The sequence below is a fragment of the uncultured Sphingomonas sp. genome (assembly GCF_913776855.1).
Classification (GTDB): Bacteria; Pseudomonadota; Alphaproteobacteria; order Sphingomonadales; family Sphingomonadaceae; genus Sphingomonas.
Window position 1 is genome coordinate 1 of the sequence record NZ_CAJYQD010000048.1, and the last position, 57671, is coordinate 57671.

Here is a 57671-nt window from a genome sequence, read left to right on the forward strand (position 1 = left end):
TCTTCTCCAAGCTGAAGCACTTCCGCCGCGTCGCCACCCGCTACGACAAGCTCGCCGCCAACTTCCTCGCGATGGTCCAGCTCGCCTCAATGCGGCTGTGGCTCCGGGCTTATGAGTCTACGGCCTAGTCTGCGGCGACGGTCAGCTGCGGCCCCTGCTTTCTCAAAAGCTGTTCCTGTTTGCATGTCTCCGAAAACACCTGTCGCGGACGGGGAAACGGGAAAGAAGGGGCGCAACGAATGGCCTCTTTCGGGAGTCGAATAGTCCGTTTGCCCCTCTGCAATTAAACTTTCCAGCAATGACGCCAATTACACTAGCGACACATTTTCTTCGGCGCCGTTCCATTTGCCGGCCAAGCCGGGAACCTCTTCGAGTTGTCGCACTTCGTCGAAGCGACCACGCTCTTCCCTGTATCTTACGATCTCGAAACCGTGCCCGCGTAACTGCTGAATTTCGTCAAGTTCTGCGGCGGTAGCGGTATTCAGATTGATCATCAGCGTCTCCCAGCGAACTGGCGAAGCGTGTTCGCCTGCGACGGACTATAACGATAACCAGTCTGAAAGGCAGCGTCGGTTGGGCCAAACGCCCCTACAAGTCCGCACAGAGCGGATGGTGTTTCTTAGATTGCCCTTAAAGGCACGGACACCCGAGAAAATCGCGCAGCAGTATGCGCAATCCGACATCGCCACGGTGCCCCGCCCCCGCTAAGCTGTTGATACTTAACGGTACACTTTTCCAGCAACATCGGGCAACTAGCGTTGATTTCATTCAACAAGTTTGCTCCACGGCTGAAACACGGGTTCGATTCCCGTAGGGGTCACCAGCACTCGCCAGAATGGCGGATTGCGCAGGTTTGGCAGTCATTCCGAGCCTTTTAGACGTTCTTAAGCGCACTGTGTGCGCGCGAGGCGGTCGGTGTGGTCGCTCTCGGGAATGCTTCATGTGCCGGCATTTTATATTCTCGCCGCGCCCACAGGCGCTATGGCCCGTCGGTCCAGGCGCGCAGGCGCTCGGCGTATATCCGCACCTCCTCTCCCCGCCGTTCCGGTCGACGCTGCGCCATCGCATCTTGTGTCGCGTCGACCGGGCGTGGAACAGGATCGTGGTCGAACGACCTCTCGCAGTGTCGGTCATGCAGGCTTCGCGTGGCTCCTTAAACCTGTCCCCCGTTCACTTCTTCCGGACGCTCCAACCCCGTCCCGGCCGAGGAAGGCCGGCAACCTGAAAGGATATGTGGCGGTCGGCGTTCGAACTGGCGCCAGCCCATAGATCGAACGTGCCCGGATCGATTACCCAGCCCTTCGCAGCGGCGCTCCAATATTGCACGCTGCCCTCGTCCAGTTCGAACCGCACCGTCTGCCGCTCGCCGGGGCGCAGGGTCACGCGGCGAAAGCCCTTGAGTTCGCGTACCGGGCGCGACGCCCTGCCCGATTGCTGGTGGATGTAAAGCTGCACCACCTCATCGCCGGCGCGGCTGCCTGTGTTGGTGACCGGCACCGACACCACGATCCGACCTCCGGGCCGGAGCGTTGCGGTATCGAGGACCGGCGCACCGACCTCGAACCGGGTATAGCTCAGCCCATAGCCGAATTCGAATTGCGGCGTGGACGGGATGTCCCAATAGCGTTTGCCCTGATCCTTTGGCGCATGGGTCGTGTTGTGCGCATAGTAGATCGGCACCTGCCCGACGCTGCGGGGCCAGGTGACCGGCAGCTTGCCGCCCGGATTGACGTCGCCGAACAGCGTCCGCGCGATCGCAGTTCCGCCCCGAGTCCCGCCATACCATGCGTGGAGGATCGCGGGTGCGCGATCGAGTACCTCGCCCAGTTCGAGTGGACGACCGCTCATCGTCACCACCCGCACCGGTTTGCCGGTGGCCAGCATCGCCTCGAACAGGCGCAGCTGGTCGCCTGGCAGCTTGAGGTCGGACCGCGAAGCACCCTCGCCGCTCATATCCTCGGCCTCGCCCAGCGTCAGCACGATCAGGTCGGATCGTTTGGCGAGCGCCACGGCGCGTTCGAATTCGCTTGCCGCGCGCGCCGCGTCCCACCGCGGTTCGGGCTTGGCGACACCCGGAATGGTGATCGCTTCGAACATCGATGGCACGTTGCGCTTGAGCTGCACGCCCGGCGCGGTCTCGACGGTCGCGGCCGAACGCAGCCGATCGCGGACGCCCTCGAACACCGTCACCGTCTCCGGCAGGTCGTACTGGAACGCCCAGGGACCGAGCATGTCGCGCTTCGAATCGGCCATCGCGCCGATCACCGCCACGCGCTTGTGCGCGCCGGCGACCAGCGGCAGGGCGTTGCCGTCGTTCTTCAGCAGCACGAACGACCGTTCCGCCGCCGCCTGCGCCTCGCGCCGATGGCCGAGATCGGCCAGCGTCGCCTTCGCCTGCGCTTCGTCGACATAAGGCCGTTCGAACAAGCCCATGCGAAATTTTCCCACCAGGATACGGCGGACCGCACGGTCGAGCACCGCTTCGGTCAGCCTGCCCGCCCGGACCGACGCCGCCAGCGTCTCGGCGGAGGCAGCCGGACCGAACGACATTTCCATGTCGTTGCCGGCATCGATGCTGCGCACCGCCGCATCGGCCTCGTCACGGGCGAAATGCTGGACCACCTGATTCTTGGTGCCATTGGCATCGGACACGACCCAGCCGTCAAAGCCCATCTGGTCGCGCAGGACATCGGTCAGCAGCCATTTGTTGCCGACGGCGGGGACGTCATTGAGGTCCATATAGGCGCTCATGACGTTGCCCGCGCCCGCCTCTACCGCTGCGGCAAAGGGCGGCAGGATGACGTTGTATAGCTGTGATTCCGACAGGTACACGCTGTCATAGTCGCGTCCGCCCTCCGCCGCGGCATAGCCGGCGAAATGCTTCGGCCCGGAGATGATATGGCCGGGGGCGCCGATCGCCGGCCCTTGAAACCCCCGCACCTGCGCGCGCGCCATCGCCGACCCCAGGAACGGGTCCTCGCCCGCGCCCTCCACGATGCGGCCCCAGCGCGGATCGCGGGCAATGTCGACCATCGGCGCGAACGCCCAATGGATGCCGACCGCGCGTGCCTCAGCGGCCGCGACCGCCTGCGCCCGCTCGACACCCGCCGGGTCCCAGGACGCGGCATTGGCGATGGGCACCGGAAAGATGGTGCGAAAGCCGTGGATGACGTCATAGCCGAAGATCAGCGGCACCTTCAGCCGGGTTTCCTCGACCGCTACCCGCTGCAACCGGTTGATGACGGCGGGGTCGGTGACGAACAGCAGCGACCCAACCTTGCCGCTCTTCACGATCGGCGCGAACTGTTCGAACGCGCCGAACATGAACTGTTGCGAGACCTGCCCGGCCTTTTCTTCCAGCGTCATCGCCCGGAGCAGCAGGTCGGCGCGCTGTTCGGCGCTCAGCCGGCCATTCATCCATGGTTGCGCCGTCGCTCCCGCCTGCCGCGCCGCGAGCGGCGCAGCGACGACGACCACCCCCGCCGCCAGCGCCAACGCGCCGGCGGCAGCGATCATCCTGCGCATTTCGCGCTTCCCCCCGTTCGTCATCTTACTTCCTGACCGGCACGGCCGCGAGATCGCGATCGATCGTCGCCAGCAGCGCATCGGTGAACTGATCGGGCAGATAGGTCTGCAACCCGTACAGCGTGGTGCCCCGCGCCATGTCGAGCTGCGGGTTCTTGAGGAAGGCGGGCACATGCCGCTCCAGCACGGTGCGGGTCGCCGGATTGTCGAGCAGTTCGCCGATCGGCGTCGTCAGCGTGGTGTAGCGCCCCGATGCCTTGGCCGCCGCCAGCGCCTGCGACAGCCGATCGATCTCCGCACCCCAGGGGTCTCGTCCAACCACGACCCTGCCGTCGGCGGCGAAGTCGGCAAGCGTGTCGCTGGCGCGGGTGTAGCGCGGCCATTGCGGCATCGACCCGCCATTCGGGTCGCCGCGCTTCACGAAATTCGCCAGGTAGCTGCTCATCGCCTGTCCTGTGCCCTCGTCCTTCGCGGTCGTCTGCGCGCCATATTTGATCCGGACGTTGTCGAAGAAATAGGGGATGTCGGTCGCGTGCTGCGCGCCGCCCTGCCCGACCGAGTCCGCGACATAGGAGAAGCGATACGCCCACACCGGCACGCCCTTGTCGGCGATCATTGCCGATGCCTCACGCCCGCCGGCGATCATGAAGCCGCTCTTGCCGCCGATGTCGGCGCTGGTCGCCCCGATCATCATCGGTATCCGCGCGAAGCGGTCCTGTTCATATGCCTTGCGGACGTCGACCACGACCTTCCCATCGACAAACGGCCCCGAATTGGTCGGCGGCGCACCGGCCCGGCCCGACATCTGCGCCATGTTGAGCCCGTCGAGCACGTCCTCGGCCGACAGCGCGCGCAAGCGTTGCAGCGCGTCCGGGGCGGCAGGGTCGATGCCTTTGGTCCGGGCGAAGTTGCCGCCGATCTTCTCGACATCCGCCAGCGTGTTGGCGGTGAACGCCTTGGCATCGCCGCCGGACATCACCACCGCCTTGTTGAACAGGCCCCTGGCTTCGGGCGAGGTGACGAGCGCATGGGCCGAGATACCGCCGGCACTCTCGCCGGAGATCGTCACGTTCGCCGGGTCGCCGCCGAACGCCGCAATGTTGCGCTTCACCCATTGCAGCGCCGCGACCTGATCCATGATCCCATAATTGCCCAGGCGCCCGCCATCGGCATTCTGCGCAGTCAGTAGCGGCAGGGCAAAGGTGCCGAAGCGGCCGACGCGGTAGTTGAAGCTGACGAACACCACACCCTTCTTTGCCATGTTCGCACCGGCATAGGTCGGCGGCGAGGCACCGCCGTTCACGAAGCCACCGCCATAGATCCATACGAGAACGGGCAGCTTGCCCTTGACCCCCGCCGGTCGCCAGACATTGGCATAGAGGCAGTCCTCGGCCGGGGTGGTGCCGAGCGGCGCCGCGTCGCTCGGAAACGGCTTCTGCATACAATCCGCGCTATATCGCGTGGCGTCGCGCACGCCGGTCCACTTCGCCGCGGGTTGCGGCGCGCGCCAGCGCAGCGGACCGACCGGCGGGGCGGCGAAGGGAATGCCCTTCCAGCTTTCGACGCCATCGGCCGTCTGTCCGCGAACCGCTCCGTTATCGGTACGGACCGTCGGACCCGCAGGCTGGGCCGCGGCGGGTATCGCGGTCAACGTGGAGGCGATTACGAATGCTTTGGTGATGCGCTTCATCGGTGCGTTTCCTTTTAAACGGGGTTCACGAAGTGGGGCAGAGCCGTGCGCCCTTCAGCGCGGCGGCGGGGAGCGTCAGGCTGGCTTGCGCGGCGTGGTCGGCGGACGATCCGCCCAGCGTGAAGCCGATACGACCGGCCGTCGGGCGCCAGCAGCTTTGTGCGACATCGTAATCGGACACCGATCGCGGATCGACGGCAACACGGACCGCGCGGCTCTGCCCCGGCGCCAGGTCGACCTTGGCAAAACCGGCGAGGCGTCTGGGTGCCTCCCAGCCCGGCGCGGCGGCGTAGAGCTGCGCCACCGCCTTTCCAGCGACGCGGCCGGTGTTTGCGACCTTGAACCGCGCCTCGATCGCGCCGTCCCTTACCGTCAGGGTCAGGCCACTATAGCGGAAGTCGGTATAGGACAGGCCGTGGCCAAAGGCGAAGGCGGGGGTCAGGCCCTTGGCATCGAACCATTTATAGCCGACGGTCGCCCCTTCGGTATAGCGGAACTCGCCCTTGGCCGGCGGCTGGGGATGGGGCAGCTGGTTGAGGCTGGCGGGGAAGGTCATCGGCAGGTGGCCCGACGGATTGACGCGACCGGTCAGCACGTCGGCAATCGCCTCCCCACCCTCCGTCCCCGGATACCAGGCGGTCAGGATGCCGGCGACGCGCGGCGCCCAGGGGGTCAGCACCGGCCCGCCATTTTCGAGTACGACGACGGTGCGGCGGTTGGCCGCAGCCACCGCATCGATCAGTGCGTCCTGGTTATCCGCCAGCGTCAGCGACACGTCGAACGCCTCTCCCGCCCATTGCGTCGCGAACACGATGGCCAGGTCGGCCTGCGCTGCCGCCGTGGCTGCCGCCGCGCGGTCCGTGCCGTCGACGAAGTCGATGGTCGCACCGGGCAGGCGACGGCGCAACGCCTCGAGCGGCGAGGACGGGTAATACATCACCGGCCCCGGCCAGAAGGAGGGTTGCAGCCCCGGAACGGCATTGCCCCCCTTGGGATAGACAAGCGATGACCCGCCGCCCGCCAGCACCCCCTTGTCGGCATGGCCGCCGATCACCACGATCCGCTTCGCGCTCCCCGCCAGCGGCAGGACGTTGCCGCTGTTCTTGAGCAGGACGATCGCTTCGGCCGCGTCGGCGCGGCTGACCGCACCGTTGCGCTCGAGCATGTCGGCCGGCAGGTCGAACGGCGCGGCGGTTACCGGATGGTCGAACAGGCCGTGGCGCAGCATCGCATAGAGGATGCGTCCGACCATCGCGTCGATGCGCGCGGGCGGCACCCGTCCATCGGCAATGGCGCGGCGCATATCCGCGCCGAAGAACGGCTTTACGTCGAACGGATAGCCCGATTGCTGGTCCAGCCCCGCCGCCGATGCCGCCTCGGTCGAATGGGTCGCGCCCCAGTCGGACATGACATAGCCCTTGAAGCCCCACTCGCCCCGCAGCACCTTCGTGAGCAACCAAGGACTCTCGCACGAAAACGGGCCGTCGACGCGGTTATAGGCGCACATCACCGCGCCCGGATCGCCGTGGTCCAGCGCGATTTCGAAGGCGAGCAGGTCGGACAGATGCGCCGCCTTCGGGTCGATCACGACATTGCCGGCGTTGCGATCGGTCTCCTGATCGTTCAACGCGAAATGCTTCATCGTCGATACGACGTGCTGCGACTGGATGCCGGCGATCTGCGCGCCCGCCATGATACCCGCCAGCAGCGGGTCCTCGCCGGCATATTCGAAATTGCGCCCGTTGCGCGGCTCGCGCGTCAGGTTGACGCTGCCGCCGAGCAGGACGTTGAAACCTGATGCATAGGCCTCCGCCCCGATCATCGCCCCGCCCCGCCTTGCCAGTTCGGGGTTCCAGGTCGCGGCGGTGGCTAGGCCGGAGGGGAGCGCGGTCCGCTCGCGCTTGCGCCTGGCGCCACCCTGGCTGGCGACGCCGATCCCGGCATCGGCCTGCCACTGCGCCGGGATGCCCAGCCGGGGAATACCGGGAACATAGCCCGCCGACCCTTCGCGGGCGCCGGCAGGTGCGGTGAACTGCTTGGGCGGAAAATCGGTAGCGAACTGACCAAAGATCAGCGTCAACTTCTCCTCGGGCGTCATCGCCGCCAGCAACGCGGCGACGCGCGCCTCGGTCGGTTGGCGGGCGTCCGTCCACGAACCGGTCGCGACCGGAGCCGTCTGGGCGACCACCGGCATCGGCAACGACACAGCGAGCGCGACACCCGCGACAAGGGGCAGCAGGGGTTTCAAGCGGTCTTCTCCCTCGAATCTTTGTTCTGGTTGGTGTCGTTCATGCCGTGGCAGGCGAAGCTGTCGGCACGCGCCGGGTCGCCGCCGATATGGACGGCGCGGGTCGGATGTGGGCAGAGCGGGCGCGTGGTGTCGACCATCGGATCGGCTGGACGGGCGAGCAACCGGTCGGGTGCGCGCCCCCGTTCGACCCACGCCTCGATCGCCTGTTGCGGATCGAAGCGCGAAAATCCCGGTCCGCCGCCGCAATGCCCCATGCCGGGGGCGAGAAACAGGCGATACCAGTCGGCGGTCGGCATCCGCGCGGCGACCGCCGAATGATATTGGATCGAATCAAACGGCGACACCACCGGATCGGCAAGGCCGTGATAGTGGAGCAGCTTGCCCCCTGACGCACGAAACCGCGCAAGGTTCGGGTCGACCGCATCGATCTTGGGAGACAGCGTGCGACGGATACGGTCAAGGTCGCGGCCGAAATCGAACCGCCACCACGACCATGCCGGATCGGCAAAGGCCCAGACCCGCCAGAAGCTCGTCCGCGCCGGCTGCTGCCGTCCGCCATCGGACAGATAGGCCGTCCATCCCGCTTCGCTGCCGGGCAGCCACGGGTTGGTGACCCGCGCGCCGCTGCGCGGGTCAACTGCACCGCGATACATCCGGCGGGCGGCGGCGAGCTGTTCCGGTGACAAACATGGGCCGGTTCGACCCGATGCACAGGCCAGGATGCCCGGATCGAAGCGGCAGGCGACGGGATCGTTCAGCCAGCCATCGCCAGCCAGTCCGCCGGCGGTGGCACCGTTGTCCGCCCGGCAGGCCGCCAGCGCCCCTCGTTGCAGCAGCGTCAGTTCCCGCTGGCCGAGGATGGGTCGAGAATCGTCACCCGCAGAATGGTTGGCGAGATATTGCCAGAGGAACGCGGCGTTCAGGCGCACCCGCGCCGCGCCCGGAGCGCCCGCGACGATCCCGTCGAAATCGCCGGGAAAGCGCTGCGCCTCCATCAGCGCCTGATGCCCGCCGGTCGAGCAGCCGTTAAAATAGCGGTAGCGCGGCACCCGACCGTAATAACGCGTGGCGAGGCGATTGGCGACGACCGCGCTCAGATGCACCGCGCGCCAGCCCCAGTCGACGATCGCCTGCGGCCGACCGCGTGCAAAGTCGGGATCGTCGCCGTCATGGCCGGTATCGGTCGCGACCACCGCCGCACCCCGCGCCAGTTGCTCGGTCATCGCCGCCAGCGGCAGCCGCGAAGAATAACCGCCATTGCCGAGCATCACCATTCGCCCGCTCCACCCGGCGTGCGGCGGTAACCAAAGGTGATATCCGATCCGCGACCCGGCCACCGGTCGCAGCACGCCGGTCACCCGGCAAATGCCGTCCGATTCCGTCACTGCCGTCGTTCGCCCCGCAAGCGCATTGCAGGTCCGCGCGACCGCATCGACCGATCCGGCCAGCAGCGCCGCGATCGCCATCGCGGCAATGGCAAGGCGTGCGGACTCAGCGCAGGACATCGCTGGCCTCCGCCTCGGCGATGGTTCGCTCGGCATCCTCCGGCAGCAACCATCCGTCACGCACCTGCTGCCCCGCAGCGGCGCGGACCTGCGCGACGAAACCGGCATGGTCGCGATAGCGCGCCGTCAGCGACGGGCGGGGGTCGCCACGCGCGCGACGTTCCGCCTCGGTCCGGGCAAAGGGCACGAACCCGCCGATGAAGCCGCACGATCCGCCACGACCATAGCCCGAGGTACGAATGTTCCACCCGGTATAGGTCCCGATCGGCACCGCCAGCTGCACCAGCGGGACACCACCCACTTCATTCCCATCGGCATCGACGCGTGGCACGCGCGCCGGCAGGTAGCGGCGGATGCGCGGCGGCTGATGCGACACTACGCCGCTCTCATCGGCATACCGGAACTGCGGACCGACATCGTAATCGGGCATCCTGTTCAGCGCCGCCTCCGGCCGGGGCACCCCCGGCAGCGCCGGCCAGCCCATCGCCGCCGCATCGGGCCGCACCAGTGTACCGGCCGCGAGCGTGGGATAGCGGCTGTCCGGCGGCATCCGGTCGTCGCGCACCCAGTCGACGAGCCGCCCGAGCAAGGCGCGTCGAGCGTCTTCGGTCCGCACCGGGTTCAGCGCCAGCGCACAGGGTGGATAGCCCGGCCCGGCCACCTCGCCCGTCACCGGAAAGCCGCCGCGGGTCGATCCGCCATGGGTGACCGATCCGAAATAATAGCGGCGAACATTCGCCGGCAGCGGCAGGTCGCGGCGCGCATCGGTGCCGACCAGCCCGGCCGACAGGCGCAGGCCCCATAGCTCCGCCGAACCGATCGTCTCGATGATCTTCGGACAGGTATCGCTCGCACGGCAGCGGTCGAGCAGGCTGGAAGTGCCCCGCCCCCGCACCCGGTCGTGATACCGGCTCCACCACAGCGTCCCTTCGCTGCCGAGTTCGAACAGGTCGGCCGCCCCGCCGGGCACGGCAAAGCGGATGTTGAGCGGCACCTGCCGGGCGGCGATATCGGGATTGGCGCCGTCGAACACGCGGCGTCCCGCTTCGTCGGCGTTGAAGCCCAGATGCAGGAAGCTCTTGACGAAATTGCCCGATTGCGAGGTGCCGGTGATGATCGGCCAGCGCACCAGTCCCGCAACCGGATTGGGTGTGCCATGATCGTCACGCGATCCATGGCGCAGGAACGCGACCAGATCGCGTACCGCTGCGAACCCGATGCCCAGCACCTGCGGATCGCGCCCCCGATAGACCAGGGTATAGGCTAGATCGCTGACGAAACCGTCCTTCACGCACAGGTGCCGTGGGTCCGGCCTTCCCGGAAAGGGGCGCGTGCGGCAATCGGCAAAGGCCCAGCGACCCGCCGGCACCGGGACCAGCCGGGCAGCATCCGCCGCATGGGTCCACAACCGGGCGGTGCGCGTATCGAGCGATACCGGCAAGGGGCGCGCGACCGGGCGGACGATGCCACCCAGTATCGGCACGCTTCGCACACCGGCAGCTACCCCGACGAAACGTTGCAGGACCGGTCCGGTCAGGCCGGCAGCGACCGGCACGCTGGCCGTCTGTACCCCCGGCCCAGGCGGGATGTCGCCCTGCCAGCCACTCACTACCCGGATATGGCCGGCAGTGTCCGCCCCGATCCGCGCATTGCCACGATTGGGCACGTCGTAGAACAGCACCCCGCTCACCCGCGCGGCGTCGTTCGGCCGAACGATCGCAAAGGTCGCGCCATAGGCCACGGTGCCGCGCGGCGTCCGCGGTGCGGCCGACAGGTCGGTGATGATCCGGTTGTGCGGATCGCGCGGATCCAGTTCGCCTTCGTACCGACCGCGCAGCAGGGTAAAGCCCTCTCCCGCCGGTACGCGCTGTTCGACGATGATCCGGGTCAACCGCCCTTCGGCAAGGGTCGGGACGATCGCAAGCGTCAGTGCGGTCGCGCACGCCAGCCTCATGCGTCGTCCCCGATGTCCAGTGTGAGCAGATGGGCGCCAAGCGTCTTGCCATGCGCGTCCAGCGCCAGCGACCGGGTGACGCCGCCACTCAGCGCACCTTCCAGGACGAAGTTGAGCGCCCCCAGTTGCGGCAGTTCGTAGCGGCGGACCGAGGTGGGCGACATGCCCAACGCCGCGGCGACGCGCGCGCCGGTCAACGTGCGGGCGATCCGGTCATGATCGGACCGGTCATAGGCGACGACCGAAATCTGCGAGATGTCGCCCTTGTCGCCGGTGCGGACATGGGCAAGGTCATGCAACCGCATCATGCGCCTCGATCAGCTGGACGGTCGGGGTGATCGCGTCGCGGGAAACCAGGCAGGAGGCGATCGCCACCACCCGGCGGGTCGACCGGCTGACCCCGCCGCCGCCGAACGGGCCGTTGGTGTAGAGCGCCTCCACCTCCGCCCCGATGGCGTGGGCGCCTTCGATGGAGCGGCTTCGACCGACGATCCGGGCGCGGAGCTCGGCGAACGGATGGTCCGCGCCCGCCTCCGCCGCGTCGCCACCGATGATGTCGGTGCGCACCTCCTCCAGCGCTACGCCGGTCAAATCCAGCCGTTCGCGTACGATCCGCAACGCCAGCTGCGCGCGCGCGACCGCGCCGGGGCCGGCATAGGAAATCTGCCCTTCGCCGATGAAGCCGTCGTCATAGCCGATGGAAACCTTCAGCGAACCCGGCCGCGCGCATCCCCCGCCACCGCGCACCGCCACACGGTCCGGCCCGACCTGTTCCAGCGCGACCTGACTGAAATCGGCCGTGACATCCGCCTGGAGATAGGCGGCGGGGTCGAGTACTTCGTACAACAGCTGTTCGGTGCAGGTCGCGACCGACAACAGCCCGCCCGAGCCGGCAACCTTTCCCACGATCGCATCGCCATGCACATCGACATCCGCGAACGGAAACCCCAGCCGGGCGAGGCCAGGCACGTCCTTGCGACCCGGATCGGCGAAATAACCGCCGGTCAGCTGTCCGGCACATTCCAGCAGATGCCCGACCAGTGTCCCACGGCCGAGCCGCGCCCAGTCGTCGGACGCCCATCGATACGTGTGGATCAGCGGCGCGAGGAACAGTGCCGGATCGCCGACCCTGCCGGTGATGACCACATCCGCCGCGGCGTCCAGCGCCTCGACAATCCCCTCCGCGCCCAGATAGGCGTTGGCCGACACCATCCGGTCGCGCAGGTCGGCGACGCTGCCACCCCGGTCGATAAGCGGCAGGTCGCTGTCCGCAACGATCGCAAGCACGTCATCACCCGTCACCGCCGCGATCCGCAAGCCGCTCAGCCCCAGTTGCCCGGCGAGCTGCGCAACCGCGCGGGCGGCAGCGACCGGGTTCGCCGCGCCGGCATTGGTGATGATCCGCACCCCGCGCCCGTGCGCCGCCGGCAGGATTCGACGCATCCGTTCGAGCAGCATGGGATCGAAGCCGCCTTCCGGATCGGCCTGCAGCCGTTCCTGCGCCAACGCGATGGTCCGTTCGGCAAGACATTCGAAGATCAGGAAGTCGATGTCGCCCTGTTCGACCAACTCGATCGCTGGTTCGATCCGGTCGCCGGCAAAACCTGATCCGGCGCCAAGTCGCACGAAGTCGCGAGGAGGGAGCGTGGTCGTCATAGCGGGATCACCCCGATCAGCAGCGCCGCCCCCGTCATCACCAACGTGGCGGCGAACAACCAGGGGATCGCGAACCGCTGATGCGCGCCCAGCTCGATACCGCTCAGTCCCGCGACAAGGAACGTCGCAGGGGTCAGCGGGCTGATCGGAAAACCGGTCGTCATCTGTCCCAGCAGGGCGGCACGGCCCATCTCCTCCGGACGAATGTCAAAGCCCGACGCCAGTTCGGCCAGCACCGGCAGTACCCCGAAATAAAAGGAGTCGGGATCGAACAACAGACTGAGCGGCATCGATACGACCGCGAGGATCGCGGCGAGATGCCCCCCTATCTGCGGCGGGAGGTGGCCGGCCCCTGCTGCGGCGATGGCGCCAATCATGCCCGATCCGGTCATGACCCCGGTGAAGACACCCGCCGCCAGCAGGATGCTGGCCATCAGCAGCGCGGCATGGGCGTGCGCGTCGATCCGTTCGCGCTGTGCCTTCGCACCGGGATAGTTCACCACCAACGCCACGGCCGTCCCGATCATGAAGACTACGACCGGTTCGACCAGTCCCGATACCATCGTGCCGATCACGATGGCGGTCAGGACAAGGTTCGTTGCGAAGCGCCACCCGCCGGCCGGGGGCGTGGCCACCGGCACGGGCAGTGGCGATGCATCGATGGTCGCACCCGACACTCCGGCAAGGCGCAACCGCTCGCGCCGCCCCAGCCACCAGGATGCTGCTCCGACAAAGGCGAGGCCGACCAGCTGCACACCGATCATCGGCGTGAACAAGGTGGCGGTCGGGACACCCAGCGATGCCGACGCGCGCAGCGTCGGACCGGTCCATGGCAGGAAATTGACGCCCGCCGCCATCGACGCGGTACACGCCAGCACCCGGCGATCCATCCCGATCCGGTCGTACACCGGGCGCAGCGCGGGAATGGTGACGAGGAAACAGACCGCACCCGATCCGTCGAGGTGAATGAGGAGCGCGAGCATCGCCGTTCCTACGGCGATCCGTTCCGGGCTGTTCCCCACCATGCGGACGACCAATGCGACCAGCGGCGCCAGCAGCCCGGCATCGGTCATCACGCCAAAGAACAGGATGGCGAAGATGAACATTCCCGCAACCGGCGCGATCTTGCCCAGCCCGGCCAGGATATAGGCCGGCACCTGATCGCCCACCCCCGCCACGACAGCGGCCGCGACCGGGATCAGGATCAGCGCGACCAGCGGCGATACGCGATTGGACAGGATGGCGGCGAGCAGCGCCCCGATCGCCATCAGTCCGGTTATTGCCAACATGCCCGACCCCGTTCCCGGTTGCATCCATCCCGCCGCATCGTGGAACTGTTCACGACGCGGCGACAAGTGTTTAGAAATTCAACGTCACCTGCATCGTCGCCGTCCGTCCGAACGGGTTCGAATAGGCACCGTTGAACGCGCCGTTTGATGTGATCGCGATCGGCGGGTCGCGGTCGAACAGGTTGAGGATGGTGACCGACGTCCGGAACCCGCTGAACGGCGTGCCGGCATTCTTCAGATCGGCTGCATAGCCAAGCGTCAGGTCGACCGTCGTCCACGCATCCACCTTTTGCGGCGGGATCGACTGGCCAACCGGCCCCAGCGCGAGGTCGTTCAGGTAGGAACCGATATAGTTCACGAACGCGTTGGCGCTGACCCCGCGATACACCAGTCCCACCGACCCGCGCCCGCGCCATTCGGTCGGCGAATTGTAGAAGCCCAGCCGGTCGACGAATGGCTGTCCGGCCACGACCTGTTCCTCGTTGCTGATCGTCCAGCTGACCGCTGCCGATGCGTTCACCGTCAGCGCGTCGAACTTGTGCAGATAGTTGATCGACGCATCCAGACCGTCTTGCCGGGTTGCGGCCAGATTCGCGTTGCGCCCGTCGATCAGCACATTGACCGCGCACGGGTTCGGCAGCGTGCCATAGAGCAGCGTGCGGCTGAGATAGGTCCGCAGCACCGGATCGAAGGTCGCGGGATCGGTGTTCACGCAGCCGGTCGGATTGGCGATCGGCAGGATGAACTGGCTATACCCGTTATAATTGGGATAGCCCCCTGCCTGGAACGCCGCGATCGAATTGGGCTGCTGGATGCGGCCGGTATAGCGGATGTTGTAATAGGTCGCCTCGGCCGTGAAGTCGCCAAGCTTAAGATTGCCACCGACCGACCAGTTGGTCGCCTTTTCCGGGCGCAGTTCGGGGTTCGATCCTACGACGACCCCGATATTGGTGAAGCCCGGCCCTGCTCCGTTCACGACGCGCGGGTCGTTGTTCGAAAAGGCGAAGCCGCCGACCGCTGAATAAGAGAACAGGTTCACGTCGGGCAACGACGGCGCCCGGAACGACGTGCCCCACGATCCACGCAGGCTGAGGACGTCGTTGACGACCCAGGTCCCGCCGATCTTGGGATTGGAGGTCGACCCGACGTCCGAATAATCGTCGTACCGGATCGCGGCGTCGATCGTCAGGCTCTTGATGAGCGGAACGTTCATCTCCTCCCCGATCAGCGGAACATAGACTTCCCCGAACGCCGACCAGATGGTGCGCGACAGGCGGCTGTTGTCGGCGGTGGTGTCGAACAGGAACTGGTTGGTGGCGCTGCGGTTCGCGCCATTGATGTTGAAGTTGTACTGTTTGTTGCGTTCCCCACCGAACGCTGCCCGCACCGTGCCGGCGGGAACCGCGAACAGCGGGCCGTCGAACTTCAGCAGCGCATCGTCGAGGCCGTTGCCGCTGCGCTGGACATTGTCGCCCGCGATGGTGGCAAGCTGTTGCGGCGTCAGTGCCAGCGCGCTCAACGGATTGATCGCGCCCAGATTGATTTGATATTGCAGGGCGTTGGGATTGATGTTCGTCCCGCTCTGGCAGTAATTGCAGGCCTCGTCGCGGCCATAGGTGTAATAGCCCTCGGCACGCCAGCTCCATGGCAATTTGACGCGCGCACCGGCGGTAATCGAGTAGGTTTCGGACCGGTTGTCGAAATTGCTCGATCCGATGTCCTTCAGCGCGCTGTACTGCACGTTCAGCGGCGCGTTCGTCGCCACCCCCGGAATGCCCGCGATGTAATAGGGGTTGCGCGCCGTCGTCACCGCCCCTGCGCTGTCGAACAGGAAGGGGGACAGCGTCACATTCTGCACCGCCGACGCCGGCGAGCGCGAGAAGGTGTGACGGTTCGAATAGGTCCCCTGTACGAACGCCTCGACCGAGGGGCCGAATTCCTGGTTGGCGAACAGCGACACCTGATGCCGGTCGAGCCGCCCGGTATAGTCGTTATAATAGGCATTGTCCGCCAGGTTCGGCTGATTGAGCAGCAGGTCGCCCGGCGTCAGAGCGACATTCGCGCCCTGCGGCAGCCCGTAATAGGTGTAGAACCCCGCCCGCGGCAGAACCGGATTCTGCGAACCGTCGGCATTCTGGACATAGATGTTCGCCGGACCTGCCAGCGTGGCGGTCGTGCCGTTCAACCGGTTGTCCGGCCCGCCGAACGGGCGCAGATCGTTGAAGAGGAACCGGTTCTTCGCGCGCAGGAACGGGTCGCGATGCGTATATTCGTAACTGACCAGCACGTTGCCCGCGCCGAGGCCACCCAATCCGGTCCACGTCGTGCCCGCGGTGATCGATGGCTGAATCTGGAAACCGCCCGACTGATTGGTCACGCGGTTCGATGCCTCGACCCCCTGAAAGTCCTTTCGCAACACGAAATTGACCACGCCGGCGACGGCGTCCGACCCATAGATGGCGGAGGCACCATCGGCGATCACCTCGATCCGGGCGACGGCGGCGATCGGCACCTGATTGGCTTCGGTGAAGTTGGAGGCTGCGCCGGTGCCCACCACGCGGTGACCATCGACCAGCGTCAGCGTCGCCTGCGCACCCAGCCCGCGCAGGTTGATCGCCGAACCCTGCTGCGAATTGTACGAACCCTGCGTTCCGCCCTCGCGGAAATCGCCGAGGTTGCGGACCTGCGGCAATGTATTGACCGCATCGGCGACCGAAGCGACGCCGCTGGCGATGATGGTTTCGCGCGTCAGCGTCACCGCTTCGCTGCCGACCGCCTTCACGCCTGAAATATTCGTACCGGTGACCACGATGTCAGCGGACTCGCCGGTCCGCGCGTCGTTCGACAGCGCGCCCTGCCGATCGACATCGTCGCCCGCGTCTCCGGTAACGCCGGTCGGAGCGTTCGGCGATCCCGCAGCGCTCACGCCGGCGGCGGGGTCCTGCGCGCTGCCGGTCTGCGCGGGATCGACAGCGGGCGCGGGCAGCCCGGTGGAACCATCCTGCCCGCCGATAGCCGGCGTGGCGGCGATGGCAGGCGACGTGAGCCCGAGCGCCAAGGCGGTCAGGCTGATACGCGTGAAACGAGTCTTGCGACCTTGCATGAAAACCTCCCCTGTGAGGACGGCCGATTGGACATCGGCTCTCGTCGGACGGTCCGGCTGTTGGCGCCGGTTCCTTCCGCTCGACGGGTTATCGATCGTTCGATATGATAATGAAAATAGAATGTTGACATCGATCGATGCGAAAAGCTGATCGATGGATCGAGAGGATCGGATGAGCCGTACCCCCAGTTTGACGACGTTGCGTATGTTCATGGCGGTCGCCCGCACGCGCAGCTTCAGCGAAGCGGCCCGGTTGGCGAACCTTTCGCAACCCGCACTGAGCCGGACGATCCGGTTGATGGAAGACGATCTGGGCGTACGTCTGTTCGATCGCAGTTCACGCCGGGTCGAACTGACGAGCGCCGGGGCGATGCTGGTGCCGACCGTCGAGCGGCTGATCGCCGATTTCGACCATGCATTCGCCACCTTGTCGAAGGATCTGACCGGAATGCGGGGGCGGATCGTGATCGGTGCGCTGCCATCCTTTGCCGCCGCCGCGTTGCCGCGCGTCATCCGCAGCTACATCGCGCGCAGCCCATCGGTCGAAATCGTGATCCGCGACGACATTGCCGGCGCGCTCTACCGCCAGTTGCGCGACGGGCAGATCGACGTCGCTTTCGTCACCGAGGCGGCCGAACCCGACTATCTGTTCGAACCGCTGCTGTCCGACCGCTGCGTCCTGGCGTTCCAGTCCGGATCACCGTTCGACGTTGCCGGCGAAGCGCCATGGTCTACCCTGGCAGAGGCGCCTTTCCTTGCGATGGCAACCAGCAGCAGCGTGCGGGTCATGTCCGATGCGGCGCTGCTGCGCGCGGGAATCACCGTGCGGCCGCTGTACGAAGTGTCGCAGTTGGTGACGATGGGTGGCCTGCTTGCCGCCGGGCTGGGCGTGACCGTGTTGCCGCATTCCACCATCACGATGCTCGCAAACCCTGCGGTAGGCTGGCGGCCGCTCGAAGCGCCGATCGTCGAGCGGAAGATTGGCATCGCATATCTGAAGCAGCGCTCGCTATCGCCCGCCGCCGCCGCCTTTCTGTCGCACTGTCGCTCGCTTCATCGCGACGGACACCTTGTGTGAGGCGAAGGGCGCCTTACGCCCCTATGATCGCGGGTCTTTCGACGGTTGCGACCGACATCCCGCGTCGCCGTGCCTCTGGCAGGCAGGAGGAAAGGCACGTTCGGCGCGGCAACGCCCTCGGCGAAGGCGGCAGCGTACTTGCCGTTGGGCGAGGTGATTGAACTGCATATCGGTCGCGAACGCCCCTGGTGCGTGGTTTTCCGAGGCGGTACCGCGCAAGTGCGGCAGCGAATGGCCGCCGGCACTGTGCTGCCTGACCTTGCCCGCACGGTCGACGGTACCGAAGCCGTTATCGGACGCCCCGATGAACGGCACCGAGCATGGACCGGGCGACGCTCGGCATCATCATTGCGCATGGCGATCGTCGATCGGTCGGCGGGCAAAGGCTTGCGCGATCGACCGCTTCGCCGTCGCCCAGGCGGCGGTGTCGGGCGTGAGAAGTTCGACGTGCCCGGTATCGGCGACCTCGTGCAGCGCGACCATATCGCCAGCCGCCTGTGCGCGGGTGACATAGGCGGTCGCCATCCGGAACGGGACGATCCGGTCGGCTTGGCCGTTGACCAGATCCTGCGGCACGCCCAGCGGCAGAAGACGTGAGACAGACGTATCGGCATAGGGGTCGCGACGACCCTCCCCGACCAGCAGCGCGACGACTTCGGTCCCGCAGCCATTGTCGGGGCTGGCCGCGACATCCTCGAGATCGGGCAGGCCGCCCAGGCTGATGACATGCGCCACCTTCAGCGGCTTGGCGCTCGCCAGCGGGCTGTCGGCGGGCAGATGCGGCCGTGCCGCCAGCCAGAGCGCCAGATGCCCGCCGGCCGAATGGCCGACCGCCACCACATGCGATGGATCGAGGTCGAACCGCGCGGCATGGTCGCGTACGGCATCGGCCGCGGCGGCAGCGTCGAGGAAGGTGCCGGGATAGCCGCCACCCGCGCGGTCGACACCGCGATAATCGATGTTCCACACCGCATAGCCATCGGTGCGCAGATCGTCGGCGACCCAGTCCATCAAGCGCCGGTCGGCAACCTCGGTCTGCCAGCATCCGCCATGCACCATCAGTACGGTCGGATGCGGCCCGGCCTGCCGGGGCAACCAGACGTCAACCTTCTGCATCGCATCCGAGCCATAGGCGATCGTCGCGTCGCATGTCGGACGCGGGCGGCTGGTCAGGTCGTGCCAGACGAGCGGGCGAGGGCCGGGTTCGTCCATCATGTCACGCGCATCGCCACGCGGAAGCGCGGATCGTCCCACCGGCGCTGCTCCAGAATATCGTGCAGCTTCTCCACCGCCTGCCACACATCGGCATAGCCCAGATATAGCGGTGTCAGGCCGAAGCGAAGAATATCGGGTGCGCGGAAGTCGCCGACGACACCGTCCTCGATCAACGCCTGGCACAGCGCATAGGCGTGGGGATGGCGGAACGAGACATGGCTACCCCGCGCCGCCGGGTCGCGGGGCGTCGCCAGTTCCAGCCCGAACGCGGCGCAGCGTTCCTCGACCCGTTCGATCAACAGCGTCGACAGCGCCACCGACTTGGCGGTGACAGCGGTAAAGTCTACCTCCTCGAACAGCGCCAGCCCCTCTTCCAACGCGGCCAGCCCCAGGATCGGTGGCGTTCCGCAGAGGAACCGCGCGATACCCGGCGCGGGGTCATAGCCGTCGTCGAACGCGAACGGCGTGCTGTGGCCCATCCACCCCGACAGCGGCGACCGCAGCCGGGCGTGGTGCCGCCCGGCGACGAACAGGAAGGCCGGCGCCCCCGGCCCACCGTTCAGATATTTATACCCGCATCCTACCGCCAGATCGGCGCCGGCGTCGTTGAGGTCGACCGGCACGGCGCCGACGCTGTGGCTGAGGTCCCACAGGGTCAGCGCACCCGCGGCGTGCGCCGCTGCGGTGATCGTCGCCATGTCGAGCCTGCGCGCGGTCTTGTAATGGACATGCGTCAGCAGGACGACCGCGACATCATCATCGATCGCCTCGACGATCCGGTCGGCCGGAACCGTCTTCAGCGTCGCCCCCATGAAGTCCGCCACCCCGGAGGCGACATACAGGTCGGTCGGGAAATTGCCCGGTTCCGACAGGATCGTGCGACGTCCCGGCCGGGCGGCAATTGCTGCGGCCAGCAGCTTGAAGAGGTTGGCCGATGTGGAATCGGCCACGGCGACCTCTCCCGCTGCCGCGCCGATCAGCGGCGCGATGCGATCGCCGATCCGCAACGGCGCACCGATCCAGTCATGCGCGTTCCAGCTGCCGATCAGGTCCTGCCCCCATTCGCGGGTCACGACCCGTTCCATCCGTGCCATCGTTCGCTGGGGCAGCACGCCCAGCGAGTTGCCGTCGAGATAGATCTTGCCCGCCGGAAGCGCGAACCGCGCGCGCATTGGGGCCAGCGGATCGGCCGCATCCCGCGCTCGCGCCGCGTCCAGTGTCGCCATGCCGGTCATCGCCGTCTCCATCACAATGCGACCCGTACGGTCAGCAATTCGGGAAAGAACACCTGGTCGATCACCCGCGCTAGATAGGGAACGCCCGCCGTCCCGCCGGTGCCCCGCTTGAACCCGATGATCCGTTCGATCGTCTTGAGATGGCCGAACCGCCAGAGCTGCACCCGATATTCCAGATCGACGAGCTTTTCGGCAAGTTCGTACAGGTCCCAATATCGCTCGGACCGGGCATAGACGTCGCGCCACGCCGTTTCGACCGCTTCGGACGCGACATAGCCCCGGGTGAAATCACGGTCCAGATGGTCGGCGGGGATCGCGAATCCGCGCCGGGCGAGCAACCGCAGCGTTTCGTCATACAGGCTGGGCTTCGCCGCCGCCGCCATCAGCATCGCATGGACCGCCGGATCGCGTTCATGGACCGCGATCATGTCGGGGTTCTTGTTGCCCAGCATGAATTCCAGTGCGCGATACTGCGCCGACTGGAACCCCGAACTGGTGCCGAGCGTGCCGCGCATCGCGCTATAGTCGGCAGGGGTGATGGTCGCCAGCACGTCCCAGCTCTGGATCAGCTGCGTCTGCACCCGCGCCACCCGCGCCATCATCTTGAACGCGACGCCCAACCGATCCTCGACGATCGCGGTCCGCGCCGCCTCCAGTTCGTGCAGGCACAGCTTCAGCCACAGTTCGGAGGCCTGGTGGATGACGATGAACAGCAGTTCGTCATGGGTGTCGGACAGCGGCACTTGGCAATCGAGCAGCCGGTCGAGTTGCAGATAGCCGCCATAGGTGATGTCGGACGGGGCGGTCGGGGGCTGGCGCATTTCCATGGCAGCGATCCTATCGCGACCATCCGGGGACATTGTTCGCAAAATGGGGATTTCCTGCTACCGATCGCGGAACAGCGTTCCGATCCTTGCGAAGGTTGCAGACCGATGACCCGGCCCACCCTCACCTCCGTCGACTTCGGCCTGCTGGAGTCGCTAGAGCGGAACGGTCGCCAGTCCTTCGCGACGCTGGCGACCGAGCACGGCCTGTCAAAGACGCCGTGCTGGAACCGGGTGCAGGCAATGGAAGAAGCGGGCGTCATCCGCGGCTATCGCGCCGACATCGACCCCGCCGCCCTGGGGCTGAGCGTCATCGCCCACGTCCAGGTCGCGATCGACGCCAGTCAGCGCGATGCGTTCGAAGCCGCGGTGATGGACGATGCCGCGATCCTCGAATGCCATTCGATCGCGGGCGATGCCGACTATCTCTTCAAGATCGCCTGCCGCGATGTCGAGGCGCTGGACGACCTGCTGCGCGATCGGCTGACGCTGTTGCCGGGCGTGACCCGTACCCGCACGACGATCAGCCTGAAGGCGATCAAGCCCCCCGCCCCGCTCAGTCGTGCGGTGCGCCATGCGGGTGCGACCGCGAAACACCGCACCGGTTTGCGCCGATAGCGGCGCCGGCGCGATCTTCAGTCATGCACGGTGCCCCCGCCCGCGGCGGCCAGCGATTCCCGGACCCGCGCCAGCGCCATCTCCACCGGCTCCGTTTCCCCCATCAGCGCGAACGAACCGGCGATGTCGAAGGTGCAATGGCCGTGAACGGTCGCGACCAGCGACCGCGCCAGCGAAGGCACCTGCGCCGCGGTGGCCGTCGGCAGGACCGCCGCAATCTCCTCCATCACGATGCGGGTCAGTTCGCCGCGCAACCGGTCCTGATCTTCCGGCAGCGACAGGTCGGGGGGCAGGTGATGATCGTAGATCGCAAGCCACAGGTTGCGATGGCCGCGCGCAAACGCGAAATAACTCTCCACCAGGCAGCGGATGCGATCGTCGCCAGCGGCGGCCAACGCGGCGCGCAGATCGGCGGTCCATAGCTGGAACGTGCGGGTGTTGATCGCCAGGATGAACCGATCATAGCTGCCGAACACATTGTACAGCGTGCCGATCGAATAGCCGATCCGCTTTGCGACCTCGCGCGCGGAGAAGCGCGCAAAGCCGACCTCCGCCATATGCCTGTGCCCCTCGACCACCAGCATCTGTTCGATTTCCGGCCGGGTATGATCCGAACGTCGTCCCATGCGAACGTCATAGCAACCGGGCAAACCACGTCGACCGGTTTCGGCGGGCGGGTTACATTTGCCCGCCCGGATCGCTGGCCGGCAATGCGTTGCGCCGATGTGCAGGCGGCGGCGCGGTCGATGCCCGGATGGTCAGTTCGGCCTCGACCGATTGCGGCTCGCCCGCCGGATCGCCGTTCGCCTGTTCGGCGATGATCCGCTCGACCGCCAGGGCGGCGACCGCCGCGATCGGCTGCGTCACCGCGGTCAATGGCGGGATCGCGAAACGGACGATCGGCGTGTCGTCGAAGCTGACGATCGACAGGTCGTCGGGCACCGCCATCCCGGCTTCGCGCGCACGCTCGAGGGTGGCGATCGCCATCTGGTCGCTGCTGGCGATGATCGCGGTCGGCGGATCGGCTGCTGCCAACAGGATGCCCGCCGCATCCCAGCCCGAGGCATAGTCGAAACTGCCCGGCGCCAGCAGGTCGGCGGCCAGCCCCGCGTCCGCCATCGCCGCCTGCCAGCCGGTGACGCGCCAGCCGCTCAGTTCATAATCACTCGCCCCGGCGATGAAGCCGATGCGGCGATGGCCCAGCGCGACCAGATGCCGGGTCGCCATCCGCGCGGCCCCTTCGTCGCCCATGATGAGCGAAAAGCCCGGCCCCGGCGTCAGCGACCCGATCCGCGCGATGCCGATACCCTGTCGTTCCAGCAGGTCGAGGATCACCGGGTCCTGCGAATGCGGCGGGGTCAGGATCACGCCATCGGGCCTGAGCGCGCCGATCGCACCCAGCAATTCGCGTTCGATATGGTCGCTATGCGTGTCGACCAGTTCGAGGATCAGGCGATAGCCGTGGCGGCTGCACGTCAGCATCCCGCCCAGCAGCATCTGGTCGACCCAATCGGTCCCTTCGCGATTCTGCCAGCCGGCGATGGTGCGGTCGCGATCGTTCAGTGCCAGGATCAGGCGCGATTTCGACCCGCCCATGCGCTGCGCCGCGATCAGTGGGACATAGCCCAGCCGACTGATCGCATTGCGCACCCGCTCCGCCATTTCGGGGCGGACATTGGGTTCGTTGTTGATGACCCGGCTGACCGTCTGCAACGATACGCCCGCATCGGCGGCGACATGCTTGATCGTCACCGCCTGACGCCGACGCGGCATCAGGGGCGATCCGCCGGGCAGTAGCGCGCGACATAATCGCCATGCGGCGGCATCGTCGCGACGGTATCGGCCACCTGTCGCCGGATCATCAACAGCAACCGGTCGAGTTCGCCGTCGCTCAGCTTGCCGGCAATCGGATGATGCCGCTCCGGTACGATCCCCTGCCCCATCATCACCTGCACCCAGCTATTCTCGCCGAACAATTCCTCGTTACGGCGGAATACCCGTCCGCTCTGGCGGAACAAGTCGATTTTCTGCTGCAGGCTGTGGGGCACCTCCATTGTCGCGCAATGCCGCCAGAACGGGGAATCGCGGCGGTCGGTGACCTTGTAATGCAGGATCAGGAAATCGCGGATCTGCTCCATGTCCTGCAATTGCTGGTCGTTGAACTCGGCGACGTCCGCCGGCTGCACGCCGCCGTGCGGGAACAGCCGGATCAGACGCAGCACGGCCCGCTGGATCAGGTGGATGCTGGTCGATTCCAGCGGCTCCATGAACCCGCCCGACAGGCCGATGGCGACGCAGTTGCGATGCCACTGCTTGCGCCGCGCGCCGGTCGTGAAGCGCAGGAAATTCGGTTCGGTCCGGACCGCCCCCTCGACATTGCCCAGCAACCGGTCAAGCGCGGCGTCCCGCTCCAGATAGCGGCTGCAATAGACGATGCCGTTGCCGACCCGATGTTGCAACGGAATGCGCCATTGCCAGCCGGCATCATGCGCCATCGCGCGGGTATAGGGCAAAGGCGGGCCAACGCTTTCGGTCTGCACCGCGATCGCCGCGTCGCACGGCAGCCAGTGGGTCCAGTCGTCGTAACCGGCGTGCAGCGCCCCTTCGATCAGCAGCGCGCGAAACCCGGTGCAGTCGAGGAACAGGTCGCCCTCCACCCGCCGATCGCCGTCGAGCAGCAGCGCGGCGATGTCGCCGGTTTCGCTGTCCAGTTCGACGCGCGCGATGCGCCCCTCGATCCGCTGCGTGCCGTCGCGCTCGGCCATGGTCCGCAGGAATTGGGCGTAGCGGCCGGAATCGAGCTGATAGGCATAGTTGGTCGCATCGTTCGGCAGGTGCGCGAACCTGCCCTGCAACGCCGCGACCAGTTCGGTGCAATAGTCGTCATAGGGCTGGTCATGCCCGCGCGTGCGCCCGTTCAGCCAGTAATGCTGGAAACCCGCCGCCCAATGATCGCGGCCCGTCGTGCCGAACGAATGGAAATAGCGGCTGTCCGGCGTATGCCAGCCGTCGAACAGGATGCCGAGCTTGAAGGTGGCGGCGGTCGCCGCCATGAACTCGGCCTCGTTGATGCCGAGCAGCCGGTTATAGGTTACGAGCGGCGGGATGGTCGATTCCCCAACGCCGACCGTGCCGATCGCTTCGGATTCGACCAGCGTCACCTGCACCATGCGGCCCATCGTCCGGGCGATGGCGGCGGCGGCCATCCATCCGGCGGTGCCGCCGCCGGCGATCACGACGCGGGTGACGCTCATTTGGCCAGCTGCCGCAACAGGAAGCTGCGCAGCCGCCCCGCGCTCTCGGCGGTCAGCGGGTCCAGCACGCCGCGTCCGCCCTCCGGAATATGCGCGGTCACCGCGTCGTCGTTGGTAAAGACATAATGATCGAACACCGCACGCCAATGCGCCTTCTGATCCTCGGGCAGGTCGCGAATGGCGAAGATCGCGTGGTGCAGCGCGTCCTGCGGCTGCCCCAGCCACCGTGGCTGGTCGCGCCACCAATAGTTGACGAGGATGTTGAACGGTTCCAGCCCCTCGACATGGTGCCACCATAGAGAGGGGATGTGGATCGCATCGCCGGGGGCCAGTTCGGCGACCTGCGCGTGCGCCAGTGCCTCGGCAAAACGCGGATGGCGCTCGACGTCGGGCGCATTGAAATCGACCATCGACACTGCGCGTCCGGCGGGCGTGTTGTCGAGCGGCCCCAGATGCAGGTTCGCGAACTGGTCGGGCGGAAACAGGGTAAAGCGCCGCCGCCCCGCCGCCACGCAGGCAAGGTTCGCCGGCAGGTCGTTATGCGCGGCGATGCGGGTCCGCGTGCCGATCCAGATGCTGGCCAGCGGTTCGCGTGTGCCAAGGTCGACGCGGTTCGCTTCGTCCAGCCCTTCGAAAAAACCGCGCATGTCGATGGAGGCGAGATAGATCGGGCGCGGATCGGTCGACTGTTCCACGCGGCCCATTTCACCGAGGATATCGGGCAGCTTTGCCCGGACGGTTGCGAAGTTCATCGCCATCGCATCGTCGTAGAACAGGCGCCCACCGCTGCCCGGCTGGCCGACCGATACGGTGAAGGGGATGTCGCGGTGATGCCGGACCAGATAGTCGCGCGCCGCCTGCGACGATTGCCGCGCGGCCTTGACCAACGGCCAGTCGGACACGAGACCGCGCACCACGAACGGTGCGGTAGCCTCGCGCAGCAGCCGGTCGAGTGTGGCCGCATCGGCCGCCTCGACCTCGGCGATGGGGGGCAGATCAGCCATGCCGGTTCTTGCGCGCGATCAGCGCCGGCAGGTTCGCGAGGGAGGCAATCGCCATATAGATCGGCAGCAGATGTCCGTCGGCGTTCAACCGCCCCAGCGTCGCGGCGTCGAGTTCGGCCACGCGCTCCTCTGCGATCGTATGGAACCCGACCAGCCGGTTGGTCGATCCGTCGTCCAGCGTCACCTCCAGCGTGAACGGTTCGAGCAGGCCGTAGCGGTCGAGCGCATCCATGAACGCCGCCGATCCGCGATAGCCGGCATCCAGCGCCCCCAGCCGTTCAAGGATGACGTCAAGATAGGGCGACGGCCGCCCTTCGCGGTCGAAGATTCGCACGCCGTCATCGGTCGCAATGCGTGGGCTGGCAAGGTCGATCACCGCCTTGGGCGTCGCATCGCCATCCGGCGCGCCGCCGATCAGGAACGGCTGAATGTCGATCGACAGCGGCAGATAGGGCGCGTCCCAGCGGTCTTCGGTCAGGAACAGGTTCTCACCCGCGTCGAACCCGAACAGCGCGAGCGCGACGAAACCGTCGCGCTCGCGGTTCTGGCGGAACAGGATGGGATAGCTTCCCTGCACCCGCCGGAACTCGTCGGGCACGATCAGCGCAGTCATCACCCCATCGCCCAGTGCGACCGATCGTTCGCGGCGGACCCGCAGGTCCCGGTGCGCGGCGACGTTCAGCAGTTGGTGGTCAGACATGGGCAATTCCGGCAGGAGGGGTGAGCGCGTTGAAATAGGCACGGTTGCTCGGCAGGCTGGCGGCAAGCGTCCGCGCGCGTTGCCGCACCTGATGCAGCGCGGCGGCGGCACCGGGATCGGCGCGAAGCGGTCCAGGCGGCGGCGGCTTCATGCCCATGCCGTACAGCACATATTGATGGCTGGCCGCCGGAAACACCTCGCCCACATGGGCGAAGTCGGCCGGTGATGGCGGCTGCGTCCGCCACAGCGCCAGCTGTTCCTGTAGCGAGGCGGTCCAGCTCGCCGGGTCGCGATGCGCGCGCCAGTACGGGGTGTCGCGTTCGCTCAGCGCATAATGCAGCTTCAGGAAATCGACGATCCGGTCCCATCGATAGCGGAACAGCGCGTTGAAGCGCTGCGCGCGCAACGCCATCGCGTCGCGATCCACCGGAAACCCGTCCAGCAGCGCATCGATCGACAGTTCGATCAGCACGATGGCTGATGCTTCGAGCGGTTCGAGGAAGCCGGCGGACAGGCCGATGGCGAGGCAATTGCCCTGCCAGAACCGTTCGCGATGCGCCGACCGGAACCGCAGCTGGCGGAACGACAGGTTGTCGGAGGCAACACCCGGCGCGGTCCGCGACAGATAGCCGCGCAGGGTCGCCGCCGCCGCATCGTCGCTGAGGAAATCGGACGCATAGACACAACCGATCCCCCGCCGGCTGGGCAGGCCGATGTCCCAGATCCAGCCGGCGTCATGCGCGGTGGCATTGGTCTGCGACGCGATCGGGCTGTCGGGCGCGACCGGCACCTGCACCGCCAGCGCGCAGTCGTTGAACAGGATCGGCGTGCGATCGATCGTCCCCACGCCATAATGGCGACCGATCAGCAGCGCGGCATGGCCGGTGCAATCGAGGAACAGCTCGCCTGCGATCCGCCCGGAATGGCGCGTGACGACGGCGGCGATATCGCCATCGTCTGCCGCCTCGACCGCTGTCACATGATCGCGAATATGCTGTACGCCCAACCGGTTGCACGCCGTATCTCGCAACAGTTCGGCGAACTTCCCCGCGTCGAGGTGATAGCCATAATTGAGCGCCCCGGCATAGGGCGGCATCGCCGGCTGGCGCGGGGCAAGGTCTTCGGCACAGACCATCGGCTGCGCACAGACCCGCTCGGCAAAACGACCCTCGCTCCATCCCCGCAGCAGATCGGCGGCGGGTAGGTCGGCGGGCGCGGTGAAGGGGTGGTAGTAGAAATCATCGGGCGCACCGGTGCGCCATCCGTCGAAGCGCGACCCCTGTTTGAACGACGCGTCGGCGGCGCGCAGGAACGTCGCTTCGTCGATGCCGATCCGCGCGAGCGTCCCGCGCATCGTCGGCCACGTCCCCTCGCCCACACCGATCGTCGCGATGTCGGGGGATTCGACCAATGTGACCGACAAGGGTTCGGGAGCGTGCGGGTCCGCCGCCGCGGCGAGCCGGCACGCCGCCAGCCATCCGGCGGTGCCCCCGCCGACGACCACGATCCGTCTTACCCGCTGCGTCACGCGATACTGGTCCCGTCATCCGGCCACCGGGCGGCACGCGGCCGCCCGGTAACGCTTCGTGGCGTCAGAAGCTGAAGCGCACGCCGCCGGTATAGCGCGCGAAGCCCGGCTGCGCGAACGTCACGAAGTTTTCGTTGCGGCGATGCCCGCGACGCCCTTCGCCGGTCAGGTTGATCGCCTCAGCGAACAGCGTCAGCCCCTTGCGGAACTCGTAGCTGACGCTGGCATCGACCTGTCCGTACGCCTCGACATAGGTCGGGTTGGGGTTGCCCCCGGCATAGAACTTGTCGCGCCAGTTATAGGCGACACGCCCCTGCAACCCGGCCTTGTCATAGAACAGCACCGCATTCGCACTGTCGCTCAGACCCGCCAGCGCAAACTGGCCGACATTGGGGTCGAGCGCGTTGTTGAACTTCGCGTCGCCGCGCACGATCGTATAGTTCAGGATCGTGCCGAAGCCGGTGTCCCAGAAGCTGTGCTGGATCGCGAATTCGAACCCGTCGAGCGTCGCCGTCTGGTCCGAATTGAACGGCGTGCCGACGCGGAAGTCGACCAGCCCGTCCTCCGGCAGGCCCAGGATGCGCCCGGTGTAATAGCCGTTCACGTCGAGGATCGGGGCACCGGCCGCGTTACGGGCGACCTCTACGCCCTGCGTGAAGTTGCGCAGGATATAGTCGCGGATGCGCCCGGTATCGGTCGTGCCGCCCAGTGCCGCCTGCGCCGCGCGGAAACGCGGGCCGTTGGCCGGATTGCGCAGGTCGAACGCCGAACGCTGCACCTCCTGCGAGTTGATGAAGTTGCTGACCTTCTTGCGGAAATAGCCGGCCGACACATAGCTGGTCGGTGCGTAATACCACTCGGCCGACACATCCATGTTCTTCGACAGGAACGGCACCAGGTTCGGATTGCCCTGCAACCCGCCGCCGCCGGCGATGCCGAACTGGCGGTTCAGCGTCAGGCCACCCTGCAGGCTGTTATAGTCCGCACGGGTGATGGTGTGGCTGTACGACGCACGCAGCTTGACGTTGTTCAGCACCTCCATGTCGAAATCGACCGCCGGCAACCAGTTGTCGTAGCTGCCCTTGCTGGTCAGGAAGTCGCTCTGTGCCGAATAGACGATGTTGAACTCGCCCTGCGCGACCCATGCCGTGCCGACCGGGATCGGCGTCAGCGAAGACGAGCTGACTGTCGTCTGGTCATAGCGCACGCCCGCGATCAGGTGCGAACGACGGCCGAGCAGGTCGAACGCGTTGTTGACCTGGATAAACGGCGAGATCGTCTTCTCGGTGATGCGGCGATCGGCCTCGAACGGGGCGAGGCAGTTGCCGTCGCCGCCGCAGATGCCGAACTTCTGGTCGAGCAGGCCGACCATCCGTTCGAAATCGAACTTGTAATAGGCCGGGATGATCCCGTCCTTCGCGCCGCTCACCCCCCGGAACTTGTCCGGCAGCGAGACGCGGGTGAACAGGTCGTCGGGCAGGTCCGCCGGGGTGCCTACGCCGCCCCAGGTATCGTTCTGGACGAAGCCATAGGCCGAGCGGACCTTGTTGTTGACATAGGAGAAGCCGAAGTCGATCGAATCGAGGAAGTCGCCGTCATGGTCGTAATGACCGCTCAGCTGCACCTGGTTGATCTCGTCGCGGAAATACGCGTTGCGGAACGAATTGCCGGTCGCGTTGATGTTCGCGGGGTTCAGCGCATCGATCCCCGGCTGCATCACGTACGAGATGACCGGCAGGTCCTTGGTGAAGTCGACGGTCTGCGATGCGACGCCGAAGATCGCCGAGCCGACCGAGGTGCTGGAGCCGAACTGGTTCGTCGGCTTCGACTCCGCGGTTGAATGATGCGCGTCGAGCGTCACGGTGACGCCGCCGGGCGCTTCCCACTTCAGATTGCCGCCCAGCGACTTGTTCTCGCTGACATTGGCGGTCAGCGAGCCGCTGTACGACAGGTCCTTTCCGGGTCCGAAGCGTTCGGTGTAGAAGACCGGTCCGGCGGCGGGACCGTCGGTCCATTCGCTCGACGTGTCGCCGAAGTTGAACCAGATGCCGACGCTGCTGTCGCGCGCTTCCACCTTGTTGCGCGAATAGGTGAAATCGACCGTGGCGGTCAGCGATTCGACCGGACGATACTGCAACACGACCTGCCCGTTGATCCGTTCGCGGCGGATGTCGGTCAGGTTGTAGGCCGCGCTCTGCGGCACTTCGTACACGTCGGTCGGACCCGGACGGTTGATGACGTTCGGCCCTTCGGCGCCCAGCGTCCCCCAGTCGTTTTCAGTGCCGAGGAACGCATTGCCGAACCCGACCGATCCGGTATTCACGCTGGCGTTGCGCTTCTGATAGCTGCCCGACACCAGGAACCCGAACTGGTCCTCGCTGCCGAAGGTGCTGCTGAACACGCCCGACAGTTCCGGCGTGATCTGATCCTTGCCGTTCTGCGACGTGTCGATCATGCCCTTGGCCGCGACCGATCCGCGGATGCCGGGGCGGTCGAGGGGGCGCGGCGTCTTGATGTTGATCGTCGATCCGATGCCGCCCGATGGCACGGCGGCGCGGCCGGTCTTGTAGACCTCGACGCCCGCAATCCCTTCGGACGCGATGTTGGCGAAGTCGTACGAGCGCGAAGCCGGCGCGCTGGCGCCGTCGCCCAGCGTCGAGGTCGGCAGCTGGCGTCCGTTCAGCACGACCAGGTTATATTCGGGACCGAAGCCGCGCACGGTGACGGTCGAGCCCTCGCCATTGGCGCGGTCGATCGACACGCCGGTGATGCGCTGGAGCGATTCGGCAAGGTTGGTGTCGGGGAACTTGCCGATATCCTCGGCGCTGATCGCGTCGACCACGCCCTGCGCATTGCGCTTGATGTTCAGCGCGTCGCGAAGGCTGGCGCGGATACCGGTAACGAGGATCTCGTCGCCCTCCGCCTCGGGCGCCGCAGGGGTCTGGATTTCCGAACCCCCCGGCTGGCCGAGCGTCGCCGCCGCGTCCTGGGCAAGGGCGGGGGCCGATACGGCGACCAGCGCGCCGGCCGATGCCCCGATCATCCAACGCGAAACGGTACGAGTGGCGTTGCCACGCATGTCAGTCCTCCCCTTTTCGTGCGCATCATATTGTGCGTTTATTGAGAACGTTCACTTTCTCAGGGGTAGGAGCAAGTCAAGCCGACCGTAATGTTTATGTGAACATTCTCAGGGAAGTGATGCCAGAAGGTCACATTGACCGCGTTGTCAGACGGTTAGCGCGTTACCGATGCCCAGGATTGCCGAACAAGTTTCGGTGTGATGCGGGGCTGCGCATTCCGGACGGCACCCGATAACCGTCGCCCGCCACCCGGCTGCACCGGGTCGCCGTCGCCATAGCGAGACGGGTGGATGTCAGGCCGGGCGGTCGCCCATCCGCTCGCCTAGCCGCACGGTCCGCTCCGGGCCCCAATCGGCCGCGAAGGCGATCCGGTCGCGTTCGAACAGCATCACGACCGTCGAACCCAGCAGGAAACGGCCCATCTCCTCCCCCTTGGCAAGGAAGATGGCGCGATCGGCATAGGTCCATTCCGACAGCTTGCCCGTGCGCTTCGCGTTGACGACGCCATGCCACGGCGTGGCGATGCTGCCGACGATGGTGGCCCCGACCAGCACCATCACGAACAGGCCGTGTTCGGCGGATTCGAACACGCACACCACCCGCTCGTTGCGTGCGAACAGGTTCGGCACGCCGCGCGCGGTGACCGGGTTCACCGAAAACAGCGCGCCCGGCACATGGATCATCCGCAGCAACCGCCCGTCGCAGGGCATGTGCAGCCGGTGATAGTCCCTGGGCGACAGGTACAGATTGGCGAAGCTGCCATGCTGGAACCGCCCGGCCAGTTCCGCGTCGCCACCGACCAGATCGGTGGTGGTGAAGCGATGCCCCTTCGCCTGCACCATATGCTGGTCGTCGATCGCCCCCAGCTGGCTGATCGCGCCGTCGACCGGGCAGACGAAATCCGCCGCCGCGATCGGGCGGACACCGGGTTTGAGCGGGCGGGTGAAGAAGTCGTTGAACGTCGCATAGCTGGCGATGTCCGGGTTCGCCGCCTCTCCCATGTCGACAACATATTTGCCGACGAACCAGCGGATGAGCCGCGTGGTCATCGCCCCGCCCCGCGCCCCGGCGATGCGACCGGCAAGGACGGTCATCCGCTGCTTGGGCAGGACATGTTGCAGCAGCACCTTCAGGGTATCGGACATCGACTTCTCGGGCAGCAATCGGGGACAGCCCTTGTACGGGCTTTATCGGCCGCGTCGATCCTTTGCGCTCAGTCCTCGCCCAGCCAGTCGCGCAGCAGCATCGTGACCTCGCCCGACCGCTCCATTGGCGACAGATGCCCGCAGTTGCGGATGACGTGGAAGCGCGCACCGGGAATGCGGGTCGCCAGCGCCTGCGCATCCTCGACCCGGCAGATACGGTCGCGGTCGCCCACCGCCACCAGCGTCGGCACCCGCACCGCGACGATGGCGGCGTCGAGGTCGGGCCGGGCGAGCAGTGCGCGCTGCTGCCGTTCGAACACCTCCGCCCCCACCCGCTCGGCCATCGCCTGCACGGGGCCGCTGATGATCGGGGTCAGCATCGGATCGGCGTGCGGCGCGGTGGCGAGCAGCCCCTGTTCGCCGACCGTCCGCGCGCGCATCTCCATCGACGCGCGCGTCCCGAACAGGGCGACACGCGCGATCCGCTCGGGCGCCTGCCGGATCATCTCCAGCGCGACATAGCCGCCCAGGCTGACCCCGGCGACGGCGAAGCGCGGCGGTGCGTGGGCCAGCACGCGCGCCGCCATCGCCGGCAGGCTGTCGTCGACGGTGAGGTCGCCAAGTTCGGGATGCGCGATGTCGCCAAGGTCGACGACCTGCCGCGCCCAGAGCTGTCCGTCGCACCCCATGGCGGGGAGCAGGACGAGCGGGATCGAAGGCTGGATCATGGAAGCTCCTGCAAGGTCAGGCGAACAGCGTCAGCACGCCGCGCGAAGGGTCGATAAGCCCTTCGACGATCATGCGGCACGCGACGTAGAGGATGACGGCAAGGCCGATATAGGCGACCCAGCGATAGCGTTCGATGACGCGCGCCAGCACGTTGGCGGCAACCCCCATCAGCGCGACCGACAGGATCAGCCCGACCGCAAGGATGCCGGGATGGTCGCGCGCCGCGCCCGCCACCGCCAGTACGTTGTCGAGGCTCATGCTGACATCGGCGATCGCGACGGCCCAGGCGGCGCCGGCAAAGCTGCGCGGCGCGGCCTGCGCGACCGCATCCTCGCCGGCTTCGCCGCGCAGCTCGCGCCACATCTTCCACGCGACCCACACCAGCAGCAGCCCGCCGGCAAAGACCAGTCCGGTGACCTGCAACAGCTGCGTCACCACCAGCGCGAAGGCGACGCGCAGCAACAGCGCCGCGCCGACCCCGATCAGGATCACCTTGCGCCGCATGTCGGCGGGCAGCCCGGCGGCCAGCGCACCGACGACGATCGCATTGTCGGCGGCCAGCATCACGTCGATCAGTACCACCTGTCCGAACGCCGCCAGCGCGGACGGCGACCCGATATTCGCGAAATCGCTGACGATCTGGTTCCAGAGGTCGTGCATGGCGTCAGCTGACGAACGGAAAGGCAAGCACGACCATGCCGACGATCGTCATGACCGCGCAGACGATGGTCGCCGGGATCAGCGTGAAGCGCTGATGATCGGCGAGGTCGATGCCCGCCAGGCTGACGAGCAGATAGGTCGAGGGTACCAGCGGGCTGAGCAGGTGGACCGGCTGTCCCATCAACGACGCGCGGGCGATGGCGATCGGCTCGACCCCGTAATGCGATCCCGCTTCGGCAAGGATCGGCAGCATCCCGAAATAGAAGGCGTCGTTGGAGATGAAGAAGGTGAACGGCAGGCTGAGCAGCGCGGTGATCGGTGCCATGTACGGCCCGAGTGCGGGCGGGATGAAGCCGACGACTTCCTTGCTCATCGCCTCCACCATGCCGGTGCCCGACAAGATGCCGGTGAAGATGCCGGCGGCAAAGATCAGCGACACGACCGACAGGACGTTGCCGGCGTGGGCGGCGATGCGCTCCTTCTGTTCGGCGACCTGGGGATAGTTGACGATCATCGCAATGGCGAAGGCGAGCATCATCAGCACCGACAGCGGCAGGATGCCCAGCACCAGCCCGGCGATCAGCGCGAGCGTCAGCGCGCCGTTGAACCAGCGCAGGTGATAGCGGCGGGCTTCGGGAAACTGCGACACCGCCATGCCGGTGAAGGCGGTCGGCTCGTTCGCCTTGACGTGCCCGATGCGGCGACGCTCCTTGCGCCCGAACCAGATGGCAAGGCCGATCAGGAAGGCGAGGCCGGCGATCATGCCGGGGATCAGCGGCAGGAACAGCGTGGCCGGATCGAGCTTCAGCGCGCTGGCGGCCCGCGCGGTCGGCCCGCCCCACGGCGTCAGGTTCATCACCCCGCTGGTGCTCATCAACAGGCAGCACAGATACAGCCGGTTCATGTCGTAGCGTTTGTAGAGCGGCAGCAGCGCGGCGATGGTGATGATGTAGGTCGTCGACCCATCGCCATCGAGGCTGACGATCGCGCACAGCACGACCGTCCCGATCAGGATCAGCAGCGGATCGCCATGCACGACCTTCAGCAGCCGGTTGACCAGCGGGTCGAACAGCCCGGTATCGGTCATGATCGAAAAGAACAGGATCGCGAACAGCAGCATCACGCCGGTCGGCGCGAGGTTCTTGATCCCGTCGATCATCATGTCGCCCAGGCCGCCGGCAAAACCGGCGAACAGCGCAAAGGCGGTGGGAACGGTAATCAGCGCGACCAGCGGGGTCATCCGCTTGGTCATGATGAGCGTCATGAAGGTGGCCACCATCAGGAAGCCGAGCAGCGCGAGGTTCATGGGCGTAATGCTCCCTGAAAGGTCAGAAGGTGACGGCGACGCGGGTCATGACGGTCTGCCCGTCATCGGGGCCGACAAAGGCGCCGGCACGGTTGTCGGTGTTCCAATGGACGACGTTGAACTGGAACCGGGTGAAGCTGTTGAGATACCAGTTGGCCCCTAGCGTCGCGGCCCAGCCCTGCCCGCCGGTCAGCAGGTCGGAATAGTCGAGATTTTCGTAGCGCGCGGTCAGCTCGATCGCGCCCGGCCCGCCTTCGAAGATCGGGCGCAGCACCTTGGGCTGGCCGAAACTGCCCAGCCGCGGGTTGTACGGCGGCAGGTCGCCGGTGACGAACCAGCCCCCCGACAGGCTCCATGCCTTGCTGACGAAATCGGGGCGGCCGGCGTCGAGCCGCGCGTGCCGCTGCCCCGCCTCGCCCATCAGCCACACCGGGCCGACATAGCCGCCGAGTTCGAGGCCATAGCCGGTAGTGCCGGTCCCGCCGGTCAGCGTCCCCGACGACACGCGCAGCGCGCCGTTGAAGCGCCCGCCGATCACCGTGTTGCGGGTCAGCGTCGTGGCACCCGCCGCCAGCCCCTCGTCGAACCCCCATGCGCCCAGATGCAGGACGCTGTTGCCGGTCTTGATCGGGTTCCAGTGCGCGCGGGCCAGCACGGTGCGGCTGTCGTTGCCCGACTGGTTGCCGTCGATCCGGTCGCCGGTAACGGTCAGCGATGCGTGGCCTGTCTTCCAGAACAGGCGCGGCATGATGCCGACGCCATAGAATCCGCGCTGCGGGATGATCGCGGTCGACACCACGGTGCGTTCCATGAACGGCGTCGAATCCGATCCTGTCGACCCTTCGAACCCGCGATCGTTGAACAGGTGGCCGGCGCGGACGTCGTAATCGAGGCCCGGCGCGATCCGGTTGCGCCAGCCGATGAACGCGGTGACGATGTCGACCTGATTCTCCGAAAAATCACTTTCGAACTGGTAGAAGAAATGCGTCCCCACCCCGCCTTCGAGGCCGAGGCGCAGCGCGCGCATCCCCGTCGTGGTGATGTTGCGGCCGGCATAGTCGGACCCGAAGGTCGAGCTCACATCGGTCAGGATGCGACCGCGCGGCTTGAAGGTGTAGATGCCGTCGGCCGAGTGGAACACGGGCAGGCCCGCGCCCCATTCGGTGGTGACGCCCGCCGCATTGGCCTGCCGCGCCTGCGCCACGTCGCGCTCGGCCGGACCGGGCGGCACCAGCTGCGGCGCGAACGGGCTGGTGACGTTGCGCCCGGTCTGCGACGGAACCGGTACGGGGGCCTGTGCCACCGCAACCGGCGCGGTCGCGGGCGCTGGCTGGGCGGCGGCAACCTGCGCCCCCTCCAGCCGGTCGAGCCGGGTGCGCAATGCCGCAATCTCTTCGGCCTGCGCCTTCACCAGCGCGGCCAGTTCTTCCTGGGTCGGCGCCTGCGCCAATGCCGGGGTGGCGCAGATCAGCGCCGCGATCGCGCAACCGCTACGAAACAACGTCATCACTTGGTTCCTTGGGTCAGGATCGCGCGCCATTCGGCGAGGAACCGCCGACGCTTGATCGTATCGAGATTGACGAGCAGGCCGGGGCCGACGCGGATCGGTCGCTGTTGCTCGGTGGACAGGCGCGGTGCGCGGATGTCGCTGCGCACCGGCAGCAGCCATTGCTTCGCCAGCAGCGTCTGGCCACCCTGCGACAGCAGGAAATCGAGGAAGAGCTTGGCCGCCGCCGGGCGCTGCGCATCGCGGGCGATGAACGCGACGCGCGAGGCGATAAGAGTATAGTCGCGCGGGAACACGACCCCGATCCGGGGATCGCGCTTCGCGGCGGCCAGCGCATAGGGGCCGACGACATTATACGCGATGGCGATCCGGCCATCCGCCACCGCTTCCAGCATCGGCTCGGTGGTCGGCGACAGCCACGGCCGCGTCGCCGCCATCGCCTGCACCAGCGACCGCGTGTCGCGGGTGATCGCATAATCCTCGGTCAGATAGAGATAGCCGACGTTCGATCGCGCCGGATCGTAGGTCGCGACCTTGCCCGTCAGCGGCACGCGGCCCGCGCGCAGCAATGTCTCGAACGCCTCATGCGTACGCGGCACGCGCCCGGCGGGGATCAGGCGGCGATTATAGACGAAGGCGACCGGTTCGGCGGTGACGCCATAGCCCATATTCTTCCACACGGCGTTCGACGGCAGCGCCGGTTTCTCGGGGCTTTGATAGGCCTGCGCATAGCCGTCGTTGATGAGCTTCGCCTGCAGATCCATGCCCGACGACCAGACCAGGTCGGCGCCCGGCCGGCCGCTGCGCGCCTCGACGACGACCCGGCGATAGATTTCGCGCGACTCGAGGTCTTCGTAACGCACGGTGACACCGGGATAGGTCCGCTGGAACACCGCGATCAGCGGCGCCATCGCAGCGGCATCGGCATTGCCATAGACGCGCACGACCCGTTCCGCCCGCGCGGCATCGACCAGCGCGTCATAGGAGCGCGGGTACCCCGCCGGCCGCTGCGCCGTGGCCGGCACCGCATATCCGATCAGGATCGCCAACAGGATCGTAAAAGCTTTCATCAGGTCCTCTCGCTTCCCGCATCTGGGTTCGGGTAAGCTCGCAGCATGTCGTACAAACCGAACCTGTCACCCGCCTTTCACCGCGCGCGGTTCCGATGCGAATCCTGATCGTCGAGGACGATGCACCGCTGGCACGCAGTATCGTGGCGCTGCTGCGCGGGGCCGGTCATGCGGTCGATCATGTCGGCGGCGGCGAGGATGCGCTGATGGTACTGGCGACCGAGCCCTATGCGCTGGTCGTGCTGGATGTCGGCCTGCCCGATCTGGACGGGTTCCAGGTGCTGCAGGCATTGCGCAAACGCGGCGACCGCGTGCCGGTACTGATGCTGACGGCACGCGACGCGCTGGACGATCGGGTACGCGGCCTCGACCTCGGTGCCGACGATTATCTGCGCAAACCCTTCGCACCCGAGGAGCTGGAGGCCCGCATCCGCGCGCTCGGCCGTCGGCGGGGCGGCGATCCGGTGCCCGAACTGGTCATCGGTTCGCTATCGCTGAACCGATCGACCGGTCAGGCGCAGGTTGGCGGGCGGACACTGGACCTCCGGCGGCGCGAATGGGCGGTGCTGGACGCGCTGGCCACCCGCGCCGGGCAAATCGTGCCGCGCGAAACGCTGCAAAGCGAAGTGTTCGGCTATGACGATCCGGTCGGCCCGAATGCGATCGAGGTGAACATCACCCGGCTGCGCGGCAAGCTCGCCCCCGACGGACCGGCGATCCGGACGGTGCGCGGCGTCGGCTATCTGCTCGATGCCGGTTGATCCCGGTCGCGCCCCGGCGCTGCGCACGCGGTTGCTCGCCGCGATGCTGGCGCCGATGCTTGCCATCGCCGTCCTGCTGGGGGTCGCGGGTGCGGCGCTGATCGCCGATGTCGTGCGGCGGACGAACGACCGGGTGCTGGGCGGCGCGCTGGGCGCAATCGCCGAAACGGTGCAGGTGGAGGCGGGCGAGGTGACGATGGACCTGCCCCCGGCCGCATTCGGGATGCTGGAGAATAGCGAGCGCGATAATGTGTATTACCGGATCGCGGTTGGGAATAGGCTGCTGACCGGCTATGCCGACCTGTCGCCGCCGCGCATCGCCGACCTCGCGCTAGACACTCCCCGCTTTCGCGACGCCAGCTACCGCCACCAGCCGATCCGCATCGCCGAGGTCCGCCGCTCGCTGCCGCGCATCGGCCAGCCGGTGATCGTGCAGGTGGCCGAGACGCTGGACGGTCGCCACGCGCTGCAACGCCGGCTGTTGCTGGCGCTGATCCTCGGCGAAATCGCGCTGGTGGGCGTCGCGATGCTGTTGATCCGCCCGGCACTCGGCTGGAGCCTGCGCCCCCTCTCCCGCCTGCGCGGCGTGGTCGCGGCGCGCGACACCCGCGCCACGCCCGATCTGTCGCCGCTCGCCACCGGGCCGTTGCCGGTCGAGCTGCGACCGCTGGCGCAGGCGTTCGACCACCTGCTCGCCCGGCTGGACAGCGCGACCGCCGGGATGCGCCGCTTCACCGCCGATGCTTCGCACCAGATGCGCACCCCGCTGGCGGTATTGAAGTTACAGGTAACGCTGGCCCGGCGCGGCGATCCGGCGGCGCTGGGCGAGATCGCCGATGCCGCCGACCGACTGGAACATCTGGTCAAGCAGTTGCTCGCCCTCGCCCGCGCCGAAGAAGCCGGTACCGCCCCACCGTTCGAACCGGTCGACCTACGCCCACTGGCCATCGCCGTCCTCAACCGCCGCATCGCGCAGGCGATCGAGGCGGGGGTCGAGGTCGATCTGGACGCCGACCATGCGCCGAGCGTCCAGAGCCATCGCACCTTGCTGTTCGAAATCCTGTCGAACCTGCTCGACAATGCGATCCGCTATAACCGGCGCGGCGGCCGCGTGGTGATCGCGGTGGCGACGACGGCGGACGGGGTCGCGGTCACCGTCGCCGATGACGGACCGGGCCTGCCCGCCGCCGATCTCGAACAGCTTGGCAATCGCTTCACCCGCCTGTCGAGCAGTCAGGGGAGCGAGGGCAGCGGGCTGGGCTTCGCGATCGTCCGCTCCGCCGCGCAGCGGCTGGGGCTGTCGATCGCGGTCGCCGACAACCGGCCGGGGCTGCGCGTGACGCTGCTGTTCGCGGGATAGACGGGCCGTTCAGGCGCGGAACCGGCGTTTCGCCTGCCCCTCCGACGCAGCCGCGCCGATGCTCGACACCATCGCCTCATATTGATCGATGGTGAAGCCGGCGCGCAGGAACGCCGTCAGTTCATGCGTCGGCACCGCAAAACCGCGATGCCAGCTCAGCACCGCCATCCGCCGCAGCGCCTCCAGCCGGGGATCGGCAAGATTGGGCGAGCGCCCGCCCCGCCCGAACACCCGGCCCAGCGCGACCGACAGTGGCGACGGTTCGCGCAGCGACGACAGCCGATCGCCCTGCGCCAGCGCGACGACCGACCATTCGAGCGCGGTCAGCCCGGTCGCGGCGGCCTTCTTGGGGCTGGCATCCGGCGCCATGACGTCGGCGCCGATGAAGGGCGACAGGATCGGGTCGCTGGAGAAATGAAGATAGGCCATGAAGTTCCTCCCGTTTGCGGCAGCACCCCTCGCCCGGCAGGCAACATCGTGCCGCCGCCAAGGCCCCTTGCGGGTGACGCCGAATAGATGGACGCAGACCATCGCTCCCCACGGCACGGTCGCCGGGCGGGGGCAGGTCTGTCGACGATGAAAAATGGGTGGCGCGTGCCGCCGGGTTACCGGGACGACGCGCGGAAAGCAGGTTCGGGCATATCGGCATCCTTGCGAAAGCCGGAGGCGGTCACGTCGGCCACCCCTTCTATACTGACCGGTATATTAACAGCGAAACGAGTCGTCAACGACTTTTATACCGGTCGGTAGAATATACTATCGTCCTGGCCACATCATCAGGCTGGTGGCGGCCACACGCTCCAGATCGGCACGCGTCGCGCCCGATCCGGCCTGTACCGCCATCCCCTGCAGGATCGCGAAGAGATAACCGGTCAGGCCGGCGATATCGACGGTTTCGGGCAGGTCGCCGTCGCGCTTGGCCTGCTCGAACCGTTCGACCAGCGCGGCGTGCGACGATGCGCGGCGCTGCATGACATCGGCCTTGATCGATTGCGCCTCGGCGCCGCACGCATTCATGCTGATGACGCCCAGGCACCCCTTGGGATCGCAGCTGCTGGTCTGTGCATCGATCGCGCCGCGCAGGATATGTTCCGCCACGCCGCGCGCAGTCGGCTGCTGCAATGCCTTGCGCATATATTCCAGCTTCTCGGCCTCGTAGAGGTCAAGCGCCTTGTGGAACAGCGCCTCCTTGTTGCCGAATGCGGCATACAGGCTGGGCTTGGTAATCCCCATCGCGTCGGTCAGGTCGGCCATCGACGCGCCTTCATAGCCCTTGGACCAGAAGACGCCGAGCGCTGCTGCCAGCGCCCGGTCGGTGCAGAATTCTCTGGGGCGGCCCTTGGCGGTGGCCGTGACGGTCTTTTCCATAACGGCTGGTACATATTCCTTTCCGTCGCGTGGACAAGCCCCCATGCGCTCCCCTGTCAGACGGCGATGCGGTCCAGCGGCGCCTTCAGCAGCTGCGGACGGGTGGCGGCAAGGTGCAGGACGAATTCGCCGAACAGGCCATTGGCCCAGGCGAACCAGTCGCGGGTGAACTTGGCCGGATCGTCCTTTTCGAACGCCTCGTGGATAAAGCCGGTGCCGGCATGGGTGCGCTTGAGCGTTGCGAGGCATTTCAGGATGGTCGCGTCGTCGGTGGCGGTCAGCCCGCGCACGATCAGGGACATCGGCCAGATATAGTCCATCCCCTGATGCGGGCCGCCGATCCCCTCGCCGGCCTTGCCCTTGAAGAACCACGGGTTCGCTTCGCTCCACGCCGCCGCCGCCGTGCGCTGCCACCGCGCGTCGGTCGGCGACACGCAGCCCAGCCAGGCGAGGCTGGAGAGCGAGGGCACATTCGCATCGTCCATGAAGATCGTATTGCCGAAACCGTCGACTTCATAGGCCCACACGTCGCTGCCGTCGGGCAGCCGCATCGTTCCGTGCTGCGCCACGGCGGCGGCGACCTCGTTCGCCAGCGCGGTCGCGTCATTGGCGAGGGCGCTGTCCTTGCGTGCTTCATTGGCGACCTGCGCCATTTCGCGCAGCGTCGTCACCGCGAACATATTGGCCGGTACGAACAGCGGATACTGGCAGGCATCGTCCGACGGGCGAAAACCGGAATGGATCATGCCGTTCTTGCGCGTCGGGGCGCCGTATCCGGCGAGCAGCGTCTCGGTCGGCTGGCGGCTGGCGCGCTGGAACTTGTACGGCCCCGGCCCATCCTTGCGCTGCTGTTCGCGGAAGGTGCGCACGATCGCACGCATCGCCTCTGCCCAGGTCGCATCGAACGGTGCGGCGTCGCGGGTGGTGGTCCAATAGCCGTAGCTGAGCCGAATCGAATAGCAGAGCGAATCGATCTCCCACTTCCGTTCCGCGACGCCCGGCTTCATCTCGGTCTCGTCGACCTTCGCCCATTCGAGCGACGTCTTCGCCGTCGGGTCTTCCATGAAGGCATTGGCATAGGGATCGATCAGCACGCTGCGGGCGTGCCGCGCGATCAGGCCGCGGAACAGCTCGCGCAGCTTCGCATCCTTGGGCGCGAGATGCAGGTACGACTTCACCTGCGCCGCCGAATCGCGCAGCCACAGGCAGGGAATGTCGCCGGTAATGACGAAGCTGTCGGGCTTTCCGTCGACCGTCCCCATCCGCACCGTGGTGTCGAGCGTGTTGGGATAGGCGTTGGCGAACAGCCATGCGAGTTCGGGATCGGCGATCATCCGGCTGACGCGCGCGATCTCCTGCTCAACCGCCTTGCTCACGAAGCGGCGATCGGCGGGCGCCGGGCGCTTGCTGGGATACGCCGTCTTGTCCGCAGCCCGTGCCAGCGGCGCGACACCGCCCATCGCCAGCCCTGCGCCCAGCAGTGCGCCCTGCGTCATCAACGTGCGGCGATCGGTCGGCATGGGGTATTCTCCGTTGATAGTGCGCCGGGGACGGTCAGGCGACCTTTGCCCGGCAATGATGGTCGATGAACTGGTGGTGCGGCGGCATGGTGGCGACCGCCTGCGCGATCTCCCCCCGCACCCGCGCCAGATACTGGTCGAGATGTCCTTCGGGCATGGCATCGACGATCGGGTGGTAGTCGGCGGGAATGATCCCCTGTCCGATCATCACCTGTACCCAGCTGGGCAGCGCGAAGAAATCCTCGCCGTTGCGGAAATAGCGGCCATCGGCGCGGAACAGCGCCATCGCCTCGCGCAGGGGATCGGGCACGTCCATCGTCCGGCAATAGCGCCAGAACGGCGTGTCGTCGCGCGTCGTCGCCTTGTAATGCAGCACCAGGAAGTCGCGCGTGCGCTCATATTCGAACGCCGTCTCGCGGTTGAACCGCTCGGCCAGTCCGGGGTCGAAATCGCGTCCCGGAAACAGCCCCAGCAGCCGCCGGATACCCGCCTGCGCCAGATAGATGCCGGTCGATTCCAACGGTTCGAGGAACCCGGCGGCAAGGCCCAGTGCCACCACATTGCCGTTCCACGCCATGGCCCGCCGCCCCGCCGTGAAGCGCAGCTGGCGCGGCACATCGAGCGCCTGTCCCTGCAGCGTACCCAGCAGCGTCGCGATCGCCTGTTCATCGCTTTCATACGCGCTGGAATAGACATGGCCGTTGCCGACCCGATGCTGCAACGGGATGCGCCATTGCCAGCCGGAGTCCCTTGCCGCCGCTTCGGTATAGGGCATCGGCGGGCCGACTGTCTCCGACGGCACCGCGAACGCCCGGTCGCACGGCAGCCAGTGGCGCCAGTCGAGATAGCCGGTCTTGAGCGTCTGTTCGATCAGAACCCCGCGAAACCCCGAACAGTCGATGAAGAACTCGCCCTCGACCCGCCGGCCATCGGCCAACGTGATCGCGGCGACATGGCCGTTCTCACCCTGTTGTTCGACGCCGACGACCTTTCCCCCGATCCGCTCGACCCCGCGTCGTTCGGCCAGTTCGCGCAGGAACCGCGCGTACAGCACGGCGTCGAGATGATAGGCATAGGCGATGTCGGACAACGGCGTGCCCGCCGGGCCGTCCCACTGGAACCGGCCGGCGGGGGCGGCCACGGTCTGGAGCGAATAGTCGCCGAGCGGCGCGGCCTTGCCGGCGAGGAACCGGCGTAGCCACAACTGGTGGAACGGCAGCGGCCCCAGCCCCTGCCCGATCGTGCCGAAACCATGGATATAGCTGTCGCCGACCCGGCCCCAGTCGGTGAAGCGGATGCCGAGCTTGAAGGTGGCATGGGTGCGCATCACGAACTCGCGTTCGTCGATGCCCAGCGTCTCGCTGTTGAACGTCTTCATATGGGGGACGCTCGATTCCCCCACGCCGACGATGCCGACCTCTTCAGATTCGACCAGCCGCACCGACACGGCGCGCCCCAGATAGGTGGCGAGCGCCGCGGCCGCCATCCAGCCCGCGCTACCGCCGCCCAGCACGACGATCGAACGGATGCGGTTGTCGGTCATGCGGCCTGAAGCTCCGTTACACGCGGCGATCGGGGACGTATCGGAGCGTCCTATCGGCGAAATCGGTCCCGTACGCGAGAGGCGTACGGGACCGATCCTTCAGAATTTGAAGGTCGCGCCGGCGAACAGGATGCGGCCCGAATAGCCGTTGGTCCAGAAACGCGCCTTCGTATCGTCGCCCAGATGCTGGCGCAGTTCCGACTTGGTGAGGTTCAGCACCGAAGCCGACAGCACCAGTTGCGGCGTCAGGTTGTAGGCGACGTTCAAATCCACCTGCTCATAGGGTTCGGTGTAGATGGTCAGCTGGTTGTGCGTCCCGTTCACCACCTCGCCCCGGCGGTTGTACGATGCGCGGGCTAGGAACTTGTCGTTTTCATAGAACAGCGTGAAGTTCGCCTGGTTCTTGGCGCTGCCGACCAGCGGCGACTTGGCGATCTCCCGTCCGTTCAGCACGACGGCGGCAAGGTTCGTGTCGTTGAAGGTCAGGTTGGCCTGATACCCCACCCCGAAATCGAACGTATGCTGGGCATAGAATTCGATGCCCTGCGAAACACCGTCCTGCCCGTTGGCCTGGGTCGAGAAGTTGCGGACATTGACCGTTTCGCCGCCGATCGTCACCGCCTGATCCTGCGACACCGGTACGACGAAGTTCTTCACGTCCTTGCGGAACAGGCCGACGCCGATGACCGATCCGCGATGGTAATACCATTCGAGGCCGATGTCGTACTGCCACGCCTGGAACGCTTCCAGGTCCTTGTTCGACCCGCTGCCGGTCCATCCGGGCTGGCTGGTGCCGCCGCCCGCCACACGGTCGCTGCTATATTCCTCCGACACGAAGTTCAGTGCGCCGGGGAAGGCAAGGTTGGTGAACGCCGGCCGTGCGATGACCTTTGCCACCGCGCCGCGCACGACCAGGTTCGACGTGGCGTCGAACGCGAGGTTCAGGCTGGGCAGGACATCGGTATAGGTCTTTTCCAGCGTGTTCAGCTCGAACGTCTTCTGCCGCACCTCGGCACGGACGAAGCCGCTCTCGCAAATCTGGTTCGCGGCGCCCGGCGTACAGGCGAGCGGGCGGCCATCGGGACCATCGGCGAAATAATCGAGGAAGCGTTCGACCGCATCGGTCGATTCCGCGCGCTGCCTGGTATGGACCAGCCGCACGCCCCAGTTGCCGCGCAACCGGTCGCTCTTGATATTGGCCTGGAGATAGCCCGACCAGATCTTCTCCCCCACATTGTAGATGAAGTCCGGCTCCTCGAACCGCACCGACCCGCCGTAGCGATCGTCGAGATAGCTCAGATAGTTGGTGAAGTTGATGCCGGGGAACACGTTCGCGGCAAACCCGCCGGGAATATTGGTGATCGGGTTCGACAGGAAGAATTCGGGCCGCGCGGTGCTCGCCGTCGTGTCGCACTGCTGATAGCGCGTGGTCGTCCCCGGACAATTCCAGATGGTGTTGCCGGTATTGCGATGGACCGTACCGTCGCGATACTTCACGCCGAACTGCAGCGAATCGAATGCGCCGTTGGAGATCAGCCACGTGCCGTCGGCCTGGCCGTAATATTGCGAGATACGCGTGTTGATCCACGACGAATCTGTCGACCCCACGTCGATCTCGGCCAGCCCGCCCAGGATGCGATCCTGCAGGTCGGGCGAGAAGGTCATGGTCGGGGTGCCGGTCAGGTCCCACGCGCTGAAGCGGTTGCCGGGCTGATAGGCACCGTTCACTGCCACGCGCGGCTTGGCCGACATGCGGAAGTTGATCGACGGACCGCCTTCGGACCACGTGCGGCCGAGCTTGATGGCACCGACGAAGTTGTCGCTCTTATACTCCGCCTCGAAATCGGCGGTCTGCGACAGCGCTTCTTCCCGGCTGTAGCCGCCGGTCAGCTGCGGCGTCGGCACGGTACAGTCGTCCGGACCCCAGCCGCCGGGGCGCTGGCCGCCCGCCGCCGCCTCGGCCTCGCTGCACTAATATTTCTTGCCGTTGACAAGGCTGAACTGCGCCCCGGTCACGATCGTCCCGCTCGGGTCGAAGGTCAGCTTGTCGAGCAGCCGCCCGCCCGCCCAGTTGCCGTCGCCGGCATAGCGCGCGATGTTCCATTCCGGAATCTTCAGCGAATTGTTGACGTAGTCGCCGGTCAGGTTGAACCGGAAATAATTCGCGGTCAGCGTCAGCGCGTCGGTCGGCCGCCACTGCGCCGTCGCCTGGATGCCCAACCGTTCGCGGTTTTCGTCGCGGATGCCGAAATTGACCGCGGTCGGCATGAAGAAGCCCGAATACAGCCGGCCATTCTGGTCGTTGAAGCCCGACTGGCCCCACCATTCGCTGGGCTGCGGCGAAAACGGCGTGCCGTTGACGTCGACACCGCTGCGCGACGGGTTCTGGTCATACCACAACCAATCCTCGGTCGTGGCGCTCATGGTGCGCGTCTGGCGCTTCTGCCACGTCGCACTGACCAGCACGCCGAACGTCTCGTCCTTGTTCTTCCACGACAGCTGGCCGGAAACCTGCGGGTCCACACCCTTGGTCGTGTCGGCATAGGTGCCCTCGGCCGTCAGGAATCCCGACCATGCCGGCAGGTCGAGCGGGCGGCGGGTGTGCAGGATCACCGTGCCGCCGATGCCGCCTTCATCGATGCGTGCTTCCGACGACTTGAACAGCTCCGCCTTGCCCAGCAGGTTGGACGGCATCAGCAGGAAGTTGAACGAGCGCGTCGCCTCGCTGTTCGTTTCCGACGACGCGATATAGTTGCCGTTGAGCAACGTCAGCGTCAGGTCGGGTTGCAGGCCGCGCACGCTGACCGTGCGTCCTTCGCCACCATCACGGGTGATGACGACGCCCGGCACGCGCTGAAGCGCGTCGGCGACGTTGCGGTCGGGGAATTTGCTGATGTCCTCGGCGGTGATGACCTCGACCACGGCCGCGGAATTACGCTTGTCGCGCAGGTTGCGGTCGATCGACGAACGATAGCCGGTGACGAGGATTTCACCATCGCCCTGCCCCTCATCGGCCGTCGTCACCGGCGCGTCGGTCGCGACCGGATCGGCCCCGACCGTCGCCTGCGCCTGGGCCATACCGGCGAACCCGATCATGCCGGCGACCGCGACACCGGTCATCAGCCCCGCGCGAACGCGCCCGCCCATCCGAAAATTCTTCATCCCGTCCTCCCCTTTTCAGGCGACGGCCTTGGCCGCCCGCCTCGCTGTTGCGCGTTCGCCCGGTCTGATGCCGATTCGAACTATCGATGATGTAATCGATTACATGCACGTTGCATGGCGAATATGTCAAGAGTCTTTCTAATCCCGGCAGCCGGGTTCGATCGCAAGTTGACCGACGTTCAGCGGGCTGCGGGCGTCGGGCCGGACGAGGACCGACAGGCGCACCTCCCCCACGGCCGGCCGCACGCACCAGCGGGTCTGCTGCCATCCGGGGCCTGTTGCGACGGACCGGCTCGAACGCCCGACCCGCACGGCATAGCCTGACCCGCCCCGCGTGACCGCCGTCACCGTGGCCGCCCGATTCAGACGCAGGGCGTAGAGCGGCACCTCCACCCGCCCGCCTGTTTCCTGAGGCGCAATGCGCAGCGACGATCCGCCGTCGAACGGCGCGTCGAAATCATAATTGACCGCGACCTTTCGCCCCCCCAGCGTCGCGAACTGCCAGGTCGGCAGCGTATCCTGTCGCGCCATGTCGTGCCACGGACCGCCGACCACGACGCCCCGCCGCGCCTCCACCCGCCCATGACCGATGTTGAAGCGGGTGATGAAGGGCAAGGCGGGGATCAGCCCCCTGGTCGGCGCCAGCGATGCGATGCCCGGCCAGCCCTTGCCCCCCGTTGTCGCCAGATTGCGATCGTCACCCGCGAACAGGCGACGTTCGGCATCATAGAAACGGACGACATCGCGCGGGTCGCGATCGAAATCGCTGAAGCGTGGCGTGCGGGCATCCCCCGGCCAGCTATAGCCGAAATGCGGCGCGAACAGCGCGATCGATCCATAGGCTCGCCCACCCGGCCGCGCGCGCAGCGCGTCCAGCCAGCCGCCGTTGCGGAACGCCGGCTGGGCATCGCGCGCCGGCCACAGATCGGCGCCGATGAACACGTCGTAACGGCTGCGGCCCATGCGCTCGGCCAGCGCCGCACCTTCGGCCAGTCCCGCCCGCGTCCAGTCGTAATTGAGGAACATCGCATCCGCCGTGCGTCGCGTTCCGTCCTGCAGAAAGCGGGCATTGGCCGGGGTCAGCGCATTCTGCCACCGGACGCGACCATCGGGCAGCAGCGCGTCGTACCAATGGACCCTCATGCCCGCCGGTGCGACCGCGCGCAGTTCGACCATGAAGTCGATCATCGCCGCGCCGTCCGCTTCGGCGGTTTCGGCATTCACGAACCAGCCGTCAAAGCCATAATATCGCGCGATGCGCACCAGCTGTCGTGCCGCCGGGAAATGCCCCTGCGCATCGCGGCGCAGAAAGGACGCGACCGTTTCGGGCGACCCGCCCCATGCGACGGGCGCGAAGAACACCGTGCCGATCACCTCCACACCGTTGCGATGCGCCGCCTCCACCCAGCCGCGCGACGGCAGGTTGATGCCGCGATCCGCCGTGCCCGCGAACCAGGCGAGGATGTCGATCTGCGGCCAATGGGTAAAGACATAGCCGTTGAACCGCGACAGCCGCCCGCGATGCCCGCCCAGGTCGTTCATCCCGTCCGGGGCGTACAGGACGCGCACCTGCGGATCGATCGCCGCCCCCCGCCGCAGCGGCTTGGCGATAAACCGCGGCACCACCGGCACGCGCGCGACATTGCCGCTGTCAGCCGTCCGCCCGTCCGGGGTCCAGCGCAGCAGCTCGTCGATGGTCAGCGACAGTGGCGCACCCTGCGCCGCCGCCGGGGCGGACGCCAGCAGCGCGACGGCGGCGAGCGCTCCTCTCATGCGATCCAGTCGACCAGGCTGGCGACCGCGACCGGCGCATCCTCGGCCAACCGTCCCTCGCGCAGGGTCACCCGCCGTTCCTCGCCCGGCAACAGGTCGAAATAATTGTCGGAAAGGTTAGCTGCATCGACCGCAATCTTGACCGCCCGTGCGAACCTCTCCGCGCGCACCACGACGGCGCCATCCTCGGCCCGCACCGACAGCCCCGGATCGGGCAGCCGACAGGCGGTCGCATCGCGCACCATCCGCACGTCGCGGGCGCGTTCCCCTGAAGCGCCGACGATCCGGCTGACCAGCACATCGCCTGTCGCGGCGGGAACCCGCGCGACGATAGCGGCGCTGTTCTCGGCCACCGTGACCTGCTCGACCATCTTCCAGCGCACCGTGCCGTCGAAATCGAGCAGCTCGACCACCAGATCCGCCACGATCGGATCGAGCAGGTCCGACACCGCGTGGATCGCAAATCCGTCGCCCACCGGCTCCGCCGACAGGATCAGTGGCGCGAATGACCGCGCCGCCTGATAATGCAGCGCCTTCCACCGGCCATAATGATCGATGCTCGACCACGAGATCGCCGGGAAACAGTCGTTGAACTGCCAGTAGAGCGATCCCATGCAGCGCGGCATTGCCCGGCGATGCGCCTCGAACGCGATGCGCAATCCATCCGCCTGGGTCAGCTGGCTGAGCGTGCAGAAGGCGGCGAAGTCGCGCGGTTCGCCATAATGGTGGCGCAGGAACCGCCCGATGATCGCGTCGCCGCGCGGATGCTTCTGATGCAGCGCCAGCACCGCCGACCCCACCACGCGGTCGGCGGGATCGGTGAAGCGCTCGACCGAGGCGATGTCGGGATAGGACTGGAAGCCGTACTCGCTCATGAAGCGCGGCACGCGCTCCGCATAGGCGCTCAGCGGCTCCTCGCCATGCCACACGCCCCAATAATGATTGTCGCCGCGGCGATCGTCGGTAGGATCGTTCCAGAAGCCGATGGGTGACGACGGCAGGTAGAAGCGCTCCGGGTCATGCTGCGCGACCAGATCGGGCAGCAGCCGTTCGAACAGGTCGCGATTTGCCGCGACCAGCCGTTCGAACAGGTCGGCCGGATAGCCGAAGGTCGTCGGCCAGTTCCAGTGCGCAATGCCCAGCGACACCTCGTTATTGCCGCACCACAGCGCCAGCGAGGGATGCCGCCGCAGCCGCCGTATCTGCTGGCGTGCCTCCTCCGAGACGTTCGCCAGGAACGCCGGGTCGGACGGATACAGCGTGCAGCTGAACATGAAATCCTGCCAGATCAGGATGCCATGTTCGTCGGCTAGGTCGTGGAACAGGTCGCTTTCATAGGTTCCGCCACCCCATACCCGCAGCATGTTCATGTTGGCGTCGACCGCATCGCGGAACAACTGGCGGTAGCGTTCCGGCGTCACGCGCTCGAGGAAGCTGTCAGACGGGATATAGTTCGCGCCCTTCATGAAGGTGCGGCGGCCGTTCACCTCGATCTCGAAACATTCGCCGATCACATCCGGTTCGTTGCGCACGCGGATGGTGCGCAACCCGACGCGGGCGCTTGCCCGGTCGATGACGCCGGCATCGTCGTGGAGCGTCGCGGTGAAGCGATAGAGGAACGCCTCACCCAACCCGTTCGGCCACCACAGATGCGGGTTGTCGATCACCACCCGCGCCGTCGTACCGCGCACCGGCGCGATACCGGCCACGTCACAGCTGATCTCGACCTCGCCCGCGCCTTCGACCTCGACGTCGAACGCGACGATGGCCTGTTCCTCGCTCAACGCTTCGATCCGGTACTGCACGTCGACGATCCGCCCGCGCCGCACCACGTCCAGCCACACCGACCGCCACACGCCCGACGGCACATATTTCGGCCCCCAGTCCCAGCCGAAATGATAGGGCGCTTTCCGCACGTAGACGCTGGCATGGACGGCGGTCTTGTCGTTTTCCGCCGGATAGGTGAAGCCGTCCGCCGCCTGCCGCGCTTCGCCGTAGCGTACGGGCGAGCGGAACTGCAGCGCCAGTTCGTTGGCGCCGACGCGCAGCCGGTCGCGCACCTCGACCCGGTGCGACCGGAACATATTGTCGCTCGACAACAGCTCCGTCCCGTTCAACCGCACGTCGCACAGCGTGTCGAGGCCATCGAACACCAGCGCCACGCTGTCGCCCGTCAGTTCGTCGGCGGTCACGTCGAAGGTGCAGCGATATTCCCAATCCGCCCGCTCGATCCATTGGAGGCGCGGCTCTGCGTCGCGATGATACGGGTCCTCGATCAGCCCCGCGCGCCACAGATCGGTGAAGTTCGACCCCGGCACCTGCGCCGGCAGCCATGCCTCCTCCCCGAACTGGCGAAAGGTCCAGCCGCTGTCGAGCGTGCGGCGGGTCGTGGCAGGCATCATTGCAGGTTGATCTCGTCGAGGAACAGCCAGGCCGGCTTGCCCCGCGGCTTGAGGGAAGCGGGCATGTCGCCCCAGGCGACCGCACGGACGCGGTAATGGCGATAGGGGCGTCCCGGCAGCGGGATGGCGATACGCTCGACCGTCTGGGTCACCCCGCGCCACGGGGCGACGTCGCGCGTCGCGATCGGGGTCAGGCGGGCCGGATCGTCGCCGGCCAGCACCTCGAACCGGCGCGGCGGCATGATGCCGTTCATCGCATCGTCGAGATAGCCGATGGTCAGGATGCGCGCGGGCTTCGGTGCGCCGAGGTCGATGGTCGCGGTGATGTCGCCCACGCGCCCGGTCCAGCGTTTGTCGCCATAGGCCTGCCCGCCGACGATCCCGTCGATCAGCATCGCGCCGTCCTTCGCACCGTAACCGATGCCATCCTCCGCCAACGAGATGCGCGGGAAACCGGGGGCCAGCCCTTTCAGCAGGCTGCGAACATAGTGCCGCTCCAGCGTCGTGCTGCGCCCGAGCTTCGCATCGAACGCGGCGGCGCGGATCACCGTGTCGCGGTCGATCCGCACTGGCGCGGCATAGCGGGTCGAGCGCGGCGTCGGCTCGCCGCCGTCCCGCGTATAGCGGATCGCACCGCCCGCCGTCCGCAGCGTCACGTCGCGCGTCACGGCAAAGCGTGGGTCCTCGACCGGATCATAGGGTACCCAGGGCGCACGCTGCGTCACCGACACCGGTGCCCGGTCGTCGAACGCGCCGAGACTGCTATCCTCCGGCCGACTGCCCCAGCGCGACGGCTGCGAACCCATTACGAAGCGCAGCGTGCCGCCGGCCAGCAACTGCGCGTGCGTCAGATAGGTCCTGGTCAGAGGCTGCCCGTTCAACGTCGCCGACTGGACATAGATATTGCGCGCCGACAGCCGCTCTGCCTCGACGGTGAAGCTCCGCCCGCCCGGCAGGCGCATCGTCGCGCGGCGGTGATAGGGTGCGCCGATCTGATAGGTCAGGTCACCGGGCGCGACCGGGTAGAACCCCAGCGTACTGAACACATACCACGCCGACATCTGGCCCAGATCGTCATTATTGACCAACCCGCCCGGCCGATCCGAATACATTTCGCGCACGACGCGGTTCACATAATATTGCGTCCGCCCCGGCTGTCCGGCGAGGTTGAAGAGGTACGGCATCTGATGCCCCGGCTCGTCGCCATGGCCATAGCGGCCGACGAACCCCGACAGATCGACATGCTGCTCGCCCCCGATCGGCGTGGTGTCGCGAAAGATGCGCTCTAACCAGTCGCCATAGGCTTTGCGCCCGCCATGCAGCCGGATCGCCGCCGCCATGTCGTGCGGGGTATAGGCGGAATAGGCCCAGATGTTTCCGGAGACATAGTTGCGATTGAGGTCACCCCAATCGTCCCGCCGCATCGGCGCGAACCGGCCATCGGCCAGCATCGGCAACAGCCAGCCACTGGCCGGGTCGTATAATTGCCGCCACCCGGTCGCACGCTCGGCAAACAGCGTGGCGTCGTCGGCACGGCCGAGCTTCGCCGCGACCTGTCCGATCGTCCAGTCCTCGTAATTCTGCTCGGTCGTCTTCGACACAGAACTGGCGACATCGGCGGGGACGAAACCATAGCGCAGATAGCCGTCCATGCCGTTCAGGTCATAGACGTTGCTGTGCTTCGTCCGATCGAACGCGCTCGCCCGGATCGCGGCATAGGCGCTGGCCGGATCGACCCCCGGCAGCCCCTTTATGACCGCATCGGCAATGATCGACACGATCGGATAGCCGATCATCACCCGGTTATCATGGCCGACCGCTTCCCAGCTGGGCAGGATCAGGGCGGCATCGCGGTGGCGCGACACCATGCTGGCGACGATTCCGCCGGCCTGTGCCGGGTCGACGATGGTCAGCAGCGGGTGGACCGCGCGATAGGTGTCCCAGTTCGAAAAATTGCTGAACTGCGGGATGTTCGACCGCAGCACCCGCCCCTCGACGCGGTAGTCGCCTGTCACGTCCGACACCAGGTTCGGGGCGATCGCGGCGTGATAGCTGGCGGTGTAGAAGATGCGCTTCTTGGCCGCATCCGGCTCCGTGATACGGATCGCCGACAGCCGCGTCGCCCACGCCGCCCGCGCCGCGCGCCGCACCGTGTCGAAGTCCTTGCCCTCGGCCTCGGCCCGAAAATTGGCGAGCGCCCCTTCCGCCGAAGCGTGGGAGATCGCCACCGCTACCTCGACCTGCCCGACATCCTTGCCGAACCGGACATAGGTTCGCCGCGCTGCGCCCTTGCCCGCCCGCCCGGCAACCGGCCGGTCGGCTTCGGTCAGTTGTGCCGCAGCAAACGGCTGCGAGAAGCGCGCCACGAAATAGACCGTCCGCGCCCCGGCCGACGATCCGATCGTGCGCCGCCAGCCGCGGATTTCACGTTCCGACACGATCTCGATCCCGCTTTCCAGCGCATGGTCGTCGCCGACCGCATGGATCGGATCAATCACGACATAACGCTCGCCCGTTCCGTTGAAGCGGTAGCGGTGGAAACCGGTGCGCAGCGTCGCGGTCAGTTCGACATCGACATCGGCATCGTCGAGGTGGACCCGGTAATAGCCCGCCTGCGCCTGTTCCCGATCATGCGAAAAGCGCGAGCGATAGCCGGCGCCGGGTTTGTTGAGCGCACCCATTGCCGTGCCCGCCACTCGGGTCGGCATCAACAGGATGTCGCCCAGCGCCCCCAGCCCCGCCCCGCTGATATGGGTGTGTGCGAACCCGTCGATCACGGTGTCGCTGTAATGATAGCCCGAGGTCCATTTCCATCCGTCGCGGCTGTTCGACGGGCTGAGCTGCACCATCCCGAACGGCAGCGTCGCGCCGGGAAAGACATGGCCGTCGCCATCGGTGCCGATCATCGGATCGACCCACGCAACCGGATCGTCCGCCTCCTGTGCCAAGGCGGGCACCGCCAGCGCCAGTAGCATTGCGCCTGCGAACCACCTCACGCCGCGGGCTCCGCCGGGCCGTCGGCCATATCCTCGGGCCAGTCGGCCAGACGCCGATACCAGGTCCGCCACAAAATTCCTCCACACACGATCACCACGATCAGGCACGCGGCCATCGCGGCGAAATTCTTGACCACCAGGAACACCGGCGTCGCGACCAGGGCGGTCTGCATCAGCGTGCCGACCACGATGTTGAAGGCGTTGCGCGGCAGCTCGCGATTGGGCTGTGCCGCCGGGTTCTCCGCCTGCAACAGCGCCTGCACCGGCCTCCAGAAGCCCCATGGCCGCACCTGCCTGTAGAAGCCCAGCAGCACCGCCGGATCGGTCGGCCTCGTCATCAGGCTGGCCCCGATCGCCACCGCGCCCGACACGAGGATGATGAGCGGGAACAGGTACAGCGGCAGGATCGCCCCCGCCTGCGGCAGCAGCGGCCCGAACACGAACGGGAAGCTGAGCGAACAGGCGATGCCCGCCACCATGCCGGCGAAATAGCCTTCGCCGTTGAAGCGCCACCAATACCATTTGATGACGTTGGACACGGTGTACCCGCCCCACAGCCCCGACACGATCCACTGCAGCGCATCGTTGATCGACGCGACGAACAGCCCGATCCCCATCGCCAGCAGCACGACCGCGACCGACACGGCATAGCTCAGCCGTACCAGCAGCCGCTGCGACGCATCCGGGTTCACGTACCGCCGGTACACGTCGTTGACGATGTAGAGCGGCGCCGCGTTCAGGCTGGAGGCAAAGGTCGCCATGAACGCCGCCAGCAGCCCGGTAATGATGACCCCGCGCACGCCCGCGGGCATGAACGCCTGAATCGCGGCGGGCAGCAGATTCTCGAAATCAACCTTGCCGCCCGATGCCAGGTCCAGCCGGTCGACGAACACCAGCGCCAGCACGGTGAACCCGGCGATCATCAGGTACCGGATCGGCATCAGCACCACCGATACGAAGCCGGTCACCTTCGCCGCATCGCGCGGGGATCGCGTCGCCAGCACGCGCTGCATGTCGTAGCTGGGCGCGGGACCGGCGGCGCTCTTCAGGATGCCGGAGAACAGCATCATCATCATCAGCGCGGTGAACAGTTCATAGCCGTCGCCCGCAATCTTCGCCGCCGCCTCCGGCCGGATCGCGCTCCAGTCCAGCCCCAGATGCCAGCCGAAGCCGGGACTCATCCACCCTGCCGGGGTGGCGGCGGCGATCTGCGCCGGGGTCACCATCGTCATCGCCATGCCGGCAACGAAAAACGCCGCCAGCGTCATGATCCCGAATTGCAGCACATCGGTCCACACGATGCCCGGCAGTCCGCCCAACACGACATAGACCGTGACCAGGGTGGTGAAGAACACCGCATAGGCGACCGGCACCTGCGCCGGGCTGAGCGTCAGTCCCAGCGCCGGGCCGATCGCCTCCCACGGCAGGAACAATTCCATGAACTTGCCGATGCCGACGAACGCATAGACCAGGAACCCGACGACGCAGATGACCGAGAACAGCACGACCGACAGATGCGACAAGCGACTGCCGCGATTGTCGCCGAAACGGAACAGGATCCACTCCGCCCCCGACCGCACATTCGACCGCCGCAGCCACACGGCAAGATACGCCATCAGGAACACCTGGTTGAACACCGGCCACAACCATGGCAGCCAGATGCTCTTCATCCCGTACAGGAACAGCAGCGTCGACAGCCACATCGTGCCCGAAATATCGAACATGCCGGACGCGTCGGACAGGCACAGCAGATACCAGGGCATCCGCTTGTTGCCGAGATAATAGCTGTCGATGCTCTCGGCGGCGCGCGCGCGCACCTTCAGCGCGATCGCCAGCGTCGCCACGAGATATGCGAGCACGATCAGCCCGTCGATCGGCGCCACGCCGCCCTCCCCCTGTACCGGCTCCGCAACGGGACCGCTTTGTCGGGACCAAGCCTAGGCAGCATCGACCGCCCTCGCAAGCGAATAATGTAATGGATTACATGGTTCGCCGGCGCTATCGCGCTCTTCCTGCCCGCCCGCTTGACTTGGAACCGGCGGTTGGCAGAACGATAGGCCGGGGAGTAGGGGCAATGAGCAGTATCATCGATGTCGCGAACGCGGCGGGCCTGTCGACCGCCACCGTGTCGCGCGCGCTGCGCACCCCGGAAAAGGTGACGGAGGCGACCCGCGCCCGCGTGATGGCGGCGGTCGAGGCGGTCGATTACCGGCCGAACCTGCTGGCACGCAACCTGCGCTCCGACCGGTCCTTTTCGGTGCTGGTGCTGGTGCCGGGCATCGCCAACCCGTTCTTTGCCAATGTGACTGCCGGCATCGAATCGATCGCGTGGCGACGCGGCTATTCGGTATTTCTGGGCGACACGCGCGATTCCCGCGACCGGGAGGCGCATTATGAACAGCTGGTCGAAACCCGCCTCGCCGATGGTGTGATCCAGCTGTCGCCCGACTATGGCTTCAATGCGCGGCAACGGGCGGCGAGCTATCCGATCGTCCATGCCTGCGGTTGCGAACTCACCCAGGCACCGTCGGTCCGCATCGACAATGCCGGCGCGGCGCGGGAAATGGCCGACCACCTGATCGCCGCCGGCCATCGCCGCATAGCGACGATCAGCGGCCCCGCTGCCAACCCGCACGCGGTCGACCGGATGAAGGGCTATCGCGCCGCACTGGAAGCCGCCGGGATCGCGTTCGATCCGGCGTTGGTCCGCTTCGGTGATTGGTCGATGGGGTCGGGCGCTGCAGCGGCGAACGAGTTCCTGATGCTGCCGAACCGCCCGACTGCGATCTTCAGCATGAACGACGAAATGGCGATCGGCGCGATTCAATCCGCCACCGCGCGAGGGCTTCGGGTGCCGCAC

41 protein-coding genes and 1 pseudogene (1 of these 42 running past the window's edge) are annotated in these 57671 nt (G+C 66.8%); 6 read left to right on the top strand and 36 right to left on the bottom strand.

Going from position 1 to position 57671, the window contains the following annotated elements:
- Positions 1-128, top strand: a pseudogene (locus tag QZ755_RS14820) (IS5/IS1182 family transposase); the annotation flags it as partial.
- Between the two features lie 180 nt (positions 129-308).
- On the opposite strand, the gene QZ755_RS14825 reads toward QZ755_RS14820, so the two are convergent.
- From QZ755_RS14825 to QZ755_RS14870, 10 genes are all read right to left on the bottom strand, one after another.
- On the bottom strand, positions 309-494 hold the full coding sequence (locus tag QZ755_RS14825) for a helix-hairpin-helix domain-containing protein (protein ID WP_288412237.1): 186 nt from the start codon (positions 492-494) through the stop codon (positions 309-311).
- A gap of 676 nt (positions 495-1170) precedes the next feature.
- Positions 1171-3516 (bottom strand): glycoside hydrolase family 3 N-terminal domain-containing protein, encoded by a 2346-nt coding sequence (locus QZ755_RS14830; RefSeq protein ID WP_294324375.1) that lies wholly within the window; start codon positions 3514-3516, stop codon positions 1171-1173.
- Positions 3517-3550: 34 nt separating this feature from the next.
- The gene (locus QZ755_RS14835) at positions 3551-5215 is read right to left on the bottom strand and encodes a carboxylesterase family protein (RefSeq protein WP_366509181.1); all 1665 of its coding nucleotides are present in this window, start codon (positions 5213-5215) and stop codon (positions 3551-3553) included.
- Positions 5216-5240: 25 nt separating this feature from the next.
- Positions 5241-7463 carry a glycoside hydrolase family 3 C-terminal domain-containing protein gene (locus QZ755_RS14840; protein ID WP_366509182.1) on the bottom strand — a complete coding sequence of 741 codons (2223 nt, stop codon included), beginning with the start codon at positions 7461-7463 and terminating at the stop codon, positions 5241-5243.
- Positions 7460-8971 (bottom strand): tannase/feruloyl esterase family alpha/beta hydrolase, encoded by a 1512-nt coding sequence (locus QZ755_RS14845; RefSeq protein WP_294324379.1) that lies wholly within the window; start codon positions 8969-8971, stop codon positions 7460-7462. Before QZ755_RS14845 ends, QZ755_RS14840 begins: the two co-directional genes overlap by 4 nt.
- A complete protein-coding gene (locus QZ755_RS14850) occupies positions 8958-10925 on the bottom strand; it encodes an alpha/beta hydrolase domain-containing protein (protein ID WP_294324381.1) in 1968 nt (655 codons plus the stop codon). The genes QZ755_RS14845 and QZ755_RS14850 overlap by 14 nt, the downstream gene beginning before the upstream one ends.
- On the bottom strand, positions 10922-11233 hold the full coding sequence (locus tag QZ755_RS14855) for a hypothetical protein (RefSeq protein ID WP_294324385.1): 312 nt from the start codon (positions 11231-11233) through the stop codon (positions 10922-10924). The genes QZ755_RS14850 and QZ755_RS14855 overlap by 4 nt, the downstream gene beginning before the upstream one ends.
- Positions 11217-12581: an acyclic terpene utilization AtuA family protein gene (locus tag QZ755_RS14860; protein WP_294324387.1), complete on the bottom strand. Its 1365-nt coding sequence runs from the start codon at positions 12579-12581 to the stop codon at positions 11217-11219. Before QZ755_RS14860 ends, QZ755_RS14855 begins: the two co-directional genes overlap by 17 nt.
- Positions 12578-13870, bottom strand: coding sequence for a citrate:proton symporter (locus QZ755_RS14865; protein ID WP_294324390.1), 1293 nt, complete (start codon positions 13868-13870; stop codon positions 12578-12580). The genes QZ755_RS14860 and QZ755_RS14865 overlap by 4 nt, the downstream gene beginning before the upstream one ends.
- A 70-nt stretch (positions 13871-13940) precedes the next feature.
- Entirely contained in the window at positions 13941-16928 is a 2988-nt protein-coding gene (locus QZ755_RS14870; protein ID WP_294324392.1) for a TonB-dependent receptor, read from the bottom strand.
- A gap of 217 nt (positions 16929-17145) precedes the next feature.
- On the opposite strand from QZ755_RS14870, the gene QZ755_RS14875 reads away from it, so the two are divergent.
- The gene (locus QZ755_RS14875) at positions 17146-18051 is read left to right on the top strand and encodes a LysR family transcriptional regulator (protein ID WP_294324395.1); all 906 of its coding nucleotides are present in this window, start codon (positions 17146-17148) and stop codon (positions 18049-18051) included.
- 345 nt (positions 18052-18396) lie between these two features.
- On the opposite strand, the gene QZ755_RS14880 is transcribed toward QZ755_RS14875, so the two are convergent.
- Genes QZ755_RS14880 through QZ755_RS14890 form a run of 3 tightly spaced genes read right to left on the bottom strand, consistent with a single transcriptional unit; the run spans position 18397 to position 21328 of the window.
- Positions 18397-19266 carry an alpha/beta hydrolase gene (locus QZ755_RS14880; RefSeq protein ID WP_294324398.1) on the bottom strand — a complete coding sequence of 290 codons (870 nt, stop codon included), beginning with the start codon at positions 19264-19266 and terminating at the stop codon, positions 18397-18399.
- The gene (gene kynU / locus QZ755_RS14885; RefSeq protein ID WP_294324496.1) at positions 19263-20492 is read right to left on the bottom strand and encodes a kynureninase; all 1230 of its coding nucleotides are present in this window, start codon (positions 20490-20492) and stop codon (positions 19263-19265) included. Before kynU ends, QZ755_RS14880 begins: the two co-directional genes overlap by 4 nt.
- A 20-nt stretch (positions 20493-20512) precedes the next feature.
- Positions 20513-21328, bottom strand: a complete 816-nt coding sequence (locus QZ755_RS14890) for a tryptophan 2,3-dioxygenase family protein (RefSeq protein WP_294324400.1) — start codon at positions 21326-21328, stop codon at positions 20513-20515.
- Positions 21329-21433: 105 nt separating this feature from the next.
- Here QZ755_RS14890 and QZ755_RS14895 point away from each other — a divergent pair, with 105 nt between their 5' ends.
- On the top strand, positions 21434-21943 hold the full coding sequence (locus QZ755_RS14895) for an Lrp/AsnC family transcriptional regulator (RefSeq protein ID WP_294324403.1): 510 nt from the start codon (positions 21434-21436) through the stop codon (positions 21941-21943).
- 17 nt (positions 21944-21960) lie between these two features.
- On the opposite strand, the gene QZ755_RS14900 is transcribed toward QZ755_RS14895, so the two are convergent.
- The 13 genes from QZ755_RS14900 to QZ755_RS14960 all read right to left on the bottom strand — a co-directional run bounded on the left by QZ755_RS14900 (position 21961) and on the right by QZ755_RS14960 (position 37926).
- A complete protein-coding gene (locus QZ755_RS14900) occupies positions 21961-22569 on the bottom strand; it encodes a TetR/AcrR family transcriptional regulator (RefSeq protein ID WP_294324406.1) in 609 nt (202 codons plus the stop codon).
- A gap of 52 nt (positions 22570-22621) precedes the next feature.
- A complete protein-coding gene (locus QZ755_RS14905) occupies positions 22622-23716 on the bottom strand; it encodes a substrate-binding domain-containing protein (RefSeq protein ID WP_294324407.1) in 1095 nt (364 codons plus the stop codon).
- Entirely contained in the window at positions 23716-25197 is a 1482-nt protein-coding gene (locus QZ755_RS14910) for a tryptophan halogenase family protein (RefSeq protein ID WP_294324409.1), read from the bottom strand. Before QZ755_RS14910 ends, QZ755_RS14905 begins: the two co-directional genes overlap by 1 nt.
- Positions 25194-26201, bottom strand: a complete 1008-nt coding sequence (locus QZ755_RS14915) for a cupin-like domain-containing protein (RefSeq protein WP_294324412.1) — start codon at positions 26199-26201, stop codon at positions 25194-25196. The genes QZ755_RS14910 and QZ755_RS14915 overlap by 4 nt, the downstream gene beginning before the upstream one ends.
- Positions 26194-26901 (bottom strand): SapC family protein, encoded by a 708-nt coding sequence (locus tag QZ755_RS14920; protein ID WP_294324414.1) that lies wholly within the window; start codon positions 26899-26901, stop codon positions 26194-26196. The genes QZ755_RS14915 and QZ755_RS14920 overlap by 8 nt, the downstream gene beginning before the upstream one ends.
- Positions 26894-28429, bottom strand: a complete 1536-nt coding sequence (locus QZ755_RS14925; protein WP_294324417.1) for a tryptophan halogenase family protein — start codon at positions 28427-28429, stop codon at positions 26894-26896. The genes QZ755_RS14920 and QZ755_RS14925 overlap by 8 nt, the downstream gene beginning before the upstream one ends.
- Positions 28430-28493: 64 nt before the next feature.
- On the bottom strand, positions 28494-31508 hold the full coding sequence (locus QZ755_RS14930) for a TonB-dependent receptor (RefSeq protein ID WP_294324420.1): 3015 nt from the start codon (positions 31506-31508) through the stop codon (positions 28494-28496).
- A gap of 294 nt (positions 31509-31802) precedes the next feature.
- A complete protein-coding gene (asd, locus tag QZ755_RS14935) occupies positions 31803-32654 on the bottom strand; it encodes an archaetidylserine decarboxylase (protein WP_294324422.1) in 852 nt (283 codons plus the stop codon).
- 68 nt (positions 32655-32722) lie between these two features.
- Entirely contained in the window at positions 32723-33382 is a 660-nt protein-coding gene (locus tag QZ755_RS14940) for an alpha/beta fold hydrolase (protein ID WP_294324424.1), read from the bottom strand.
- A gap of 16 nt (positions 33383-33398) precedes the next feature.
- Entirely contained in the window at positions 33399-34043 is a 645-nt protein-coding gene (locus QZ755_RS14945; protein WP_294324426.1) for a TerC family protein, read from the bottom strand.
- 4 nt (positions 34044-34047) lie between these two features.
- Complete coding sequence (locus QZ755_RS14950; protein WP_294324429.1) at positions 34048-35349, bottom strand: CitMHS family transporter; 1302 nt, start codon at positions 35347-35349, stop codon at positions 34048-34050.
- A 22-nt stretch (positions 35350-35371) separates the two neighbouring features.
- Positions 35372-36856 (bottom strand): porin, encoded by a 1485-nt coding sequence (locus tag QZ755_RS14955; RefSeq protein WP_294324431.1) that lies wholly within the window; start codon positions 36854-36856, stop codon positions 35372-35374.
- Positions 36856-37926, bottom strand: a complete 1071-nt coding sequence (locus QZ755_RS14960) for an ABC transporter substrate-binding protein (RefSeq protein ID WP_294324435.1) — start codon at positions 37924-37926, stop codon at positions 36856-36858. The genes QZ755_RS14955 and QZ755_RS14960 overlap by 1 nt, the downstream gene beginning before the upstream one ends.
- A gap of 95 nt (positions 37927-38021) precedes the next feature.
- Here QZ755_RS14960 and QZ755_RS14965 point away from each other — a divergent pair, with 95 nt between their 5' ends.
- Positions 38022-38687, top strand: a complete 666-nt coding sequence (locus QZ755_RS14965) for a response regulator transcription factor (protein ID WP_294324437.1) — start codon at positions 38022-38024, stop codon at positions 38685-38687.
- Positions 38677-40047, top strand: coding sequence for a sensor histidine kinase (locus QZ755_RS14970; protein WP_294324438.1), 1371 nt, complete (start codon positions 38677-38679; stop codon positions 40045-40047). Before QZ755_RS14965 ends, QZ755_RS14970 begins: the two co-directional genes overlap by 11 nt.
- Before the next feature lie 9 nt (positions 40048-40056).
- On the opposite strand, the gene QZ755_RS14975 is transcribed toward QZ755_RS14970, so the two are convergent.
- The 10 genes from QZ755_RS14975 to QZ755_RS15020 all read right to left on the bottom strand — a co-directional run bounded on the left by QZ755_RS14975 (position 40057) and on the right by QZ755_RS15020 (position 56694).
- Positions 40057-40476: a hypothetical protein gene (locus QZ755_RS14975; RefSeq protein WP_294324440.1), complete on the bottom strand. Its 420-nt coding sequence runs from the start codon at positions 40474-40476 to the stop codon at positions 40057-40059.
- Positions 40477-40803: 327 nt separating this feature from the next.
- Positions 40804-41415 (bottom strand): TetR/AcrR family transcriptional regulator, encoded by a 612-nt coding sequence (locus QZ755_RS14980; protein WP_294324441.1) that lies wholly within the window; start codon positions 41413-41415, stop codon positions 40804-40806.
- 56 nt (positions 41416-41471) lie between these two features.
- Entirely contained in the window at positions 41472-42875 is a 1404-nt protein-coding gene (locus QZ755_RS14985) for a glycoside hydrolase family 125 protein (RefSeq protein WP_294324497.1), read from the bottom strand.
- Positions 42876-42969: 94 nt separating this feature from the next.
- Positions 42970-44478 carry a tryptophan halogenase family protein gene (locus QZ755_RS14990; protein ID WP_294324443.1) on the bottom strand — a complete coding sequence of 503 codons (1509 nt, stop codon included), beginning with the start codon at positions 44476-44478 and terminating at the stop codon, positions 42970-42972.
- Between the two features lie 99 nt (positions 44479-44577).
- A complete protein-coding gene (locus tag QZ755_RS14995) occupies positions 44578-46383 on the bottom strand; it encodes a TonB-dependent receptor (RefSeq protein ID WP_294324445.1) in 1806 nt (601 codons plus the stop codon).
- A gap of 66 nt (positions 46384-46449) precedes the next feature.
- Positions 46450-47640, bottom strand: a complete 1191-nt coding sequence (locus tag QZ755_RS15000; RefSeq protein WP_294324447.1) for a TonB-dependent receptor — start codon at positions 47638-47640, stop codon at positions 46450-46452.
- Between the two features lie 138 nt (positions 47641-47778).
- Complete coding sequence (locus QZ755_RS15005) at positions 47779-49413, bottom strand: hypothetical protein (RefSeq protein ID WP_294324449.1); 1635 nt, start codon at positions 49411-49413, stop codon at positions 47779-47781.
- The gene (locus QZ755_RS15010) at positions 49410-51815 is read right to left on the bottom strand and encodes a glycoside hydrolase family 2 protein (RefSeq protein ID WP_294324450.1); all 2406 of its coding nucleotides are present in this window, start codon (positions 51813-51815) and stop codon (positions 49410-49412) included. Before QZ755_RS15010 ends, QZ755_RS15005 begins: the two co-directional genes overlap by 4 nt.
- Positions 51812-54811, bottom strand: coding sequence for a GH92 family glycosyl hydrolase (locus QZ755_RS15015; protein ID WP_294324452.1), 3000 nt, complete (start codon positions 54809-54811; stop codon positions 51812-51814). The genes QZ755_RS15010 and QZ755_RS15015 overlap by 4 nt, the downstream gene beginning before the upstream one ends.
- On the bottom strand, positions 54808-56694 hold the full coding sequence (locus tag QZ755_RS15020) for a sodium:solute symporter family protein (protein WP_294324453.1): 1887 nt from the start codon (positions 56692-56694) through the stop codon (positions 54808-54810). Before QZ755_RS15020 ends, QZ755_RS15015 begins: the two co-directional genes overlap by 4 nt.
- 191 nt (positions 56695-56885) lie before the next feature.
- Here QZ755_RS15020 and QZ755_RS15025 point away from each other — a divergent pair, with 191 nt between their 5' ends.
- On the top strand, positions 56886-57671 hold the 5' portion of the coding sequence (locus QZ755_RS15025; RefSeq protein WP_294324455.1) for a LacI family DNA-binding transcriptional regulator. It continues 207 nt past the right edge of the window; 786 of the gene's 993 nt are visible here — the first part of the coding sequence; the start codon lies at positions 56886-56888; its stop codon lies beyond the right edge, outside the window.

What these genes read in the sequence shown, in the direction of transcription:
- QZ755_RS14860 (WP_294324387.1), bottom strand. Translation starts at nt 12,581, where the DNA reads ATGACGACCACGCTCCCTCCTCGCGACTTCGTGCGACTTGGCGCCGGA.
- QZ755_RS14880 (WP_294324398.1), bottom strand. Translation starts at nt 19,266, where the DNA reads ATGATGGACGAACCCGGCCCTCGCCCGCTCGTCTGGCACGACCTGACC.
- QZ755_RS14915 (WP_294324412.1), bottom strand. Translation starts at nt 26,201, where the DNA reads ATGGCTGATCTGCCCCCCATCGCCGAGGTCGAGGCGGCCGATGCGGCC.
- QZ755_RS14835 (WP_366509181.1), bottom strand. Translation starts at nt 5,215, where the DNA reads ATGAAGCGCATCACCAAAGCATTCGTAATCGCCTCCACGTTGACCGCG.
- QZ755_RS14970 (WP_294324438.1), top strand. Translation starts at nt 38,677, where the DNA reads ATGCCGGTTGATCCCGGTCGCGCCCCGGCGCTGCGCACGCGGTTGCTC.
- QZ755_RS14985 (WP_294324497.1), bottom strand. Translation starts at nt 42,875, where the DNA reads ATGGGCGGTGTCGCGCCGCTGGCACGGGCTGCGGACAAGACGGCGTAT.
- QZ755_RS14905 (WP_294324407.1), bottom strand. Translation starts at nt 23,716, where the DNA reads ATGCCGCGTCGGCGTCAGGCGGTGACGATCAAGCATGTCGCCGCCGAT.
- QZ755_RS14955 (WP_294324431.1), bottom strand. Translation starts at nt 36,856, where the DNA reads ATGACGTTGTTTCGTAGCGGTTGCGCGATCGCGGCGCTGATCTGCGCC.
- QZ755_RS14950 (WP_294324429.1), bottom strand. Translation starts at nt 35,349, where the DNA reads ATGAACCTCGCGCTGCTCGGCTTCCTGATGGTGGCCACCTTCATGACG.
- QZ755_RS15000 (WP_294324447.1), bottom strand. Translation starts at nt 47,640, where the DNA reads ATGAAGAATTTTCGGATGGGCGGGCGCGTTCGCGCGGGGCTGATGACC.
- QZ755_RS14980 (WP_294324441.1), bottom strand. Translation starts at nt 41,415, where the DNA reads ATGGAAAAGACCGTCACGGCCACCGCCAAGGGCCGCCCCAGAGAATTC.
- QZ755_RS14975 (WP_294324440.1), bottom strand. Translation starts at nt 40,476, where the DNA reads ATGGCCTATCTTCATTTCTCCAGCGACCCGATCCTGTCGCCCTTCATC.
- QZ755_RS14865 (WP_294324390.1), bottom strand. Translation starts at nt 13,870, where the DNA reads ATGTTGGCAATAACCGGACTGATGGCGATCGGGGCGCTGCTCGCCGCC.
- QZ755_RS14920 (WP_294324414.1), bottom strand. Translation starts at nt 26,901, where the DNA reads ATGTCTGACCACCAACTGCTGAACGTCGCCGCGCACCGGGACCTGCGG.
- QZ755_RS14825 (WP_288412237.1), bottom strand. Translation starts at nt 494, where the DNA reads ATGATCAATCTGAATACCGCTACCGCCGCAGAACTTGACGAAATTCAG.
- QZ755_RS14910 (WP_294324409.1), bottom strand. Translation starts at nt 25,197, where the DNA reads ATGAGCGTCACCCGCGTCGTGATCGCCGGCGGCGGCACCGCCGGATGG.
- QZ755_RS14845 (WP_294324379.1), bottom strand. Translation starts at nt 8,971, where the DNA reads ATGTCCTGCGCTGAGTCCGCACGCCTTGCCATTGCCGCGATGGCGATC.
- QZ755_RS14960 (WP_294324435.1), bottom strand. Translation starts at nt 37,926, where the DNA reads ATGAAAGCTTTTACGATCCTGTTGGCGATCCTGATCGGATATGCGGTG.
- QZ755_RS15005 (WP_294324449.1), bottom strand. Translation starts at nt 49,413, where the DNA reads ATGAGAGGAGCGCTCGCCGCCGTCGCGCTGCTGGCGTCCGCCCCGGCG.
- asd (WP_294324422.1), bottom strand. Translation starts at nt 32,654, where the DNA reads ATGTCCGATACCCTGAAGGTGCTGCTGCAACATGTCCTGCCCAAGCAG.
- QZ755_RS14930 (WP_294324420.1), bottom strand. Translation starts at nt 31,508, where the DNA reads ATGCGTGGCAACGCCACTCGTACCGTTTCGCGTTGGATGATCGGGGCA.
- QZ755_RS14855 (WP_294324385.1), bottom strand. Translation starts at nt 11,233, where the DNA reads ATGATGCGGTTGCATGACCTTGCCCATGTCCGCACCGGCGACAAGGGC.
- QZ755_RS14965 (WP_294324437.1), top strand. Translation starts at nt 38,022, where the DNA reads ATGCGAATCCTGATCGTCGAGGACGATGCACCGCTGGCACGCAGTATC.
- QZ755_RS14895 (WP_294324403.1), top strand. Translation starts at nt 21,434, where the DNA reads ATGACCCGGCCCACCCTCACCTCCGTCGACTTCGGCCTGCTGGAGTCG.
- QZ755_RS14890 (WP_294324400.1), bottom strand. Translation starts at nt 21,328, where the DNA reads ATGGAAATGCGCCAGCCCCCGACCGCCCCGTCCGACATCACCTATGGC.
- QZ755_RS14875 (WP_294324395.1), top strand. Translation starts at nt 17,146, where the DNA reads ATGAGCCGTACCCCCAGTTTGACGACGTTGCGTATGTTCATGGCGGTC.
- QZ755_RS14830 (WP_294324375.1), bottom strand. Translation starts at nt 3,516, where the DNA reads ATGATCGCTGCCGCCGGCGCGTTGGCGCTGGCGGCGGGGGTGGTCGTC.
- kynU (WP_294324496.1), bottom strand. Translation starts at nt 20,492, where the DNA reads ATGGCGACACTGGACGCGGCGCGAGCGCGGGATGCGGCCGATCCGCTG.
- QZ755_RS14945 (WP_294324426.1), bottom strand. Translation starts at nt 34,043, where the DNA reads ATGCACGACCTCTGGAACCAGATCGTCAGCGATTTCGCGAATATCGGG.
- QZ755_RS14900 (WP_294324406.1), bottom strand. Translation starts at nt 22,569, where the DNA reads ATGGGACGACGTTCGGATCATACCCGGCCGGAAATCGAACAGATGCTG.
- QZ755_RS14940 (WP_294324424.1), bottom strand. Translation starts at nt 33,382, where the DNA reads ATGATCCAGCCTTCGATCCCGCTCGTCCTGCTCCCCGCCATGGGGTGC.
- QZ755_RS14850 (WP_294324381.1), bottom strand. Translation starts at nt 10,925, where the DNA reads ATGAGGCTGGCGTGCGCGACCGCACTGACGCTTGCGATCGTCCCGACC.
- QZ755_RS14990 (WP_294324443.1), bottom strand. Translation starts at nt 44,478, where the DNA reads ATGACCGACAACCGCATCCGTTCGATCGTCGTGCTGGGCGGCGGTAGC.
- QZ755_RS15010 (WP_294324450.1), bottom strand. Translation starts at nt 51,815, where the DNA reads ATGATGCCTGCCACGACCCGCCGCACGCTCGACAGCGGCTGGACCTTT.